Consider the following 54580-nt stretch of genomic DNA (forward strand, 5'->3'; position numbering starts at 1 on the left):
CCATATATTTTCCCCCCCTTGGCGTAAAACAAAAATTTCCGTTTAAAAAACCCCCGGGGTTTCCCCCCCGCGGCGCCTCATTTCTTCAAGTCGTCGAGATCAGTTGCAAGCCGCGACGCTGCCGGCGGCGACGCCCGTGCAGACTTCGTCCTTCTTGATCCAGCCGGCGTCGATGACGACGTTGAGGTTGTCCTTGGTGATCGCGACGGGGGTCAGGAACAGCGACTTGACGGTGTTGCCGCCAGGCGTGGTGAAGTCCTTGGCGCCGGCAATGTCGCCCGTCTTCTTGCCATCGGCAAGCTGCGAGGCGATCTCGGCGGCGTTCTTGCCGAGTTCGCGCGCGTCCTTCCACACCGACACCGTCTGCGTGCCGAGCGCGATGCGGTTCAGAGCGGCATGGTCGCCGTCCTGGCCCGAGACCGGAACCGTTCCGGCAAGGCCCTGCGCCGTCAGCGCGGCGACAACGCCGCCGGCGGTGCCGTCATTGGCCGCAACCACGGCATCGACCTTGTTGTCATTGGCGGTCAGGAACTGTTCCATGTTCTTTTGCGCGTTGGCCGGCAGCCAGCCATCGGTATAGGCCTCGCCGACATTCTTGATCTTGCCCGAGTCGATGGCTTCCTTGAGCACTTCCATCGAGCCCGAGAACAGGAAATCGGCATTCGGATCCGAGCCAGAGCCCTTGATGAAGACATAGTTGCCTTCGGGCTTCGCCTTGAACACTTCGCGGGCCTGCATGCGGCCGACTTCCTTGTTGTCGAAGGTCAGGTAGAAGACGTCCTTGTTCTCGATCAGGCGGTCATAGCCGACGACCGGAATGCCTTCGTCCAGCGCCTTCTGCACCGCCGGGCCGATGGCCGAGGCGTCCTGCGCCAGGATGATCAGCGAGTTGGCGCCCTGCGAGATCAGGCTTTCGACGTCGGTCAGCTGCTTGCCGGGATTGGACTGCGCGTCGGCGGAAATGTACTTGTCGCCGGCAGCCTCTATCGCCGTTTTCATCGCCGCCTCGTCGGTCTTCCAGCGCTCTTCCTGGAAGTTCGACCACGACACGCCGATGACCTTGTCCTTCGCCTGCGCGACCGACATCAGCGCCAGCGACATGGCGACACCCGCCAGCATGGCGGCTGCAAATCTGTTCATCATAATCCTCCCTGCGCCGCGTGCGGCGCGACAAAACTGGCCCGAGGGCCGGCACACAGAGGCGCTATTTTTTCGAGCCTCGAAAAAATACTGGTTCAATGATAACGCGCTGTCAACATCGATTCTGATGGATTCTGATGGCCGTGCCGAATTTTTTCGAGGTCCGCAATAAACAATGACAGGGCTGCCGGCGTCTGCCAATATTTGGCTGGTGCCGTCGAACGCCGTCACTATCATGAGGCGCGAGGAGGCCGGGAGGAAACAAATGTCGGTTGGAATCCGCCACGACGATCTGCGCCGTCGCAACCGTGCGATGGTGATTTCAGCCGTGCGCCGGGCCGGCCAGCCGTCGCGGACCGAGATTGCGGCGACCACCGGCCTCAGCCACTCGACCATATCGGCAATCTCGTCTGATCTGATTCAAGAAGGCATCCTGATTGAAGGCAAACCTGGCGAGACCGGCGCACTGAAACGCGGCCGGCCGCAGGTGGGCCTTGGTCTCAACCCGGAAGCGGCGGCGGTGATGACCGTCGTGCTGTCGCTCAATTTCCTGTCCGTCACCGTCATCGACTATGCCGGCCACGTCGTCGCCGAGGAACAGCGCCGGCTGGACACGCTGACCAAGCCGCGCGACGAGCTGATTGGCGAATGCGTAGCAATCGTCCGGCGGCGGCTTGAGGATCCCGACCTCGATGTCCAGAGCATCGCCCGCATTGCCATGGGCATCCAGGGCATCACCGATTCGCAGGCGCGCGCCATGCTGTGGTCGCCGATCACGCCACTGACCGACATTGCCTTCGCCGACATGTTGGAAGCGGAATTCGGCATTCCTGCCACCATGGAGAACGATTGCAACATGATGGCGGTGGCGCTGCAATGGCGCCAGCCCGAGCGCTACCGCGACAATTTTATCGCCATCCTCTTATCGCACGGCATCGGCATGGGCCTGGTGCTGAAAGGCGAACTGTTCACCGGCACCCATTCCTCGGGCGGCGAGTTCGGCCACATGATCCACCGTCCGGGCGGCGCGCTCTGCCGCTGCGGGCGGCGCGGCTGCGTGGAAGCCTATGCCGGAAACTACGCCATCTGGCGCAGCGCCAAAATGATGGGCGAGGATGCCGAGCCGGTCGATATCGGCGACGCTGATATGCGCGCACTCGCCGCGCGCGCCCGCGAAACCGACGGCCCGGAGCGCGAAGCCTATCGCAGGGCCGGCGAGGCGCTCGGCTTCGGCCTCGGCAGCCTGTTTGCGCTGATCGATCCGGCACCCGTCGCCATGGTAGGCGTCAGCGCCGCCGCCTTCGACCTGATCGAACCGGCATTGCGCGAAGCGATCGCCCAGACCGCCGGCGGCCAGCACTCGAAATCGATCTCCTTCGACACCGAGCCCAACGAGCTGCCGCTGATCCGCGAAGGCTGTGCCATGCGCGCGCTCGGCTTCGTCGATCAGGAGATTTTCGCGCCGGGCATTCAGGCCAAATCCGGCAAGCATGTCGCCTGAATGGCCGGCAACGGCGCGACGCGCAGCATCCTAATCTTCCCTGATCGCGTAGCCGGCGCCGCGAATGGTACGGATGACATCCGGCATGCGGCCGTTGTTGACCGCTTTGCGTAAGCGCCCGACATGGACGTCGACGGTTCGCTCGTCTATATAGATCGTCTCGCCCCAGACATTGTCGAGCAGTTGGCTGCGCGAGAACACGCGGCCGGGATGGCGCATCATGAATTCGAGCAGCCGGAACTCGGTCGGTCCGAGCCTGATCTCGCTCTTCTTGCGGTAGACCCGGTGCGATTCTCGATCGAGCACGATGTCGCCGACCTTGAGCACGCTCGACAGCACTTCCGGCTTGGCCCGGCGCAGCAGCGCCTTCACGCGCGCCATGAACTCCGGCGTCGAGAATGGCTTGACCAGATAGTCGTCGGCACCGGTGGACAGGCCGCGCACGCGATCGCTTTCCTCACCGCGCGCGGTCAGCATGATGATCGGCAGCCGCTCGGTTTCGGGCCGCACTCTAAGCCGCCGGCAGAGCTCGATGCCGGAAACAGCGGGCACCATCCAGTCGAGCACCAGGAGATCGGGCACGTTTTCCTGCAGGCGGATCTCGGCTTCGTCGCCGCGTGTCACCACCTCGACCTGATAGCCTTCGGATTCGAGGTTGTAGCGGAGGAGCACGCCCAGCGGCTCCTCGTCCTCCACGACCATGATGCGTGGCGCGATCATAGGCAGTTCACCCTCATCAGGCCGGCGTGGCCATCGCCGTCTCGTCCTGCTTCGGACGATTGGCGGGCAATTGCTGGCCGGTCAGCACATAATACGCATTTTCGGCGATGTTGGTGACATGATCGCCGATGCGCTCAAGATTCTTGGCGCAGAACAAGAGATGCGTGCAGGCGGTGATGTTGCGAGGGTCTTCCATCATGTAGGTCAAGAGCTCACGAAACACGGACGTGTATTTGACGTCGATGCGCTCGTCGTCATTCCTGAGTTTTGCAAGCGCTGCCGCATCGGTGGCGGCATATTCCTCGACGACGCCTTGCACCTGGATCAGCACCAGTTGCGCCATGGCATCGATGGAGTGCGAGAGGTCGCGCGGCGTGACGCTCAAGCCCACGGTGCCGACGCGTTTGGCGATGTTCTTGGCGAGGTCGCCGATGCGCTCGAGGTCGCCCGCCATGCGGATCGAGCCGACCACGGCGCGCAGATCGTTGGCCATCGGCTGGCGCTTGGCGATCAGCGTGATGGCGCGGTCGTCCAGTTCGCGCTGGCGCGCATCCATGATGGCGTCGTCGGAAACGACACGCTGTGCCAGCGCATTGTCCGAATTGAGCAGCGCCCTGGTCGAGCCGCTGACCATCGAGCCTGCCAGATCGCCCATGTCGCGGATCAGCTTGCTGATCTGCCCGAGCTCTTCATCGAAGGAGGCGACGGTATGTTCACCCATGATCTTGGTCCTCGTGCCTGAAAATTCACCCGCCGGACGGCTCAGCCGAAGCGGCCGGTAATGTAGTCCTGGGTGCGCTTGTCGTCGGGGTTGGTGAACATCTTGTCGGTGGCGCCCTCCTCGACGAGATAGCCGAGATGGAACATCGCCGTGCGCTGCGAGACGCGCGCCGCCTGCTGCATCGAGTGGGTGACGATGACGATCGTGTAGTTCTGGCGCAGTTCGTCGATCAGCTCCTCGACACGGGCGGTGGCGATCGGATCGAGCGCCGAGCAGGGCTCGTCCATCAGGATCACCTCCGGCGACACGGCGATGGCGCGCGCGATGCACAGGCGCTGCTGCTGGCCGCCGGACAGGCCGGTGCCGGGCTCCTGCAGGCGGTCCTTGACCTCGTTCCAGATCGCAGCCTTCTTCAGGCTCTGCTCGACGATCTGGTCCATGTCGGACTTGCGCTTGGCCAGCCCATGGATGCGCGGGCCGTAGGCGACGTTCTCGTAGATCGACTTCGGGAACGGGTTGGGTTTCTGGAACACCATGCCGACGCGGGCGCGCAGTTCGACGACATCGATGTTCTTGTCGTAGATGTCGTCTTCATCGAGCGTGATCTTGCCGGTCACCCGCGCCGAATCGATGGTGTCGTTCATGCGGTTGAGGCAGCGCAGGAAGGTCGACTTGCCGCAGCCGGACGGGCCGATCAGCGCCGTCACCTGGTTCTGGCGGATGTCGAGATTGACGTCGAACAACGCCTGCTTCTCGCCGTAGAAGACGCCGACCTTGTCGCCGCGCATCTTGATGACTTCGTTCGACTTGGCGTTCATTTTGTCGCCCACTGCATTCTCAAGGGACTGTTCGGTCATGATGTTCATACCAAATTGCCTTTTTTCTACCAGCGCCGCTCGAACCGGCGCCGGAGCACGATCGCGGTGATGTTCATGGCCATGAGGAAGACGAGCAGGATGATGATGGCGCCGGACATGCGCTCGACAAAAGCGCGCTCAGCCTCGTTTGCCCACATATAGATCTGAACCGGCAGCGCGGTCGCCGGATCGAAAGGCGTCGTCGGATAATCGGCGACGAAAGCGACCATGCCGATCAAGAGCAGCGGTGCTGTCTCGCCGAGCGCACGCGCCAGGCCCATGATGGTGCCGGTAAGGATGCCTGGGGCGGCAAGCGGCAGGATGTGATGGAACACCATCTGCATCTTGGAGGCGCCGAGACCTAGGGCCGCCGAGCGGATCGACGGCGGCACCGCGGCGAGGGCGGCGCGCGTGGCGATGATTATGGTCGGCAATGTCATCAAGGTCAGCACCAGGCCGCCGACGAAGGAAGCCGAGCGCGGCATGCCGAGGAAGTTGATGAACACGGCAAGGCCAAGCAGACCGAAGACGATCGACGGCACCGCCGCGAGATTGTTGATGTTGACCTCGATCAGGTCGGTGAAGCGGTTCTTCTTGGCGAATTCCTCGAGATAGATCGAGGCGGCGACGCCGATCGGCAGCGCCAGCAACAGCACGATCACCATCATGTAGAACGAGCCGATGATCGCCACGCCCATGCCCGACGTTTCGGGCCGGCTGGAGGCGCCATAGGTGAACAGGCCGGTGTTGAAATGCTCGGCCATCACGCCGTCGGCTTTAAGCTTGTTCATCCAGTCGATCTGCTGGTTGGACACCTTGCGGCGCGCTTCATCGACGCCGAGGTCGATCTGACCCTTGAAGGCCGAGTCGAGGTTCGCGGCAGCCAGGATGTCGACGTCACGCGTCCTGCCGATCACCGACGGATCGGCGGAGACGATGTCGCGCAGCTGGACGCGGGCGCCTTCCGACAGGAAGCCCCTGAGCTTCAGCATCATCGGCTTGTTGGCCGGATCGATGCCGAGCTTGGCCACCAGCGCGTTTTCGGCGAGCTTGGGATAGTTCGCCTTGATCAGCACATTCGGGTCTGTGGCACGCTTGTTCGAGGGGTCGATGACCTTCTCATCGAAGGTGATCGGAAGCGTCACCGTCGTCTGCCAGAAGGCGGTGTAGCCTTTCGAGACGATGGTGATCAACATGATGGCCAGGAACGCCAGGCCCACCGAGATCGCAATCACGCCATAGATGCGGAACCGGCGTTCGGCGGCATAGCGCGCCTTCAGCCCGATGTCGCGGCGCGGACGCGCGACGGCACCCGCCATCGTGTCCAGGGGGATGTCGGTCATTCGTACTGCTCCCGGTACTTGCGCACGATGTAGAGGGCGACGATGTTCATCACCAGCGTCAGCGCGAACAGCGTCAGGCCGAGCGCGAAGGCGACCAGCGTCTGCGGCGAGTTGAACTCGAGATCGCCGGTCAGCTGGTTGACAATCTTGACGGTGATGGTCGTCATCGCCTCGAACGGATTGGCCGTCAGATTGGCGGCGACGCCCGCCGCCAGCACGACGATCATCGTCTCGCCGATGGCGCGCGACGCCGTCAACAGGATGGCGCCGACGATGCCGGGCAGTGCCGCCGGCAGGATCACCCGCTTGATCGTCTCGGAGCGCGTGGCGCCGAGGCCGAGCGAGCCGTCACGCATTGCGCGCGGCACCGCGGTGATGATGTCGTCGGACAAAGAGGACACGACCGGGATCAGCATGACGCCCATCACCAGACCGGCGGTGAAGATGCTCTGGCCCTGGATGAAGGGCGAGCCGCCGGTGAGTGCCGCCGACAGGTCGCGCAAGAACGGTCCGAGCGTGACAACGGCGAAGATGCCGTAGACGATGGTCGGAATGCCGGCCAGCAGTTCCAACGCCGGCTTGACCACCGAGCGCACACCGCGCGAGGCATATTCGGACATGTAGACCGCCGACATCAGCCCGACCGGCACTGCGACCAGAAGCGCGACGGCGGCGATGTAGAGCGTGCCGGCGAGTAGCGGGATCAGGCCGAACTGACCCTGGCTGCCGCCGGAACCGGCGGCGGCGAAACGCGGATCCCACACCGTGCCGAAGAAGAAGCTCATCGGCGATACGCTCTCGAAGAAGGTGATCGTCTGGAACAGCATCGACAGCACGATGCCGACCGTGGTCAGGATGGCGATGGTCGAGGCCGCAAGCAGCCCCCACAGCATCAGCTTCTCGACATTGTTGCGCGCCCTGGCGCGCGGCGCGATCTGCCTCAGCGCATAGAAGGCGCCGGCGACCGACAGCGCGAAGGTCAGCACGGCGCCGAACAGGCCGAGCCGGTCCTGGACCTGGTTCGCCTCGACCGCGATCGGGATCATATAGTCCTGTGTGTCGCTGGCCAGTGCCACGCCCTTGGCGGCGAGCAGCGGCTGCAATTCGGCGAAAGTAGCGGGAAGTGCGGTATCGCCATCGAGCCGGCGCAGGCCCTTGGCCAGGCTCTTCACCATGCTGGCGTCGAGCGCTTCGCTGGCCACCTTTGTGTCGGCGGTGCGCTCGGGCAAAGCGGCATGGATGTGCCGGTCGAGATAGAAGGAAGAGCCGATATCCCAGACGGCGAGCAGCAGGACGGCAGGCAGGACCGCGAGCAGAAAGGCCCACCAGCCATGATAATGCGCGCGCGAATGCGGCTTGACCTTGCCGGTATCCTGCGCCGCTGCGCGCTGGCGGCCGATCACAAAAGCGACCACGCCTATGGCGATGACTATGGCGAGTACGAGCAAGGACGACATCACCCACCCCAGGGAAAATTCAGATCGCCGCCACCGTTGCGGCAAGCGGCGAAATCAGGGCGCGGATTTGGTCCGCGCCCTGATCCGGTCGGTTGATTACATCGTCTTTCCGGCGGCGAAGGCGTCGCGCTGGCCCTGACGTTCGGCGTCGGGAGCGGAAACCAGGCCGTACTGGGCGAGCGGGCTTTCCGGGCCGATCATCTGGTCATCAAGGAAGAACTCGACATATTCCTTGAGGCCGGGAACGACGCCCAGATGCGCCTTCTTGACGTAGAAGAACAACGGCCGCGACACGGGGTACGTGCCATCGGCGATGGTCTGCGTCGAAGGCACGATGCCTTCGACGGTAGCGACCTTCAGCTTGTCGGCATTGTTCTCGTAGAAGGCGAGGCCGAACACGCCAACGCCGCTCTTGTTGGAGTCGATGCGGGCCAGCGTCTCGGTGTAGTCGCCGTCAATGTCGACAGCCTTGCCGTCTTTGCGGATGGCGATGCAGGTCTTGCCGATTTCCTTGTCGTCGGCGATGCCGGCAGCCTTCAAAGCGGCCTTGTCGCAGCCGGCGTCGAGCAGCTTGGTCTCGAACACTTCACGGGTGCCGTGCTTCTCACCCGGGATATAGGCGGCGATATCCCAGTCGGGCAGCTTCGGATTGACCTGGTTCCACTTGGTGTTCGGGTTGTCGACCAGCTTGCCGTCGACCACCAGCTTGGCGGCGAGCGCCTTGTAGATGTCGGCGGGAACCAGCGCCCAGTCCGGACCCTTGATGTCGGTGGCAAAGACGATGCCGTCATAGCCGATGCGGACTTCCTGGACGTCCTTGACGCCGGCGTCGGCGCAGGACTTCAACTCGTCCTTCTTGATCGGGCGCGAGGAGTTGGCGATGTCGATCGTGTCTTCGCCGACGCCCTTGCAGAACTCCTTGATGCCGGCGCCGCTGCCGCCGGACTCGACCACCGGGGTCTTGAAGTTGGTGAAGGTTTCGCCGAACTGCTCGGCGACGATCTTGGCGTAAGGCAGCACGGTCGACGAACCGGCGACCTGGATCTGGTCACGCGCAGCGGCGACACCGGACGATGCGGCGAACGCTACCGCCACGGCCGATGCCGTAACGAGGAATTTCTTCATGTGGCCTGCTCCTGTTCGGAAGATGGTCTCTTGGCGCCCTCTTCAAACCGGCGCCCGCTGAGGCCAATAGCCTTCGATTATTACAGTCGCATGACAGTTTCGTGTCAGCCAGGTAACGTCGCACAGACGTCTTGTGGGCCGCACCCTTTAAGCCGGTTTGTGGGGATGGAAGTTGCCGCTGGAATCAGACGCTTGCGCGATTCGTGCTGGCATCAAGTCCCGGCACATCGCAGGCCGCGATGCCGAGAAAGAAAAACCGGACGGGAGCGCGTTGCCCGTGGCCAGAGCGAATCTTGGCCGAGCCATCGCCAAAAACAGGTCCGTTGGGGTAGATTCGACGCTGTTTCTTGTCGGCGGTCGCTTGCTCCCGCCCGTAACTGAATGAGCGGTTTCGTCGCGACCATTGTCTTGACTGGGCGCCAGCTTTGATATGGTGCGATCGCACCATAGCCTTGTCTGTTGCGGCGCGGCCGAATCCCGGCCGGCGCCGCAGGTTGCTATCCAGCGTCTCGTTGGGCTTCGCCTGATATGCCGACCCAGCGCTCGACCTTTTCGAGCAGCGCCCTGGGGCTGATCGGCTTGGGCAGATAGTCGTCCATGCCGGCTTCCAGGCAGCGCTCGCGGTCGCCCTTCAAGGCATGCGCGGTGACGCCGACGATCGGGATATGCATACCCGTATGTTCTTCAAGCCGGCGAATTGCGGCGGTGGCCTCGAGCCCGTTCATCTCCGGCATCGAGACGTCCATCAGGATCATGCGCGGATTAAGCCGGCCGAAGGCATCAAGCGCCTTGCGGCCGTTGCCGACGATTTCGAAACTGTAGCCGGTTTCGCCGATTATCTGGGTGAACACCATCTGGTTCACTTCATTGTCCTCCGCAACGAGGATGTCGAGCCGGCGTTCATCCCCGGCGGCCCGGGCGCGGGCACGAACCGGCGGCGGTTGCAGCAGGGCGCGTTCCGAGGCAGCGAGCGGCGGCTTTGCCGGCGACGGTTCGTTCCTGCCGCCGCCGGAACCGCTGCTTGCCGCCGGCAGCACACGGCCGTCTGTGATATTGTGATGGTGCCGCTGGATGGTGGCGACCAGCGTTTCCAGAAGCACCGAGGAACGCGCCGGCTTGATTAGCTGGGCGTCGATGCCGAGATCGCGATAGCTGGTGTTGGCGAGCGACTGGTCGACCGAAGTCAGCATGATGATCGGCGTGTCGGCCAGCCCTGCGGTGCTGCGCACGACGCGCGCCATCTCGGCGCCGCTCATCCCCGGCATCTGATAATCGAGCACGACGCAATCGACCGGCACGCCGTAGGCTGCCGCGGCGACCAGCACCTTGAGCCCTTCGGGTCCGCTTTCGGCGGCGCAGGAATCGAAGGTCCATGACGCCATCTGCTCGCTCAGGATCGATCGGTTGACGGCATTGTCGTCGACGATCAGCACCCGTGAGCCGGTCACGTCGACCGGCATGATCCGCCGTCCGGTCTGTTCCTCGGCCCTGGGCAATGTCACGGTGAACCAGAAGGTCGAGCCCTTGCCTTCGGCGCTCTCGACACCGATCTCGCCGCCCATCAACTCGACCAGCCGCGAGGTGATGGCGAGCCCGAGCCCTGTGCCTTCGTGGCGTCTGGTCGACGAGGTGTCGGCCTGACTGAATTTTTCGAAGACGAGCTTCAGTTTCTGCTGCGGAATGCCGATGCCGGTGTCGGTGACCGAAACGGTAAGCTTTGTCCCCGTCGGCCCCCTTTGTCCGGTCACGTCGACCAGCACGTGGCCTTCGTCGGTAAACTTCACCGCGTTGCCGACCAGATTGGTGACGATCTGCCTCATGCGACCGACATCGCCGACGAACAGGCTTTCCAGGCCCGGCTCGACGCGCACGATGAGCTCGAGGTCCTTCTCCTTGGCGCGCGTCGATATCAGCGTCGCCACATCCTCGATTGCTTCGGGCAGGTTGAAGGGCGCAGGGTCGAGCACCAGCTGTCCGGCATCGATCTTGGAGAAGTCCAGTATGTCGTTGATGATGGTCAAGAGCGCGTTACCCGACTTGACGATGATATCGGTGAACGTCTTCTGCTTGGGATCGAGGTCGGATTTGGCCAGCAACTCGGCCATGCCGAGTACGCCGTTCATCGGCGTGCGGATCTCGTGGCTCATATTGGCCAGGAATTCCGACTTGGCGCGGTCGGCCAGCACGGCGCGCTGGCGCGCCTCGCGCAGTTCGGCCTCGCGCAGCTTCAGTTCGGTGATGTCGGTGGTCGACCCAATCAGATAGAGCGAACCGTCGGACGCGATCATCGCGCCCTTGCGGGCGAACTGGTGGCGCACGCTGCCGTCGGCAAGCGTCACCGTTTCCTCGATCTCCTGTGTATCGCCTGTGCGCAGCACGGCGAGATCGCTGTTGACGAAGGCTTCGCCGTCTTCGCCGAAAATCTCGATGTCCGTCTTGCCGATCGCGTCTTCCCTGCGGAGGCCGGTGAGGTCGCACCAGCCCTTGTTGACGTAGAACTGCCTGAGGTCGGAGCGCTTGGCGTAGATCGACACCGGCACGTTGTCGATGAGATTGCGGAACACCTCGTTCTCGCGCATGCTCTCTTCCAGCGCCTGCTCGCGCGCCTTGACGTCGGTGATGTCGGTGCTGGAGCCGACAAGGTGCACCGACCCATCGAGCGCCACCAGCCGGCTCTTGCGCGTCATCAATTGCCGCACCGTGCCGTCGCGATGGGTAACGGGCTCCTCGATCTCGCGGCCGCGGCCGGTGACGACGACCTCGGTGTCGTCATGGGTGTAGGTTTCGGCGTCGTCGATGCCGAAAAGCTGGAGATCGGTCCGGCCGATGACTTCCTCTTTGGGGATGCCGGTCAGCGCGCACCAGGCCTTGTTGACGAATTCCATGCTCAGATCCTGCGCCTTGATGAAGGCGGCGACCGGCAGTTCGTCCATGACGTGGCGGAACAGGTCGATCTGGCGCATGCTTTCCTGCAGCGCCTTTTCGCGGCTCTTGATCTCCGAGATGTCGACGCGCACGCCGATGAAGGTGCCGTCCTCGGTGCGCATATCGTAGACCTGATACCAGCGGCCGTCCGCATTGAGGCGCTCATAGGACGAGTTGGGCAGGCGATAGCGGGCGAGGATGGCATTGAGCCAGACATCGGGGTCGCCTTCATAGAGCCTATCGATTTCTCGATCGCCGCTCGATCGGAAATAGCCGACCGAATGTCCGAGTTCCAGGGCCTCGCGGAAGCTGCGGCCGGGCTGCCATGCCGGTTTCAGCTCCGGCAGCGTGTCCTGCAGCTTGCGGTTTGCAAAGACGAACTTGTCGTCGCGGTCATAGATGATGACGGCCGCCGGCAGCGACTCCAGCACCGTGGTGAGGTTCTTGCGGGCGTCCTCGGCTTCGGTCTCGCGGCGCTTCATGTCGGAGATGTCGAACAGGAAACCGGCGACATAGTTGCGGCCGCTGGGCATGCCGACGCGGTTCTTGCGCACGATGCGCGAGCGGCTGGCGCCCTCGGCGTCGAAAGTCTCCTCGACCTCGTAGGGCGTGCCGGTCGCCAGCACGGCGCGTTCGCTGTCTTCGAATTGCGCGGCGTCCTTTTGCTTGAGGAAGTCGCCGCCGGGCCTGCCCAGCATCGCTTGCGGGCTCTGTCCGAACAGTGCCGAAAACGCCTCATTGACGAAGACGAAACGCAGATTGTCGTCCTTGACGAAGATCGGGTCCTTGACGCCGTTGATCACCGCCTCGGCCAGCCGCGATTTCTCCAGCGCTTGGGCGAGTTCAGCCTCGCGATCCTTCATGTTGGTGACGTCGACATAGGAGATCAGCCTTTTGCCGCCGGCGAGCGGCGCCAGCGAGGCAATCAGCGTACGGCCGTCATTGCGTGGCAGTTGCCTGGAGCCCACCAGGCCGGCCGAGATTTCTGCTTCGCGCTCGGCGATGTGGCCCTGCCATTCGGCATCGTCAGCACCGTAAGGGTCCATATCGCGGCTGGCCTGCATCAGTTCGCGGAAGCCGCAGCCGATGCCGGCGCGTCGGGGATCGATTTCCCAGAAATCATAGAAGGCGCGGTTGATCACCTCCGCGCGCATCTCCGCATCGAGGACGAGCACGCCGATCGGCATCTGGTCGACCATCGTGCGAAGATTGGCGAAGGTCTCCGTAATTTTGGCGTTGGCACTCTCGATCTCGGCGTCGCGACGCTTGAGCTCGGAGACGTCGTAGTAGGTCAACAGCCGCTTGCCGCCGGACAACGCCGTCACGGAGAACATCATCGTCCTGCCATTGGCATGGAGAAATTCGCGTGGCGCAACCGAGCCGGCGCTGATCTCCTCGATGCGGGTGGCTAGGTAGTGCTGCCACTGCTGTTCATCGAGATCGCCGTAGATGCCGTTGCGGCGGTTGAGTTCCATCAACAGACTGAACGGCGCGCCGACAGTGACGGCGCCATCGGGAATCCTGGAGAGCTCGCGATAGGCCTTGTTGACGATGAGTGTGCCGAGCTTTTCGTCAAGCAGCACGACGCCCATATGCATGGCATCCATCGTCCGCTCGAGATCGGCGAGGTGCTGCGTGGCCTCGCCGGCCGGCGGATCGCTCTCCTCCTCCCGCAGTTCGTCCAGCGCACCGGCCAGTGCCGTGACGTTGCGGCCGATGCCGCGATAGCCGATGAATTCGCCTTCGCCGTCGAACCGCGGGGAACCGGTGATCGAAACCCAGCGGCAGCCGGGACGGCCGCCCTTCAACTCATAAACAAAGTCGCGAAACGGCCGATGCGCCTGCAGATCCTCCAGATGCGCGGCGGCGTGTCGATTGCCGTGCACCATCTGCTTGAGGAAATCGAAGCGGAAACGGCCAAGAATGCTGGCCGGATCGATGCCGGTGGCGGCCTGGTAGTTCTCCGAAAGCCAGGAAAAGCGCAGCTCGGCGTCGGTCTCCCAGACCCAGTCGGCGCCGGCCCCGACCAGTTCGCGCAGCGCTTCGGGCGAACCCCCGACGGACGTATCCTCGCCGTTCACCACCCCTTTTCGGGAACCGCGTCCGCCGCGTGTTCCAACAGTCCCGTCAGCCATCCCGTTCCCACCCCGAAAGCCAAGGCCGAACCCCCTCAGCGGTTCGCCGGCGGAATTTGCCCGAGAAGCATTAATGATCCGCTAACCATAACCAATCCAGACTGCGGCCAGAGCCACATTGCCCTGCGGTATTCCGCCGGTTGTCGGCGGAACCCCGGCCGGGCTATAAGTCGGCGGGGGTGTTGCTGATGACGGGTTGGATCGTGCCTTGTTTCCTGTGCCTGGCGCTGCTTGCGGGCAGCGGCTGCGCACGCAGCTATGACGGCACGGTGGTGATCCCGAAGCCGCTCGATATCAGGCGGGTCTGGGATCGCGATCCGTCGCAGACTGAGGCCAGCCGGATGCAGGCGGCAGCCGGTGTGTTTCCGACGCCGCCGCCGCAGGAGCCCTACCGGCCCGCGGCACGCAGGCACACAACACAAATAGCTGCGCCAAGGCGGCACGTCAGGTCCAGCCCGCCCAGCATGGCTTCCGAACCGGCCAATCCGCTCACCTGCAAGAATGTCAGCGAACCCGGCAAACGCTACAGGATGGTTTGCGAATAGCTGGTACTAGTGCAATTCCAGGAAAAGTGTGAAACGGTTTTCCGTCCGGAATTGCGTAAAACAAAGACATAGAGCGGTTCGCCGTTTCGGTGAAACGGTGAAACGCTCTAGGCGCAGGTTACTCCGCCGGGAAGAAAGCCGGCCCGACCACCCTGACCGGCCGCGAGCCGGCCAATGGCTCGACCGGTTGTCGCTGGGCGGCGCCCCTGGCCTCTGCAGCGTCTGCGCCAGGCTGGGGAAGTTGCGCCACGGTGCCAAGATCCGGCTTCGCTGACGGCAAAGGAATGATCGCGTTGGCCATATTGGCTGGCGTCACCTGCGCGCTCTCAGCTCGGCAACGCGCTGGTGATAGCGCTTGAGGTCGCAGGCCCTGAAGTTCGCATCATTGCGATATTTGAAGGCCGTCGGCAGGTCCTTGTAGGATGTGCGCGTATCGAGCGCGACCATCTCTTCGGTTTCAAGGCTTGGGTCCCAGGTCGACGCCGGCATCGTCGCAGATGTAGCGGCACTGGTCGACCATCTCCTTGACATCGCCGCCTTGCACGAACTGCGATTTCGGCGCCGGGAAGAAATAGCCGTCGGAGAGACGAACGCAAAACAGCATCGAATTGCTGCCGATCATGGCGCCAGCAGGACGCTGTCTTTGTTGCCCGGCGGCGGGCGTGCAGCCGAGCGCGACGAGCCTGGCCTGCAGTCCGGACGCATCCCGGCGCGAAATCGCGGCGCCGGCGATCTGGCGTTGCACCTGTGTGCGGCTTTTGGCGAGGTCGGCGCAAGCATTGAAGAAGCCCCCCACCGCACTTTGCGCCGTGCACCGGCGTTGCCTCTCCAGCCCCTGGATCGCCGCAAGCTGGCGACGTAGCTGCGCAAGCTCGGAGCTGATCCCGCCGCTGCGGCCGGACGGTGCCAGCTGGCTCCTGAGCGCGGCGCATGGATCGGCAAGGGAAGCCGAAATGCCGAGGACGCTTGCCGCTACCGACACCAGTGCAAAGGTCACGACAAGCCACAAATGCATCATCGGCGACACCTGGTCCTTGTACCCCTGTGGAGCCGATCGCCGCTCCAGCCGATTGAGCCTCAATGCGTGAGGCAAGTCTAATTGAAGAGACGCCAAGAACCGCCAGGTATTTTATGCCGAGTGTATTATGCCGGTTCCCGTAAATTCGCTATTACACTTTTGTTTCAAGATTGAGACGTAGCCAGGCTCCGGCGAGCCCAGGCCGCCGCAATCATCGATCCCGCCTTATCGGCCCTTGCGGATGAAACCTTTCTCCGGTGTCTCGCGTTGTGTCGGGCAAAGGAGACCGAAGATGTCTATTCACTTCACTGTCTCTGGCCTGACCAGGAACCTGTTCCACTCGCTGGGGCTGGACCATGAGCGGGCGCCGAGAGCGCTCGATCCCGAACAGAGCCTGTTGCTGGAATGCTATCTCGCCGGACAGATTCCGGAATCCGCCTGGGCCGACTACGTCTTCGAGGCGCCGGAACTGCAGCGGCATGTGGATATCAGGCGCCCGCACAACTGATCAGAGCAATTCCAGGAAAAGTGCGAGCGGTTTCCGTCCGGAATTGCGTCAAGACAACGGGGGGCGGGTCGCCGTTTCGGCGAAACGGTGAAACGCTCGCCCGCTCGCCTACTGCTTGGGCGAAGCGAATTGCACGGTGAAGACATTGCCCGCGACGCCTTGCGCCAGCGTCGGCGAAAAGCTCAACGGCAAGCACTTTTGCAGGGCAGTGGTTGCGGCGTCGACGAACGACTTCCTGGTATCCGCATCGCCATCGACCTTGATCGCCGTCGGCCGCGGCGGACCGATCAGCGTGCCGTCGCGCTTGAAGCTGAAGCTCAAGGTGACGCTGGCATTTCCAACACCCGCCGGCGGCGTCCAGCACGCCTGGATGGCATCGCCGACCTCCGCCATCGTGTCGAGCGGCGCGGCATTGCACGGGTAGCCTCCGACCAACACAACACCGGCAATCGCGAACACTCTCGCTACGCCCTTCATCGCAAAGCTCCTCGTGTGTCGTCCGCCGACCATGATGGTAGGGTCGAAGCAGACGATGGCAATATGCCTGATGTCGGACTTTACAGCATGAGACGTGCCTGATGGCGCATCGGCGAAAAGCAAAAGGCCGGCATTGCGCCGACCTTTCCCTTCACCCTTGCGCCAGTACATCCGTGGTCGCGCGGTGCCTTCAATAGACAGCGTTCTGGTTAATGAATCCTCAGCTTTACGCGCTGGCCTGCGACTTCACATAGGCGATGTAGCCGCGCACGTCGCCGGCCGGCTCGGCATAGGCCTTACCGAGTTTCTTCTCCATCGCCGCGACATACTCCTTGGCCCATTTTGGCAGCGCATAGTCGATGACGGCCAGGAACTCCAGCGTCGATGCCAGGCGTATGTCGGCGATCGACGGGTGCTTGCCGCCGATGAACGGCTTGCCGTCCCTGAAGAAGGAGTGAAACACCTCCAGCGGCTCGGCAATCGCCGCCATGGCGGCCTTCTGCGCCTCGGACTTCTTCTCCGGATGAGCGTCGCTATGGCCGACCTCGCCGGCATAGTGCGGGAAACCCAGCGCCGGATAGGTGGCGCGCGCCACATACGGGTAGAGCGTGCCGATCAGGTAGAACATGGCGCTGTCGACCATCGCCCGCTTGGCCGGTGCCTTGGGATAGAATTTCTCCAGCCCGTGCTTGTTGGCGAGATACTGCATGATGGCACAGCTCTCCCACAGCACGCCGCGCGGCAGCCCCTTGTCCTCGATCATCGGCGTCAGATGCGCCGGATTGCGCGCCATATATTCGGGCGAGCGCGTGTGGCCCCAGGCGTCAGTCTCGGCGGCGTCGAACCCGGCCGCACGGGCAAACACCCGGACGGTCATGTTGTTGACGCTCGGCTTCAGCATCGAGAGCTTCAGCGCCGGTTTTTTCGCCGCCTTGACCTTCGGCGCGGATTTCTTGGCAGCCGGCTTTGTCGCGGCTTTCGCGGCCGGCTTCGCGGCTGCCTTCGGCGCGGCCTTTACGGCCGCCTTTGCGGCCGGCTTCGCTGCCGCTTTTGCTGCTGGCTTGGCCGCTGGTTTGCCAGCGCTCTTAACTGTCTTTGCCATTATGGTCCTCCCCTTTTGCTGGCCGTCAGTATGGATTCTTCGGCGTCCGGTCGTCCGACAAGGTCGCGCGCGACCGTTCGACCAGCGTCTGGATCGCGTCGGCAAGGTGCACTTCGGCGATGTTGTAGTCGCCGCGCGCAACGCGCAGCTTGTGCGCCTGCATCAGCACATCGGCGTGGGTGAAGCCGGCCGGCGGCTCAAAGCGATAGGACGCCAGCTCGATCAAGAGGCCGAGCGGATCCTCGAAATAGATCGAATCCATGAAGCCGCGATCCTTGACGCCGCTGTGCTTGATGGCGCGCTCGTCGAGCCGGGCGACCGCCTGCAGGAAGGTCACGCGCGACACCGAGAACGCAATATGATGGACGCAGCCCGGTTCGGTGGGCGTGCGCCGCTTGACCGGCGTGCGGCTCTCGTCGGTGAAGACGGTGATCAGCCTGCCGTCGCCGGGATCGAAATAAAGATGGCTTTCGCTTGGCTTGTCGAGGTTGGGCTGCTCGAAAATGAACGGCATGCCGAGCACGCCTTCCCAGAAATCGATCGAGGTCCGGCGGCCGGCGCCGACGAGCGTGATGTGATGGACGCCCTGCGACTGCAATTTCTGCATCGGTGTCCTCCTCCCCGACCCTCGCCTATGTTCTCCGGCGTCTTGCGCGCCGCAAAGAGCCCTTTGGCTAGGCTTCGTACAATGATGCTAGTGCAATTGGCAGCGCCGCGCCAGAAGCTCGCGGAGACTGCCGGCGCTGGATGGTGAAAGAGGCTTAAGGTTGCATGACCTGAGGCTACGCAACGGCTCTGAGTTCGGCCTCCGCCAGCGTGCCCAGGCCCGCGCATTCGGCGCATGCCATGGTCTGCCCGGGACAGCCGGCCCGATGCGTACCTTGCGGGCAGCAATGCCCTTTCGACTCACGCCATTTCAAGCAATCGAAAACCTGCCCGCTGCCGTGACAGCACGGGCATATCATTTTTGCCGAATTCATGCCTGCTATGCCAAACCAAATCCGCGTTGCCGCAGATGCTATCCCCGCACCGCAAGTAACAGAGATCGCTACGCTTTCAAGCGTCGCGGCCTGACTTAAATTGGGTGTATTCGGGTGCGCGGACTTGCCGAATTTCGCTGATGCCGCCGACCCTCGCGGTCACACGCGATCCGCGCGGCTGCTGCCCGAAATTTTCGATGATGCGGAAGGAAAGTCGTTGTTTGGTACGCCCAAGGGGAATCGAACCCCTGTTCCCGCCGTGAGAGGGCGGTGTCCTGACCGCTAGACGATGGGCGCGTTCAAGAACCGGCGATATAGGCTGACGGTTTGGAAAAAGCAACTGGGCTTCGAACCGCCGGACCGCTTCTGTGCAATCTCGGTTTGCGGACTTAGCGTTTCGGCTCGATCAGGTCCCACAGATTGCCGTAGAGATCGGCGAAAACCGCCACGGTGCCGTACGGCTCATGGCGTGGCGTTTCATGGAAATCGACGCCGTTTTCCAGCATCGTCGCATGGTCCCTGGCAAAATCGTCGGTTTCGAGAAACAAAACCACGCGGCCGCCGGTCTGGTCGCCGACGCGGCTTTTCTGCACATCGTCCAACGCTTCCGCCAGAAGCAGCCGGGGGCCTTGCCCGGCCGACGGCGTTACCGTCACCCAGCGCTTGCCGTCACCGAGATCGATGTTGTCGCAGAGCGCAAAGCCAAGCTTGCCGACATACCAGGCAATCGCCTCGTCATAATCGGCGACGACGAGCGTAACGGTTGCTATGCGGCGATGGTCGGCAAACCCGGTCATTGTTTCGGCCCGCTCATTTGTTGCGGATGGCGAAGCGGCCGATGATACGGCGCTCGGCGATGTCGTAGACGAAGATGGTGCGGCTGCCGTCGCTGATCTCGGCGTCGATCGAAATGCGATTGCCCGACAGAGCCTGGCTGATCACCTTGGCTCCGACCGGGAGCACTATGTCGGCCGCGAGCGGCTCGCCGGGCGGAACTGGAATGTCGTTGGCGAGCGGCGGGTTCGCGGGCGGCGCTTTGCACGATTTGTAGACAATGGCCGCGATCACCACCATAAGGGCCAGCAAAAGCAGGCCGAGATTGATGGCCATGAAACGGATGAGCCTGCCGCGCACCTTTTCGATCTCGGGATCGAGCGGCTTTTCTTCTTCGTCGGCAACGGGCCGGGCCATGGCAGAACTTTCCGGAACTTTTTTCGATGAGCGCTCATAGCGAAGAGACCCCTGAATTGATAGAGGCTGGACAATTCATAGAGGCGGCGCCGACCGTGCTCGAAGCCGGCGCGGAAGCGGCCGGCCAGCGCCTCGACCAGTGGCTGGCGAGCGCCCTCGGGCCTGACATGTCGCGCAGCCGGGTGCAGATGCTGATCCGGCAAGGTGCCGTTTCGATCGACGGCAAGCCGGTCGACGAGACCAAGCGCAAGATGTGTGCCGGCGAGCGCGTATCGGTCGTCATGCCCGAGCCGGAACCGGCCGAACCGCAAGGCGAGCCCATCGTGCTCGACGTGCTTTATGAGGACGACGAGCTGATCGTCATCAACAAGCCGGCCGGCCTCGTCGTCCATCCCGGCGCCGGCAACTGGACCGGCACGCTGGTCAACGCCCTGATCCACCACTGCGGCAACAGTCTTTCCGGCATTGGCGGCGTCAGGCGGCCGGGCATCGTCCATAGGCTGGACAAGGAAACGAGCGGCGTCATGGTGGTGGCCAAGACCGACCGCGCCCACAAGGCGCTGTCGGAGGCCTTTGCCGACCACGGCCGCACCGGCGACCTCGAACGTGCCTATCTGGCGCTGGTCTGGGGAATCCCGTCGCGGCCGGCCGGAACGGTCGATGCGCCGCTTGGCCGTGCCGCCGACCGCGTGCGCCGCGCCGTCGTGCCGGAAGGCCGTGACGATGCCCGCCACGCCGTGACCCATTTCACCGTCAAGGAGCGTTTCGGCGAGGGCCAGCAGGCGTTCGCCACCGCCAGCCTGGTCGAATGCCGGCTGGAAACCGGCCGCACCCACCAGATCCGCGTCCACATGGCCCATATCGGCCATCCCGTCATCGGCGACCCCGATTACGGCCAGGCCTTCCGCACCAAGGCCAACCGGCTGCCCGAGCGGCTGAAGGGTCAGGTCAAGGCATTTTCCAGGCAAGCTTTGCATGCCTGGCTCCTTGCATTTCGGCACCCGGCTACCCATTTATCGATGAGGTTCGAGGCGCCGATACCGGGGGACATGGAGGAACTCGTCGGCGGCTTTCGCAAACTCTGAACCCGAGCAATTCCAGGAAAAGTGTGAAACGGTTTTCCGTCCGGAATTGCGTCTAAACAAGCCAGCTAAAACCTGAGCGGCATTGTTCACTTCAGCGTGACACACTGTTTCGTGTTGAACAAATGCCTGTCTTTTCTGGTTTTGTTCCTATATAAATCAGTTGCCGCGGGCGAGCCTTTTGGTGCTCGCGTCACATGCCCGCCGCGTTTCGGGGGCATCACTCCAATAGAGAGGGGGCGCAATCATGGCCCAGTCACTACCCAGTATTGTTTCCGGCGAAGGCGGCCTCAGCCGCTACCTGGAAGAAATCCGCCGCTTTCCCATGCTTCAGCCGCAGGAAGAGTACATGCTCGCCAAGCGCTACGCCGAGCATGAAGACACCAGCGCTGCGCACAAGCTCGTCACCAGCCACCTTCGGCTCGTTGCCAAGATCGCCATGGGCTATCGCGGCTACGGCCTGCCGATCGGCGAAGTGATCTCGGAAGGCAATGTCGGCCTGATGCAGGCCGTCAAGAAATTCGAACCCGAGCGTGGCTTCCGCCTCGCGACCTACGCCATGTGGTGGATCAAGGCCTCGATCCAGGAGTACATCCTGCGCTCGTGGAGCCTGGTCAAGATGGGCACGACCGCCAATCAGAAGCGCCTGTTCTTCAACCTGCGCAAGGTGAAGGGCAAGATCCAGGCGCTGGACGATGGCGACCTCAAGCCCGACCAGATCACCGAGATCGCCACCCGGCTGAACGTGTCGGAAGCCGAAGTCGTGTCGATGAACCGCCGCCTGTCGGGCGACGCGTCGCTGAACGCGCCGATCCGCGCCAGCGAAGGTGAATCCGGCGAATGGCAGGACTGGCTGGTCGATGACCACGAAAGCCAGGAAGACATGCTGATCGAACAGGACGAGCTGGAAAACCGCCGCGGCATGCTGTCGGGTGCTTTGGCCGTGCTCAACGATCGTGAGCGGCGCATCTTCGAGGCACGCCGCCTCGCCGAGGAGCCGCTGACGCTGGAAGAGCTGTCGTCCGAGTTCGACATCAGCCGCGAGCGCGTGCGCCAGATCGAGGTGCGCGCCTTCGAGAAGGTGCAGGACGCGGTCAAGGCCGCCGCCAAGCGCCAGATGCAGGCGCTGCGCACGATCGAGGCGCAGCCCGCGGCGTAAAGCCGGGTTCGGCTAAGGAACAGAAGGCGGCGTCGGGAAACCGGCGCCGCCTTTTTTGTTTTGTCGTCCGTCGGCGGTTAGCGAAAGTCGGGCAACAGCTGATCTCCCCCCTTGAGGGGGAGATTGGCAGCTTCGGCGACGGCGCCACCAGCATGAACCGATCTACAGCCCATCCAGCGGAAACTTGAGATACCTTCGGCCGTTGGCCTCCGGTTCCGGCAGCCGTCCACCATTCATGTTGACCTGCAGCGCATGCAGGATCAGCCGCGGCATCGGCAGTGTCTTGTCGCGCGCTTCGCGCAAGTCGACGAACTCGGCTTCGCTGCGCGCCGCAACGAGGTGGATATTCTTTGCCCTCTGCTCGGCGACCGTGCTCTCCCAGCACGGCTCGCGGCCGCCGGCCTGATAGTCGTGGCCGACGAACACGCGCGTATCGTCCGGCAGCGCCAGAATGCCCTCAATCGAATGCCACAGCCGCGCGGCACTGCCGCCGGGAAAGTCCGTCCTTGCCGAGCCGCTGTCGGGCATGAACAGCGTGTCGTGGACGAAGGCTGCGTCGCCGACGACATAGGTGATCGAGGCGAGCGTGTGGCCGGGCGAGAACAGCACCTTGACCGGCAGGTTGCCGATCATGAACGTTTCGCCTTCCCCAAACAGCCGGTCCCACTGCGAGCCGTCTGCGGGGAAATCCGGCCAGTTGTAGATCGCCTTCCACAGCGCCTGGACTTCGATGATCCTGTCGCCGATCGCCGTCGGCGCGCCGGTCTTTTCCCGGAGATAGTGCGCCGCCGAGAAATGATCGGCATGCGGATGGGTGTCCAGGATCCACTCGAGCTCCAGCCCGTTTTCGCGGATAAAATCCAGCAAGGCGTCGGCATTCTTCGTCGCCGTCGCGCCGGATTTTTCGTCGAAATCGAGGATCGGGTCGATGACGGCGCAGCGTCTCGTCACCGGGTCGGTGACGACATACTGGATGGCGCCGGTCGGCTTGTCGTAGAAGCCGGCGACCTCAGGTTTGGCCGAAGCGATGTCCAATATCCGGCTCCCCTGCCCCTTGCCCGACAGGAACCGTTTTCTCCGTCGGGGCTGAACAAGAGCATGGTCATCTGGCAAAGCGCGCCGGTCAAGCACGCCTTGCCACAAATAGGACTGAAGCCCGAAATAGCTCCGACGGAGAAAACCTAGGCTGACGGCTGCTTGGTCTTCCTGAGATAGGGCAGGATCGTCTCGAAAGCGCCAAAACGCTTGACCGCATCTTCGTTCGAAACCGCGGCGGTGATGATCACATCCTCGCCCTGCTTCCAGTTGGCCGGCGTCGCCACCTGGTGCTTGGCGGTCAGCTGCATGGAATCGACCGCGCGCAGGATCTCGTCGAAGTTGCGGCCCGTCGTCATTGGGTAAGTCAGCACCAGCTTGATCTTCTTGTCCGGCCCGACGACATAGACCGAGCGCACCGTGGCGTTGTCGGCCGGCGTGCGGCCTTCCGACGTCTCGCCGGCGCCCGCCGGCAGCATGCCATAAAGCTTGGCCACCTTGAGGTCCTTGTCGCCGATCAGCGGGTAGTTCACCGTCTGGCCGGTCGCCGTCTTGATGTCGGCCTGCCACTTGTCGTGGCTCGCAACGGGATCGACGGAAATGCCGATGACCTTGACGTTGCGCTTCTTGAACTCGCCTTCGAGCCCCGCCATCGTGCCCAGCTCGGTGGTGCAGACCGGGGTGAAATTCTTCGGATGGCTGAACAGGATCGCCCAGCCGTCGCCGATCCAGTCATGAAACTTGATCGGCCCTTGCGTGGTCTCGGCGGTGAAGTCAGGCGCGATGTCGTTGATACGAAGGCTCATGGCATTATTCCCCAGCAACAGATTTCGTCAGGAGCGGCCGTGGACGGCGTCAACGCTCCGGCATTCCCGCATCTTAGCGCAAAAATCGCGGCTGCAGGACAATAGGAAACTATTATTGGCGACCGAACGAGCACTTTCGTTCTACGGACCGACGTTGGGCCGACAATCTTTCGTTTGTGCGGGGAAGACTCAGGCCTTGTTGACCGCCAGCGACGTGGCCAGGTCTTCCATGCGCTGGGCGAGCGCGCCGAGCGCGCTGGTCAGCACGGTGTCGTTCTTGTCGGCCTTGGTCAGCGCTTCGTCGCGCGTCTTGCGCAGTGTCTGCACTTCGGTCTCCATGCCCTTGACCCGCTTCTGCAGCTCCGAAAGCTCGTCCATCACCATGATGCCGGCCATCACCGTCAGCCGCTGGTCGCCGATCTCGCCGAACGAATCCTTCAGATGCGAGACATAACGGTCGAACCGCTCGGCGAGGTCGATCAGGTGCTCTTCCTGACCCTCGTCGCAAGCCATGCGATACTGCTTGCCGTCGATGGAAACCGTGACCTGTGCCATGGCCTGCAGCTCCTACCTGTCCAGCACCGCGCGGATGGTTTCCATGGCGGTCACCAAGCGGCGCGACACTTCCTTGTTGGCATCTTCCAGCCGTTCGGCGCGGGCTTCGGAATTGTCGAGTTCCTGCGCCAGCCGTGAACGGTCGGCGTTCATGCGCTGCACCTCAGCCTCGGCTTCGGAATAGTCGCGCTCGTGCTCGAGCTTGGCCGCGACGGCGTTTTCCAGCCCCTCGATGGCCTTGCCCAGCCTGTGGATGACTTCCTTGAGTGTGGTTTCGCCGGTCATGGCCTTCGTCCTGTGCCCTGCCCATCACCGAATCGCTTCGCGTTCAGAACGCGTTAACAAGGAAACATTAGGCACCGGGTGAAGGCAACGTCAACAAAGCTCTCGCGACTGTCCCCCGCTAACGCTAATGTAGGTCGCCCCATAAGGTCTCAAAGCCATCACAAGACCGGCAAATGTGCAGCCGATTTGTTGACTAAAAGCCCGTGGCTGCTATGTGTCGCGCACTCTTTCCTGGGCTCTGCCAAGCCCACAAATCCCCACCCCGGAGGTACCATGACGTCGCGTGAACAACATGACCGGATGGCCAATGCGATCCGTTTTCTCTCCATGGACGCCGTCGAGAAGTCCCAGTCCGGCCATCCCGGCCTGCCCATGGGCTGCGCCGACATCGCCACAGTGCTGTTCACCCGCTTTCTGAAATATGATCCGAAGAACCCCCATTGGCCGGACCGAGACCGCTTCATCCTGTCGGCCGGCCACGGTTCTATGCTGCTCTACTCGCTGCTGCATCTGACCGGTTACGAGGACATGACCCTCGACCAGATCAAGCATTTCCGCCAGCTGGGTTCCAAGACTGCCGGCCATCCCGAATACGGCCATGCCACCGGCATCGAGACGACGACCGGCCCGCTCGGCCAGGGTCTCGCCAATTCGGTCGGCTTCGCGCTCGGCGAGCGCATCATGAACGCCGCCTTCGGCAACGACCTCGTCGACCACTACACCTATGTGCTGGCCGGCGACGGCTGCCTGATGGAAGGTGTTTCCCAGGAAGCCATCGCGCTGGCCGGCCACCTCAAGCTCAACAAGCTGATCGTCTTCTGGGACAACAACAACATCTCGATCGACGGTCCGGTTTCGCTTGCAGACAACACCGACCAGGTCGCCCGCTTCCAGGCCTCGGGCTGGAATGCCAGCCACATTGACGGCACCGACCCCGAGGCGATCGCCTACGCCATCGAAGCCGCCCGCCATTCCGACAAGCCGACGATGATCGCCTGCAAGACGACCATCGGCTTCGGCGCCCCGACCAAGGCCGGCACCAACAAGGCGCACGGTTCGCCGCTCGGCGCCGACGAGATCGCAGGCGCGCGGAAATTCTTCAACTGGGACTCGCCGCCCTTCGAAATTCCGGCCGACATTCTCGACGCCTGGCGCACCGCCGGCAAGGCCGGCGCCAAGCCGCGCACCGACTGGGAAGGCCGGCTCGCCAAGGCCAAGCCCGAGCTGAAGGCCGAGTTCGAGCGCCGCCTCGCCGGCAAGCTGCCGTCGAATTTCGATGCCGTCATTGCCGACTACAGGAAGAAGCTGTCGGCCGACAAGCCGAAGGTCGCCACCCGCAAATCGTCGGAAATGGCGCTGGAAGTCATCAACGGCGCGGTGCCGGAAACCATCGGCGGCTCTGCCGACCTGACGGGCTCCAACAACACCAAGACCAGCCAGACCAAGAACATCACGCCGGACGATTACGGCCAGCGCTATGTCCACTACGGCATCCGCGAGCATGGCATGGCGGCCGCCCTCAACGGCCTGACGCTGCATGGCGGCCTCATCGCCTACGGTGGCACCTTCATGTGCTTCTCTGACTATGCCCGTCCGTCGATGCGGCTGGCGTCGCTGATGGGCATCCGCTCGATCTTCGTCATGACCCATGATTCGATCGGTTTGGGCGAAGACGGCCCGACCCACCAGCCGGTCGAGCACCTGGCGGCGCTCCGCGCCATCCCCAACCACAATGTCTTCCGTCCGGCCGACGCGGTGGAAACCGCCGAATGCTGGCAGATTGCCATTGAATCGGAAAAGACCCCGTCCACCCTGGCGCTGACCCGCCAGAACCTGCCGACGGTGCGCACCGAGCACTCGGCCAGGAACCTCTCGAGCCAGGGCGCCTATGAACTGGCCGCGGCGAGCGGCGAAGCGGCGGTGACGATCTTCGCGACCGGCTCCGAGGTCGAGATCGCGCTCGGCGCCCGTGATTTGCTTGAAAAGCATGGGCACCCGACCCGCGTCGTCTCGGTGCCTTGCTTCGAACTGTTCGACCAGCAGAGCGACGCCTACCGCAAGGAGACGATCGGCAACGCGCCGATCAAGATGGCGATCGAGGCCGGCATCCGCCAGGGCTGGGATCACCTGATCGGCTCCGACGGCATCTTCATCGGCATGACCGGCTTCGGCGCTTCCGGCACCATCGAGCAGCTCTACCCGCATTTCGGCATCACCGCCGAAGCCGCGGCCAAGGCGGCGGAAGCCCGCCTGCACGGCAAGTAAGATCAGGGTCAGTCCCGCGCACCTCCAAGGCGGATTCGCGGGGCTGGACCAACCTAATCGATTTAAATTCAGCCTTCTGCGGCTGGATTCTTGTGCCATCCGCCGCTATGAAGCTGCGGACCCATCTGCCGCCTCCAGCTCCCAGGGAGAGTAAAATGACCGTCAGAGTTGCCATCAACGGATTTGGCCGCATCGGCCGCAACATCCTGCGCGCCATCCATGAATCCGGCCGCAAGGACATCGACGTCGTCGCCGTCAACGACCTCGGCCCGGTCGAGACCAACGCGCATCTGCTGCGCTATGACAGCGTGCACGGCCGCTTCCCGCACGAAGTGTCGGTCTCGGGCGACCAGATCACCGTCGGCAAGGAGACCTTCAAGGTCACCGCGATCAAGGACCCGGCGCAGCTGCCGTGGAAGGAGCTCGGCATCGACATCGCGCTCGAATGCACCGGCATCTTCACCGCCCGCGACAAGGCTGCCGCGCATTTGACCGCCGGCGCCAAGCGCGTCGTCGTCTCCGCGCCTGCCGAAGGTGCTGACCTCACCGTCGTCTACGGCATCAACCACGACAAGCTGACCAAGGACCACATCGTCATTTCGAATGCGTCCTGCACCACCAACTGCCTGGCGCCGCTCGCCGCAGTGCTGCACGAGACCGTCGGCATCGAAAAGGGCATGATGACGACGATCCACTCCTACACCGGCGACCAGCCGACGCTGGACACCATGCACAAGGATCTCTACCGCGGCCGCGCGGCTGCCCTGTCGCAGATCCCGACCTCGACCGGTGCGGCCAAGGCGATCGGCCTGGTGCTGCCCGACCTCAAGGGCAAGCTCGACGGCATCTCGATCCGCGTGCCGACCCCCAACGTCTCGGTCGTCGACTTCAAGTTCATCGCCAAGCGCGCCACCACCGTGCAGGAGATAAACGAAGCGGTGATCGCCGCCTCCAACGGCAAGCTGAAGGGCATTCTCGGCGTCACCCATCATCCGAATGTGTCGATCGACTTCAACCACGATCCGCGCTCGTCGATCCTGGCGCTCGACCAGACCAAGGTCATGGACGGCAACTTCGTTTCGGTGCTGTCCTGGTACGACAATGAGTGGGGCTTCTCCAACCGCATGGCCGACACCTCGGTCGCCTTTGGCAAGACCATCGCCTGACCTGAAGGCATCGTCTCGCAGCTTCGAACGCCCGGCTGTGCCCGGGCGTTTTTCGTCAGCGCGCCGGGCAAGGCGCGCCGAGCCGCCAAACGCCGGAAAATCAGCGGCATAAGGCAAAAAGCCATCCTTGCGCCTTGCACCGGCCATGCCTTCGCCCCACTCTCCCGTGAATCGGTAGAAAGAGGAATTCGAGGGGCAAATCACGGATGGAGCATGCGATCTATCTCGTCACGCTGGTCGGCACAGCGCTAGTCGTCGCCGCAGCGTTCTCGAGCCTGATCGCCTTCCGCTTCGGCGCCCCTTTGCTGCTGCTCTTCCTCTGCATCGGCCTCGCCAGCGGCGTCGATGGTCTCGGCATCGAATTCGACAATGCGCGCGTGGCATATTTTGCCGGCTCGCTGGCGCTGGCGGTCATCCTGTTCGATTCCGGTTTCGGCACGCCGCTCAACGCGCTGCGCCAGGCGACCGGACCGGCGGTGTCGCTGGCGACCTTCGGCGTAATCCTGACCACTGGCCTGTTCGGCGCCGCCTCCTATTACCTGCTCGACCTCAGCTGGCTGGAATCCTTCCTGCTCGGCGCCGCGGTCGCCTCGACCGATGCGGCGGCCGTCTTCTTCCTGCTACGCGCCGGCGAGATCAATCTGCGCGAACGCGTGCGCGCGACACTGGAAGTCGAATCCGGCACCAACGACCCGATCGCCATCTTCCTGACCATCACGCTGGTCGAGATCATCGCCGCCCACGCCAATCCCGAGACCCATGTGCTGGTCACCGACCTGATCCTCGGCTTCCTGCTCAATATGGGGCTCGGCGCCGTCGTCGGCGTGCTTGGCGGGCTCGGCATCGTGCGCCTCGTCGACCGGCTCAACCTTGACCATGGCTTGCTGCCGATCTTCGTGCTGACCCTGTCGCTGATGGTGTTCGCCGCCGCCGGCGCCATTGGCGGCTCGGGCTTCCTGGCGGTCTATCTCGCCGGGCTGATTGCCGGCAACTCCGACATCCGCGCCGTCACCATCCTGAAGCGCTTCCAGGACGGCATGTCGTGGCTGGCACAGATCATCATGTTCCTGATCCTCGGCCTGTTCGCGACACCCTCGCAGTTTCCGGCGATCATGGTGCCGGCGGTGCTGCTCGGCCTGTTCCTGATGTTTGTCGCGCGCCCTGTCGCCGTCTGGCTCTGCCTGATCCCGTTCCGCCTGCCGCGTCCCGAGATCGCCTTCGTCTCCTGGGTCGGCCTGCGCGGCGCCGTGTCCATCCTGCTTGCCATCACCCCGCTGCTCGGCGGACTGGAGAACGGCCGCACCATCTTCAACGTCGCCTTCATCATCGTGCTGGTATCGCTGGTGGTGCAGGGCTGGTCGGTCGGTCCGCTGGCGCGCCGGCTCGGCCTGATCGTGCCGGCGAGGCTTGGGCCGCTCGACAAGGTCGAACTCGAACTGCCGGGCTCCGCCCACCACGAACTGCTCGCCTACCGCGTCGCGCCCGGCAGCCCGGTGGCGCGCGGCGAGCGTATCCCGCGCTGGGCACGGCCCTCGTTGGTGCTGCGCGACGGCCGCTCGATGCGTTTCCAGGACATGGGCCGGCTCGCGGCCGGCGACCAGGTTTACATCTTCGTGCCCGACCGCTATCCGCGCCTGCTTGACAAGCTGTTTGCCAGCCGCGCCGTAGTCGACCCCGAGGATGCCGACTTCTTCGGCGCCTTCGCCGTCGATCCCGCCCGCTCGGCCGCAGAGCTCGAGGCCGCATACACTCCGGGATTGAGCGAAGCCGAGCAGAAGCTCACCGTCGGCGCGCTGGTGACGGCGCGGCTCGGCGGCCATGCCGAATATGCCGACCGGGTGCTGATCGGCCCGATCGAATTGATCGTCCGCGACGTCGACGACAAGGGCAAGATCACCGGTCTCGGCCTCTCCTTCGAGCCGACCGCGCCGGTGGCGCGGGTTCCGGTGTTCCTGAGCGCCGGCGAGATCGGCGATCGTGTCTCCGCCTTCATCCGCAACTGGCGCAAGCCGACCGAGACGCAGACTGCAGAGGCGACAGCCAATGAGAAGGCCCTTGAGCCGACGGCGGAAAAGATAACGACAGAAGGCTGACAAGCGATCGGTTCACGCTGACGTCCCGCATCATCACGACAGCCTTCGCCTTGATCTCAAAATTTAGCTCGCACCCCGGCTCAAGCCTTGCATCGTCATCGATGCGAGGTATGGTCCCGGCGATTTTCCACGGAAAGGAACCCGCATGGCCGCCTTCAAGACACTCGACGATATCGGCAATATCAGCGGCAAGCGCGTGCTGGTGCGCGTCGACCTCAACGTTCCCGTCGCCGATGGCAAGGTCACCGACGCCACCCGAATCGAACGCATCGCACCGACCATCGCCGAACTGTCCGGCAAGGGCGCCAAGGTCATCCTGCTCGCGCATTTCGGCCGCCCGAAGGATGGTCCCTCGCCCGAATTCTCGCTGAGGCCGATCGCCAAGGCTACCGCGGAGGTGCTTGGCCGCCCGGTCGGCTTTGCCAGCGATTGCGTCGGCGACACGGCGGGCAGTGCGGTCGCCGCCATGAACAAGGGCGATGTGCTGCTGCTGGAAAACACCCGCTTCCACAAGACCGAGGAGAAGAACGATCCTGATTTCACAGAGCGGCTCGCCGCCAATGGCGACATCTTCGTCAATGACGCCTTTTCCGCCGCCCACCGGGCGCACTCCTCGACCGAAGGCCTGGCGCGGCTGTTGCCGTCCTATGCCGGCCGCACCATGCAGGCCGAGCTCGAGGCGCTGGAGAAGGGGCTCGGCAATCCGGTCCGCCCTGTCGTCGCCATTGTCGGCGGCGCCAAGGTGTCGACCAAGATCGACCTGTTGATGAACCTGGTGAAGAAGGTCGACGCGCTGGTGATCGGCGGCGGCATGGCCAACACTTTTCTCGCCGCGCGTGGCACCGCTGTCGGCAAGTCGCTGTGCGAGCATGACCTTGCCGCGACCGCCAAGCAGATCATGATCGAGGCCGCCGAGGCCGGCTGCGCCATCATCCTGCCTGTCGACGGTGTCGTCGCCAAGGAATTCAAGGCGGGTGCGGCCAGCGAGACCGTTGCCATTTCGGATGTCCCGGCTGACGGCATGATCCTCGATCTCGGCGAAAAGACCGTGAAGACGATCGGTGAATGGATCGACCGCGCCGCGACGCTGGTCTGGAACGGCCCGCTCGGCGCCTTCGAGATCGAGCCTTTCGACCACGCCACGGTGGCGGCGGCCAGGCACGCGGCGGCCCGCACCAGGGCCGGCAAGCTGGTCTCGGTCGCCGGTGGCGGCGATACGGTGGCCGCCCTCAACCATGCCGGCGTCGCCGACGACTTCACCTATGTCTCGACCGCCGGCGGCGCTTTCCTCGAATGGATGGAAGGCAAGCCGCTGCCCGGCGTCGACGTGCTGAAGAAACAAGCCTGACCGGATCGGGGGCGCAAAAACGGACGCCAGGAACTTTCAATCGATTCGAGCTTTCCGATCCCATTCCTTTGGCGGTAGACTTCCGTTACGCGCGGAACGTACCCCCTTAGGAGAAGAAAAATGAGCGAACGTCTCGAAGACATTGCCGCCGCGATGGTGGCCGGCGGCAAGGGCCTGCTGGCCGCCGATGAGAGCTCCGGCACCATCAAGAAGCGCTTCGACGTTATCGGCGTCGAATCGACCGCCGATAGCCGCCGCGACTACCGCGAGATGATGTTCCGCGCCAAGGACGCAATGACGAAGTACATCTCCGGCGTCATTCTCTACGACGAGACCATCCGTCAGAAGGCTGCCGACGGCACGCCTCTGGTCGACATCATCAAGGCGGCGGGCGCCATTCCCGGCATCAAGGTCGATGCCGGCGCCAAGCCACTCGCCGGCTTTCCCGGCGATACCGTTACCGAAGGCCTCGACGGCTTGCGCGAGCGGCTCGCAGATTATTACAAGCTCGGCGCCCGCTTCGCCAAATGGCGCGCGGTGATCGACATCGACACCGGCAAGGGCGTGCCCTCGGTCAATTCGATTGCCTCCAACGCCCATGCGCTGGCCCGCTATGCCGCACTGTGCCAGGAGGCCGGCATCGTGCCGATCGTCGAGCCGGAAGTGCTGATGGACGGCGCGCACGACATCGACACCTGCTACGACATCTCGAAGGCAACGCTGATCAAGCTCTATGACGAGCTGCATGCGGCGCGCGTTGTGCTGGAAGGCACCATCCTGAAGCCGAACATGGTGCTGGCCGGCAGGAAGTCGGGCAAGGTGAGCAGCCCCGAAGAGGTCGCGGAAAAGACCATAAAACTGTTCCGCGAAACCGTACCGGCAGCGGTGCCGGGCATCGCCTTCCTTTCGGGCGGGCAGTCGGACGAGGAGGCGACCGCCAACCTCAACGCCATCAACGCCATCGGGCCGCATCCGTGGAAGCTGACCTTCTCCTATGGCCGCGCCTTGCAGGCCGCCCCACAAAAGGCCTGGAGCGGCAAGGCATCGAACGTCGCCTCCGGCCAGGCCGCCTTCACCCATCGTGCCCACATGAACCATCTGGCGGCGCTGGGACGATGGACGGCGAGCCTCGAACAGGCCGCCTGAGCGCAGTCCTCCCGTTGTCATACAACCCGGGCCGATGCGCCCGGGTTTTGTTTATGACAAGGCGGGCTTGGGACGGAGTTCGCCCATCCTTATCTCCTTTTCGGCAAAAGCTGACGGCGATGTCGGTTTCTGCCCACCCCAAACGTCCTTGGGTGAACAGACAGGGAGAACTTCATGACTCGCAGCAAGGTGGTTTCGCGTGAAGACTGGTTTGAGGCGCACAAGGCGCATCTGGCGCGCGAGAAGGAATTGACACGGTTGCGTGAGCGCATCGCCGCCGAGCGGCGTGAACTGCCCTGGATGAAAATCCGCAAGGACTATGTCTTCGAGACCGAGCAGGGTCCGAAGAACCTGGCCGGACTGTTCGGCGCCAACAGCCAACTGATCGTCTACCACTTCATGATGACGCCAGGATCGAACCACCGCTGCGAAGGCTGCTCCTTCCTTGCCGACCATATAGACGGCGCCGATCAGCATCTCAGGCGCCACGACGTGTCGCTGGTGGTGGTTGCGCGCGCGCCGCTGGCGGAACTGCTGCCTTACAAGCAGCGTATGGGCTGGAAATTCGACTGGGTGTCGTCCTACGCCTCGGATTTCAACTTCGACATGCAGGTCTCCTTCACCGACAAGCAGATCGCGGCCGGCGACACCACCTACAATTTCGAGACGCGTCCGCGCACGTCAAAGGACCTTCCCGGCACCAGTGTTTTCTACAAGGACGAGAACGGCGACATCTTTCTCACCTTTATGTCGCGCGCCCGCGGCGGCGAGGCGCAGATCGGCACCTATGACTATCTCGATATGACGCCGAAGGGCCGCGGCGAAAATGGCCCTTATCAAAGCCTGATGGACTGGGTGCGGCTGCATGACGAATATCAGGAAAAGCAGGCGGCTAAGGAAAACTGCTGCGACTAGAAGCGCGTTCACCTGCGCCCAAACATGCGCTAAGGCTGCCGTTAACCTCTAACGGTACTGCCATGCGCTTCCCGGCCCTTCTTACCTGGCTCGCCTACCCCGTCTATGTCTGGCAGGGCATCGGCGTGCGCCGCCGCACCACCCGCATGCTGCCGGCACAAGGGCCGGTCATGCACGAAATATCGGGCAAGGCGCCGGCCATCTCGCTGCTGGTGCTGGGCGATTCCTCGGCCGCTTCCGTCGGCATCGGCAATTCCGAGAACGGGCTTGCCGCGCAGCTTGCCGTCATGATCGCGCAGCGAACCGGCCTTGCCGTGCGCTGGCGCGCCGCCGGCTTCAACTCGGCAACGTCGGGCCAGATCCGCGACCATGTGCTGCCCAATCTGTCGGCCGATCGGTGGACGCATATAGTGCTGGCCATCGGCACCAACGACACCAAGAATTTCCACTCGGTGCCGCGCTTCAAGAAAGAGTTCGGCGGCCTGCTTTACGCGCTGCGCGCCAAATGGCCGGAGGCCCGCGTCGTCTGGTCGCCGGTGCTGGAATTCACCCGTGCGCCGGCCATGCCGCCGCTGCTCGGCAAGATACTCGAAATCCGCGCTACCGCAATGAACCGCATGGGCGAGCGCCTCTGTTTCGAGCGCGGCGCCGTGCCGGCGCCACGGCTGCCGATCACCAACCCTGAGGCCGGCTTTGCCTCCGATGGCTTTCATGCCTCGGAAGCCGGTTACCGCGCCTGGGCCGAACATCTGGTCGGATGGGTGCTCGCCGATTGACCTGAGGGGGCACAAGCTCGGACTGGTGGGCTTCAGAGAACTGACGCGAGTATTTCCAAATACTGTTGATTGCAGCCTGCTTCCAATGGATCTGAGCCAGAATATCATCCAGCAGCAATGGACGAGCTACGGCCTGGATTCCGAAACCGGCAACGACACCTGCACGCTGACCGGCAACCGCGCCGAATCGAGCAAGCATGTCATTCCGGCCGGCCCGGCCAACGCCACGCCTTTTATTGCGGCGAACCTGCCGGAATTCATGACGACGCGCGGTGGCGATTACTTCTTCGTGCCCAGCCTCAACGCCATCCGGATGATTGCCATGGGAACGGTGGACCCGACCTGACCCTCAAGGCTATGCCCAGTGCCCCAGCGCACCCGCCAGCGCGATGGCCGCCATGGCGATCAGGGCCAGCTTCCAGAAATCGCCGCGCCGCTTCAGGCCCGGCCAGCCGAGCGGCTTGATCAGCTGAATGGCCATCATGCCGATGATGACGAGCGCGAGGAGTTTCGACATGCCCGCCTTTGAGCAGCATCGCGACAGGCTGTCAAAGCGGTTCTTGCATGGTCTCGGTCGACTTGGCCATTCCTGACAAAAGGCTCGTTTCCGAACCGACCGCCAAGCACCTCGCAGCTTTCTTCAACGAGCTGACATGCTCCTGACAGACTGCTGTCAGGAGGGGTATGCGATAGTGTCTCCATCAGAGAAGAGGAGATGGTCATGAACAGCTTTGGTATTTTGAACAGCGTACAGCACTATGTCGGCAAGATCCGCACGATGCGCAATGAAGTCCGTACCCAGCGCTTCCTGAACTCCTTGCCGGCGGACATCCGCAAGGACATTGGCTGGCCGGATATGTATGAGGGTCACAGCCGCATTCGCGAGATCTGAGGCGTTTTACATGACAATGCTTGGATGCGGACCCCGCAACGCCCGGATCATTGACATGGACCCCCGGGCGGCGACGCCTTGGGCTGGCGCAAAGACTTTTGGCGCCTGCTACGGACAATGCTGAAGGCTCCTGACAGAATGCTGTCAGGAGCACCATGCCATAAACGTGTCAGGAGACATGAATGGTGAAAAGCTGGAACGACAGGCTGAACACGCCGGGCGTCAACGGCGTGAAGCCGACGCCACGCACAATGGGCGACGTCGTCGAGGGCCAGCCGATGCTGGTGCCGACGGCCCGTCAGGTCGATGATTTCATCCGCACGATCCCCAACGGCCTCGAGATGGATGTACGCGCCTTGCGCACCGCGCTCGCCATCGAGCATGGGGCGCAAGTGACATGTCCGGTCACCATCGGCTATCATCTGCGAACCGTCGCCGAAGCCGCCAATGAGGATCTCGAACGCGGCATGACGCTGAACGATATCACGCCGTACTGGCGTGTGCTCGACGTGAACACGCCGACAACGAAGAAGTTGTCCTTCGGCGCGGAATTCGTCGCCGTGCAGCGCAAGCGCGAAGGACTTAAACCATAATGCGTGTCGCCCAAAAGTGCGCAGCGGTTTTTGGGAGAACGACAAGCATAAAACAGGACATGGATGTCACCCGGAACCGGTTTTGGCCCCATGACATTCACGACAAGCAGCCGAGGGACCATACGATGCGACGTGCCGACAGGCTCTTTCAGATCGTGCAGCACCTGCGTGGCGGCCGGCTGGTCACCGCCCAGAAGCTCGGCACATGGCTCGAGGTTTCCGAGCGGACCATCTACCGCGATATCGCCGATTTGCAGTCGACCGGAGTGCCGATCGACGGCGAGGCCGGCGTCGGCTACATGATGAGGGAGGGTTTCGACCTTCCGCCGCTGATGTTCACGCGTGACGAAATCGTCGCGCTGGTCGCCGGCGCCCGCATGGTGCGGGCCTTTGGCGGCGCGGCCATGGCGCGTGCGGCCGACGAGGCGCTGGTCAAGATCGGCGCCGTCCTGCCCGACGCCGAGAAGGACCGCATCGCCCGCACCGAGATCCACACGCCGATGTGGGTGGTGAGCGACGCCGCGCGTGAGGCGATCGACGTGATCGAGCGCGCTGTCGAGAAGCGACAGGTGCTGACCATCGACTACCGCGACGAGGCCGGCCGCGGCACCGGGCGTGACATCCGTCCGCTCGGTCTGTGGTTCTGGGGCAAGGTATGGACGCTGGTTGCCTGGTGCGAGATGCGCGACGATTTCCGCGCCTTCCGCATCGACCGCATCGCCTCGGTGGTCATCGCCGGCCGCATCTTCAAGCCTGAGCGAGGCAAGCAGCTTGCCGACTTCTACCGCGCCGTCGAACGCTCGGAGGACTATGGCATGACGCCGGACCGGGCGGCGCGCAGCTGAGACTTCGATAATCAATGAAAAAGCCCGCTCGAAGCGGGCTTTTTTGATGAACTGTCGCAAACCTTACTCGTCGTCCGCATCTTCCTTCTTGGACTTGAGCGCCGAGAGCTTGGCGAACACGGCGTTTGCGTCGAGCTCGGCATCCTCGTCCTTCGGCTTCTCCGGCGCCGGCACCAGGCGCTCGGTCACGGCAGCCGGCAGCAGCGTGTCGCCGACAGGCTGCGCCTGCTCGCGGCCGCGCGAGGCGCGGTTGACTTCCATGTCGAGGTCGATCTGCGAAGCGAGACCCAGCGTCACCGGGTCCATCGGCTGCAGATTGGCCGAATTCCAGTGCTTGCGCTCGCGGATCTGTTCGATCGTCGACTTGGTCGTGCCGACCAGGCGCGAAATCTGCGCGTCCTTCAATTCCGGATGGTTGCGGACCAGCCACAGGATGGCGTTGGGCCGGTCCTGGCGCTTCGACAGCGGTGTGTAGCGGGGACCCTTGCGCTTGGATTCCGGCACCCGCACCTTGGGGTCGGACAGTTTCAGGCGCTGGTTCGGATCCTTCTCGGCGCGCGCGATCTCGTCGCGGGTCAGCTGTCCGGTCATGATCGGATCCATGCCCTTGATGCCCTGCGCCGATTCGCCGTCGGCGATCGCCTTGACCTCGAGCGGATGCAACCCGCAGAACTGCGCGATCTGCTCGAAGGAAAGCGCGGTGTTGTCGACCAGCCAGACGGCGGTCGCCTTGGGCATCAGCAGCGTATTGGCCATTTCAAAAATCCTTCTCGTTCGCCCGCGTTCCCGCGCGGGCGGTGGTTTAGAGCCACCAAAATGGGAAATTCGCGGCCTGTATAACCGCTCCGCTGCCGTTTCGCAATGTTTTTGGCGCAGGGCGCAGCCGTCGGACACCGGACAGCGGGGGAGGCCAGGAGGACCTCGGCTCCGGCGATCATTGATGCCGAGTTGTACAGGGGGTCCAAGACGACAAAACCCGCCGGACAGGGTCCAGCGGGCTCGGAACCGGCGACGGGATACCGTCTGCGGCGGCTCTTGCTTCTGCCGCGTGGTCAGGCCTCACTGGCCGACCATGCTTCGAATTAGATGGCCTTGCGGGCAATCCTCTCGATGTCGCCGCGGCTGATGCCGAGGTCGCTGAGCTGACGGGCGTTGAGCTTGTTCAGCTCGCGCACGGTTTCGTTGTACATACGCCAGTTACGGAAAGCGCGGATCGGGTTCATGGTTGTCCTCCAGTTGTTGGATCAAATCGTTTCGATGACGCTTAGATAGGCAGTGCTGCCCACGAATTGAACAGACGTCTTTGCATAGCCGCAATGCAAATGCTGCATTGCAGCATTAAGCTTCTGTTCATCTTGCCGACAGGCTGAGCGCGGAGCATGGGGCGAGATTCAGGCCAGGCCGAGCCGAGAATGGCGGCTCCCGAGAACCGGCCTACGCCGGCCGTAGCCTTAACTGCCGCAACCCTCATGAGGGCTTCGGCCGGCGAAGGCCGGAAGCGCAGGGAGCCGCCATTCGCAGGCCGGCCTCACCTGAATCTCGCCCCATCTAGCCGACGTCGAGAACGATCTTGCCTATATGCTCGCCCTCTTCCAGGCGCTCATGCGCCCGCCAGGCGTCGGTCAGCGGGAAGATCATGTCCATCACCGGCGCTACCTTCCGGGTGCCGAGCAGCGGCCACACCTGTGCTTCCAGTGCGGCGGCGAGCGCCGCCTTGAACTCGACCGTGCGAGGCCGCAGCGTCGAGCCGGTGTGGGTCAGCCGCTTGACCATGATTTTCGAGAAATCGGCGCTCGCCACCGCGCCGGCCTGGACGGCGATCTGGACGATCCTGCCCTCGACCGCGGCGGCCTCGTAGTTGCGCGCGATATAGTCGCCGCCGACCATGTCGAGAATGACGTCGGCCCCCTTGCCGCCGGTCGCATCCTTGACCGCCGCGACGAAATCCTCCTCGCGGTAGTTGATCGCCCGGTCGGCGCCGAGCTTCAGGCAGGCGTCGCATTTTTCCTTGCTGCCGGCGGTGGTGACGACATAGGCGCCGAAGGCCGACGCCAGCTGGATCGCCGTGGTGCCGATGCCCGATGAGCCGCCATGGACCAGCAGCGTCTCACCCTTTTTCAGGCCGCCGCGCTCGAACACATTGTGCCAGACGGTGAAATAGTTTTCCGGAACCGCGGCCGCCTCCGTGTGGGTGAAGCCGGCGGGCAGCGGCAGCACGCTGCCGGCATGAACCTTGACATATTCGGCATAACCGCCCCCCGGCGTCAGCGCGCAGACCCGGTCGCCGATGCGCCAGCGCGATATCTCGTCGCCAAGGGCGGCCACTTCGCCCGATGCCTCGAGACCGGGCAGGTCGGAAGCGCCGGGCGGCGCCGGATAGGCGCCCTTGCGCTGCTGCACGTCGGGGCGGTTGACGCCGGCCGCACGCACCCGGATCAGGATTTCGCCGGGACCAGGCACCGGCACGTCGCGCGTTTCCGGTTTCAGCACCCGCGGCCCGCCCGGTTGCGAGATTGCAATGGCCGTCATCGTGGCTGGAATTTTATGTCCGCTCGCCATGAAATTTCCCGTCTCGGTCCGCCGGCTGCCAGCTTCTTGCCGGCTGTTTGCATCTACGCCCCTGCCCTATGTATGCTGATTGCCGGATCAGGCAAATGGCCAAATCAGCCCCAATACTGAATAGGGAGGAGCGACGATGGCGATCTTCGACGACGAACCCAAGAAGAAAGCCCGCCCGCATGAGATCGGACAGGATCTGTCGCTGCTTTCGGTCGGTGACCTGACCGAACGGATCAGCATCCTGCGCGAGGAGATTGCCCGGCTCGAAGCCGAGCTCCAGACCAAGGGCAGCACCAAATCGGCGGCCGAAGCCCTGTTTCGCCGCGGCTAGTTTTCGCGTTAGTTTCGGCGTTGAGCATCCGCCGCCGAAAAGCCCGAATGCGCCTGTCTTCAGACCCCGCCACCGAATCTCCAGACGGATCAAACAATGTTTGCAAGCTACAGGCCGATCCTCTCGCTGCTTCGCGGCACCGCTTTCCTGCTCGCGGCTTCGGGATTGCACGGCCTGTTGTTGCCGTTGCGCGGCCAGCTCGAAGGGTTTTCGACCGCATCGCTCGGCCTGATGGGCACGGCCTGGGCCGGTGGCTTCGTCACCGGCTGCTTCTTCGCACCGCGCCTGGTGCGCCGCGCCGGCCACGTCCGGGCGTTCGGCGCCTTTGCCGCTTCGGGCGCCATCGTGGCGTTGCTTACCGGCCTGATCATCGACGAATATGTCTGGATCCTGCTGCGCGCCTTCACCGGCTTCACCATGGCCGGAGCCTTCATGGTCATCGAAAGCTGGCTGAACGAGAAGGCCACCAACGAGAACCGCGGCACCGTCTTCGGCCTCTACATGATGGTCACCTATGCCTCGATCATGGGCGGCCAGATGATCGTTGCCGGCGGCGACGTCAGATCGGCGTCGCTGTTCATGATTACCGGCATATTGTTCTGCCTGTCGCTGATCCCGACCGCGGTGTCGTCGGCTTCGTCTCCCAAGCCTTTGCAGGACGTCAAGCTCGACGTCAAAGGTCTCTACGCCAACTCGCCGGTGTCGGCGATCGCCTGCCTGTTGGTCGGCATCGCCAATGGCGCCTGGGGCACGCTTGGCGCCGTCTACGGCGCCCGTATCGGCATCTCCACCGCCCAGATCGCACTGATGATGAGCCTTGTCGTTATTGCCGGCGCGGCCATGCAGCTTCCGGCCGGACGCCTCTCCGACAAGACCGACCGCCGTTTCGTGCTGGCGGGCGCGGCTTTCGGCGCCGCACTGTTCGCCATCCTGATCTTCCTGTTCGAACCGCGTTCCGCCGTCCTCGTCATTGTCTTCGCCGCCGCCTACGGCGCCTTTGCCTACACGCTCTATTCGATCGCCGTGGCGCATGCCAACGACCACGCCCGATCGGAGGATTTCGTCAAGGTCTCGGGCGGCCTGCTGCTTCTGTATGGCTTCGGAACCATGATCGGGCCCTTGCTGGCTGCCGCCCTGATGGGCTGGCTCCGCCCCGAAGGCCTGTTCCTGGCCACCGCGCTGGCGCATCTCAGCCTCGCCGCCTACACGCTGCTGCGCATCAGCCGCCGCGCGCCGGTGCCTATCGAAGACCGCGACGCCTTCAAGACCCAGCCGGCCGATCGCTCGGTCACCCCTGAAGCACTGCGGCTCAGAAAAGCGGAAGCCGACGGTTGAGATTTGAAAAGCTTTGCCCCACAAGTATAGGCATGATCTTTTCTGACGCCTTCATGGCGATTGCCGACCCCAACCGGCGCTATCTTCTGGAAGAGCTCCGGCGTGGCCCGAAAACCGTCAACGAACTGGCTTCGGGCCTGCCAGTCTCCCGCCCGGCCGTGTCCCAGCATTTGAAAGTGTTGCTGGACGCCGGTCTGGTTCAGGCCAAGGCCGAGGGCACGAGGCGGGTCTATACAGTCAGCAGTGGCGGCTTCCTCAAGCTCAATATTTGGCTTGATCAGTTCTGGGAAGCATAGGCCGCGAATCCAGCTCGCCTCCCTGGCTTTCAAGTGTCCGTTGCCAGCGCCTTGCCCAGCGCATCGAGCAGGAATCCGGTACCATGCTCGCGCGATGACGGTGTGTCGTGCCCATCGAGAAACGCGCCCTGCTCGGTCAGCACCAGACGCGTGCCCGTGCCTTCCGGGCGAAGCTCAATTGTCGCCAGCGAAACCGAGATTCTGACATCACCGAACAGCATGTCGTAGCTGTAGACGATGCGCTGGTTGGGCACGATGTCCTGATAGGTGGCGGTATAGGTGTGGATCGGCCCGTCCTTCGGCCCGCCGGCATTGACCTCCTGGCCGCCGACGCGAAAATCCATTTCGTGCCTGTGGGTCATCGGGTTGCCGGGGTCGGCGAACCAGCGCCGCTTGGCGGCCGGATCGCTGAGCGCGAAATAGACTTTCGCCGGTGCAACTGGATAGAGGCGCTCGAGGACGAAGGTGGAGTGGACGACGGATCGTTCGGCCATAGTCAGGTCCTCTTGGTCAGCTTGATGGTTTCTGCGCGACGAAGACACCGTCGCGATAGGACGCGCCGAAATAGACTTCGACGGCGCGCAACCTGTCGTCATGGAACAGATGCAGTTCGGTGTTGCGGAAGGTCTTTCCGTCCGCCGTCTCGCAGCGATAGAGGACAAAGGCGGCGTCCTCGTCCTCGCATATCCGCTCGATGACGATCGAGCTGAAGGCCGGGCTGTCCGGCCAGCAGCGCTCGAAATAGGTCGCACGGTCGATGGCGTCGTCATAGGGGCTGGTGAAGGTGAAATCGTCGGCGAGCACCGCCGCGACGGCAGCCTTGTTATTCGCCTGGTAGGCGGAAAAATAACCGCGGATCAACTCCGCTCTGCTTTTGCCGGGCATGGTCATTTCTCCTCTGCTTCAGGTCATTCGGTCTCGGCGAGAAAATCGCCGAGCCGGTCGAGCCGACGCTCCCATGTCAGCCGCCGTTCGTTGATCCAGTGTTCTGCGCTGCGCAGCGCCTGCGGCGCGATCTTGCAGGTGCGCACGCGGCCGAGCTTTTCCGAGCGCACCAGCCCGCTTGCTTCGAGCACGTTGAGATGCTGGACGACGGCCGACAGCGACATCGCCAGCGGTTCGGCCAACTGGCTGACCGAGGCCGGCCCACGCGACAGCCGTTCGACCATGCTGCGCCTGGCCGGGTCTGCGAGCGCCTGGAACATCAGGTCGAGCTGGGCGGGATCGTGCAGCATCGCGATCAGCCGTTATTGTAGGGAAAGAACTTGAAGTAGGGCTGCGCCTCCTCGACCACCCGGGCGAAGGACGGCCGCTTGAGCAGGCGGTCGTGGTAGCGTTTCACGGCCGGATAGCTGTCGCCGAACGGCTCGACCTTGTTGGCGTAGAACAGCGCCGGCGAGGCCGCGCAGTCGGCCATGGTGAAGGTGGGGCCGGCCGCCCAGAGTTTCGAACGCATCTCCTCCCCGATGATCGCATAGGCGTTGCGCAATTGCGCGCGCGCCTCGTCGACCCCGAACGGATCGGTCTTGTCCTGCGGGCGCAACCTGTCGCCGACGATCTTCTGCATCGGCGCCTGCACGTAGAAATCGTAGAAACGGTCGGCCTGGCGGACCTGGAGGGCAAGGTCGGCCTCGGCCGGGATGAGCTCGACCGGCCCGGGATAATGCGCGGCCAGATATTCGATGACGATGGTCGATTCCAGCACCGTGCGGTTGCGTGCATCGTCACGCAGCGCCGGCATCTTGCCGGTCGGCGACACCTTCAGGAACGCTGCCCGCGACTGCTCATCGCCGAGGTCGACGATAACCGGCGTGAAGGGCGTATCGTTCTCGTAAAACGCTATCAGCGGTTTCCAGCAGAACGATGCTAGCGGATGGAAATGGAACGTCAGGGACATTTTTTTCTCGTCTGTTTGCGGTTCGTCGATGCTGGAGCGGTGCCAGCCAGCGCCAACACTGAAGCATTTACTTAACTATTTCCGTGAGGCGAATGTGTCAAGGTTCCAGACTGCCTTCAGGGTTTGGTATGCGTGACGATGGCGGCGACGATCGTGCCCCAGTCGTCGGGATGCAGTTCGTGGCCACCGCCTTCGATGCGGACAAGCCGCCCGCCGGCAACAGCGCCGGCAAGGGCTGCGCCATGCTCGACCGGAAAGATCGGATCCGATGTCCCGTGAATGACGAGCAGCGGAACCTTGATCTCGCGCAGGCGTCCTTTCAGATCCTCGCCGCCCTTCAGCATGAAATGGTTGGTCGCGCTCAGGAAGCCGCCGGATCGGTCGTAGTCCCGTTCGACGAACGCCCGCATCACCTTCTCGTCGAACGGATGCGCGGTGCTGGCGATCGCACGCGCGTCCTTGACGACGAAGCCGATCACCTGGTCGCGGTTCGACCAGTCGACCTTGGCGCCACCGGCCGAGTGCTCCATATAGGCTTCGGTCGCCCCCGGCAGCTGCGATGTGTCCATCCCCACCGGTGAACTGCTGATCACCGTCAGCGAGGTGACACGCGAGGGATGTCTCAACGCCAGTCGTTGCGCGATCATGCCGCCCATCGACATCCCGACCACATGCGCCTTTCCTATGCCATAGCTGTCGAGGGCGCGCACCGCATCGTCCGCCATGTCGTCGACCGTATACGGCGGCTCGCCCGGCGCATATTTGGTCGAGAGGCCGGTATCGCGGTTGTCGTAGCGGATCACGAAACGGCCTTCGCCGGCGAGTTTTTTGCAGAGCGCCTCCGGCCACCACAGCATCGAGGCCATGGCGCCCATGATCAGCAGAACGGCTGGATCGCCGGGATCGCCGAACGTCTGGGAGACGATTTCGGGTGCTTCGGCGTTTGTCATGGAACTCTCCTCGCTCCGGCCATCAAACTGATTGCGTTTTGCAATCGGTTGCACGATAATAAAACTGATACGATAATGCAACTGGTTTTTGAGGAGAGTCGGATGAAAACCGAACACCGCTCGGGATGCCCTATCAATCTGTCGCTGGAAGTGTTCGGCGATCGCTGGAGCCTGATCATCCTGCGCGACATGATTTTTGGCGGCAAACGCCACTTTCGCGAACTGCTCAACGGCTCGATCGAGGGCATCGCTTCCAATATCCTGGCCGACCGGCTGAAGCGGCTGATGGAACTCGGCATGCTGACCAAGGCCGACGACCCCTCGCACAAGCAGAAGGCGATCTACAGCCTGACCGAGATGGCCATCACGCTGGTGCCGATCATGGCGCATCTCGGCGCTTGGGGCCGCGTCTGGCTGCCGGTGAGCGAGGAGCTTTCGATCCGGGCCGAGCTGCTGGAGAAAGGCGGACCGCCAATGTGGGAGCAGTTCATGGACGAGTTGCGCCACGACCATCTGGGCACGCCTGTCGCCACACCCGCGCGGCCTTCCGTCCGCGCTACATTGCAGGCCGGATATGAGGCGGTGGTAGCCCGCAAGGCGTCGAGCGGCATCGAGGCCCCGGCCGCTTGACCAACTTATTTCCCCATTATCAGGCCGGCTCTGCTATCAAGGGGCTGAAAAACATAATTTACGGGATTGGATAACGCTCTTGGTCGAGAACTCTAAGGATACTGCCCGCGCCCGGGCGGATATGCGTTTCAAGAAGCAGGAAGAGGCCGCCACGGTGCGGCAAAAGGCGATGGCGGAGTATGTCGCCGAGGCCGACGCCCGCCAGGCCAAGACCAACAAGCTCCGGGCATTGCGCCTTGCCAAGGAAGCGGAAGACCTCGCCAACGCCCCTGCCGTTCCGGTCAAGAAAGCGCCCCGAGCCAAGAAAAAATAGCGCGGCCTTCTTCATCGACGCCCGATCTGGATGCCGGCGGATCGCATCCGCCATGTGCCACGATCAGCAATGCCCGCCATTTCCGCTTTCCCACGCGAAGCAATTTCAACCGCAACCGGGATTTCGCATCCCGCATGTCAGGTCGATGATTGACGCGTTTTGATCAGGAGACAGCCATGACCGCACTGACCCTCGAAAAAGCCAAGCACATCATCGACGCCGCCTTCGCCAAGGGCGCCGAGCTGAAGCTCAAGCCGCTCGGCGTTTCCGTGCTGGACGCCGGCGCGCATCTCGTCGCCTTCCAGCGTCAGGACGGAGCCTCGTTCCTGCGCCCGCAAATGTCGGCCGGCAAGGCCTATGGCGCGCTCGCCATCGGCATGGGCTCGCGCCGTGTCGAGGCTTTCGCCAAGGAGCGGCCGCATCTCGTCGCCGGCATTTCCGACGTCTCGGGTGGACGCGTGTTGCCGGTCGTCGGCGGCGTGCTGATCCGCGACAAGGCAGGCGCCGTCATCGGCGCCGTCGGAATTTCGGGAGATACGTCGGACAATGACGAAGCCGCCGCCATCGCCGGCATCGAAGCGGCGGGCTTCACTGCCGATCCGGGCTGAGGGGGAGCTTCGTCATCCCAGGGCGAAGCAGGAGCGAAGCTACGCGGCGCAGACCCCGGGATGACGACCAGAAAGAGCAGCCACGCCAATCGCGAACGGATGCGACCATCCAACGAAGGCGGCTAGTTCAAATTTATGTCTCTACTCGCCGACCGCATCGACACCGAAAACCCGGCCAGCACATCGAACAGGGCGATCACCATCAGCGTGAAGAAGACGGAGTGCGCCGCGCCCTTCACCAGCAGGAACTCGACCAGGAACGCCACGAAGACCAGCGTCGACAACAGATGGTCCATGATCGAAGCGTTCGTGGTGCGCACCGACTTCACCATTTCCAGGAACAGGAAGATCAGCCCGATCACCACCATCAGGTCGCCGAGCGTCATCGAGAACACCCCGCCCGACATCATGCTGAACGAGAAGATCTCGGTCGCCCACGGATCGTCGCCGCTGCCGAATATTCCGAGGAGTCCGAGATTGTAGGCCACGAAGGGCACGATCAGCAGCGGGATGGCACCGAACATCAGGCGTCTCCTCTAGCAATTCCAGGAAAGCGGTTTCCCAAGGAATTGCCTAAACAATGGGGGCACCTTCTGTAGAATGCCCCGCAGGCACGCCGTCAAGATTTTTCGCTAGCGCCCGCAAACACGGAAAAAGACCGCGCGAAACAACCCTGTCAGCCACAGTTGCCCCGGCTGACCACCGACACGCCGGGATTCAGCGCTTGAACTGGCCTGTCCGCACGGCGGCGCCGATAGCGTTGAGGATGAAAAGGCCGGCGGTCATCGAGGTGATCTCGTTGACGTCGCGCGCCGGCGCGATCTCGACGATGTCGATGCCGACGACACGTCCCTTGGCGAACAGCCCCTTGATCAGTTCGATCGTCTGCCGGTAGCTGATGCCGCCAGGCGCCGGCCCTTCGACCGCCGGCATGACAGCGGGATCGAGACCGTCGGCATCGATGGTCAGGTAATAGCGGCCACCGTCCGGGATGCGCTTGAGCAGCGCCGCCGTACCGATATCCTGCCATTCATTGGCGGTGACGATGTTGGAGCCGTAGGCGCGGGCCGCCTCGACCTCCTCGAGCCGGGCGCTGCCCTGGCCGCGGATGCCGAGCTGGAAAATCCCGGCTATATGCGCCATCTCCGAAGCGCGGCGGATGGGGCTGGAATAGCCTTCCCTGACCCCGTTGACATTGTCGCGCCAGTCGAGATGGGCATCGATCTGAACCAGGGTGATCGGCCCTTCGCCGTCAAGCGCCCGCAGGATCGGGATTGGAATGCCGTGATCGCCGCCAATGGTGATCGGCAAGGCGCCGGCGACGCGGATCTTGCGGATCGCCGTTTCGGCCAACCTGTAGTGGCTGCCGGCGGCATCGCCGGGGACATCGCCGACATCGACCACCTTGACGTCCTGCCCGTCGAACAGGGTTCCGCCGATGTCGAAATCATAGCGGTCGAGCCCGAGGCTGATGCGCTGCGAGGCGCGCCGCACCGCGGTCGGCGCGTTGGTCTGGTCGTTGACCAGCTCGTCGATCGTGTAGGGACTGCCGTAAGGCATGCCGATGATGGCGACATCCGCCTTCAGCGCATCGAGGTCCTCGACCAGCGGGAAGTTCATGAAGGTCTGGAAGACATCGCGGGGTGCTGTGGTGAGCTTGGTCATGCGGTCCCTCTGAAGCCGGTCGATCATCGCGCGGAAGCGCCGCGACAAGGCATGCGGACTCAATACAGCACCGCCGCCGCAGCTTGTATCGCCACGGACGCCCGGTCTTTGGCATAGTTGGCGGCGCGGCGCGCACCAAACGCAAAAAAACCGGCCAATGGCCGGTTCTTTTGGCATCAAACCCTTCGAAAGCTGGTCTCAGCTTTCCTTGGGCGTCAGCACCTGGCGACCGCGATACATGCCGGTCTTCAGGTCGATATGGTGCGGGCGGCGCATTTCGCCGGAATTCTTGTCCTCGACATAGGTCGGGGCCTTGAGAGCGTCGGCCGAGCGGCGCATGCCGCGCTTGGACGGAGAGGTTTTTCGTTTCGGAACGGCCATGGATATGCTCCACTACATGGTCAAAATGCCCCGATAGCCCTCGTGAAAGGGCCGCGTCAGGGCCATAATCTGAGAAAGTCGGGTGCCTATACACGCCCTGCGCCGTTTTGGCCAGCACCGTGGCGATTTTTTTTTGAGGCGGCAGCGGTTCGACCTAATCAAGACAACCGACATACGCGCCCGAACGGCCGGCGCGGCGTTCGATCAGCGACGCCAGCCGCCGCAGACCCGGACCGGGCTTGGCCGGATTGCGGGCGATCGGATTGGGCAACGAGACGGCGAGCAATGCCGCCTGCCGCCGCGACAGCTGTTTGGCCGAAACGCCGAAATGATGCTGGGCCGCCGCCTCGATGCCGTAAATGCCCGGCCCCCATTCGGCGATGTTGAGATAGATTTCCATGATCCGCCGTTTCGACATCACCGCATCGAAATAGACGGCCAGCGGCAGTTCGACCACCTTGCGCACCGAGCCCAGCGGCCGCGACCACAGGAAAAGGTTCTTCACCGTCTGCATGGTGATGGTCGAGGCGCCGCGCGTCGCCTCGCCGGCCAGCGCATCGTCGACGACGCCGCGCAATTCGCCAAGATCGATGCCGCGATGGAAGCAGAACTGACCGTCCTCCGACATGATCACCGAATTGGCCAGCACCGGCGACACATCGTCGATCGACACCCAACGCCGGTCGTAACCGGAGAAGGTCGTGAGGTCTTTGACCATCAAGGTCGATATCGGATGCACGAAGGACGGCAGATAGAGGAAGGTCAGCACAATGGGTATCGCCGCCAGCACGACGGCGACGACCAGGCCGCGCCGTGCCAGGCGCTTCAGACCGGCGCGGTTCACGCGCCTTGGTCGCGCCATCTCAAACCCTTCGGTTTCATGATCGACGATCGGTTCCGTCAAGCCGCCCCCACCCGCGCCACTCTCCCGCCTCCGGCATAATGGCGCGAGGCTTCTTGCGCAACGTCTGAGTGTCGGCTACCGCTCCCGGCCATGACGAAAGACGAGCAATTGGCCTTTGAGGCCGCACTTCTGGGGCGGGCGGCGGCGATCGAGGCCGGGCTCAGGCTGCTGCTCGACGGCCGCACGCTTGCCGGCGAGATCGCCCGACCGGAGCGTCTGATGGCGGCCATGCGCCATGGCGTGCTGAACGGCGGCAAGCGGCTGCGCCCCTTCCTGGTCATGGAAAGTGCCGCCCTTTTTGGCGCCGATGGCGAGGCGGCGATGCGCGTGGCGGCGGCGCTCGAATGCGTGCATTGCTATTCGCTGATCCATGACGATCTGCCTGCCATGGACGACGACGATCTGCGCCGCGGCCAGCCGACCGTGCACAAGGCCTTCGATGAAGCCACCGCCATACTTGCCGGCGATGCGCTTCTGACGCTTGCCTTCGATGTCCTCGCCGATGAGGCGACGGCGCTGCCGGCGGAGCGCAGGGCGGCACTGGTGCTGGCGCTGGCGCGCGCGGCCGGCACTGGGGGCATGGTCGGCGGGCAGACGCTCGATCTCGAAGCCGAGCGCAGCAGGCCGGACGAAGCCGGCATTATCCGGCTGCAGGCGATGAAAACCGGCGCGCTGATCCGCTTCGCCTGCGAAGCCGGCGCGATCATTGCCGGCGCCGCACCGCAGGACCGCGACCGGCTGGCCGAATTCGGCTCGGCGGTCGGGCTTGCCTTCCAGCTTGCCGACGACCTGCTCGACCTGACCGCCGATGCCAGCCAGATGGGCAAGGCGACCGGCAAGGACGCAGCCGCCGGCAAGGCGACGCTGGTGGCGCTGCATGGCGCGAACTGGGCGCGCAGCCAGCTCCATGGGCTGGTCAAGCAGGCCCATGAATTGCTTGAGCCTTACGGTGAACAGGCAGCCTTGCTGAAGGCAGCGGCAAGCTTCGTGGCAATCCGCAACAACTGAGGTTTGGGCGATCGGATGCCGAACCGTTTTCGGAATTTGTCGGCCTTGCGCTGCCTTGCTTTGGTGTCTCTCAAATGCCCCAAAGCAACTGGGCGCGCTATCTGACCTTGACGACGACCTTGCCCTTGGCGCGTCCTGTTTCGACGTAAGCCAGCGCCTCATTGGTCGCTTCAAAAGGAAAGACCCTGTCGACGACCGGGCGAATCGCCCCATCTTCGATGAGGGACGTGATTTTGCTCAGTTGCTCACCTTGCGCCGACATGAACAGGAACGAAAATCCCACGCCCCGGCGCTTGGCTTTGGTCCTGATACCACGGCTCAGCAGCCGCAGCAGCAGCCTTAGCACCACGTTCAGTCCCTGTTTCCTGGCAAATTCGGGATCCGGAGGACCGGAAATCGAGATGAGCTTCCCACCCGGTTTCAGCACAGTCAGGGATTTCTCAAGCGTCTTGGCGTCCTGGCTGTTCAGGACGACGTCGTAGCCCGACAGGATTTTCTCGAAGTCGTCCTTCCTGTAGTCGACGACGACATCGGCACCGAGATCCCTGACCAGATCGTTGCTTGCCGCGCCCGCTGTTGTCGCAACGATCGCGCCGAGATGCTTTGCCAACTGGATGGCGAATGTCCCCACGCCGCCGGAGCCAGCCTGGATGAAGATCTTCTGGCCTGTCTTCAGACCCGCCCTCTCGATGAGAGCCTGCCAGGCGGTCAGACCGACCAGCGGGATCGAGGCCGCCTCTTCCATGCTGAGGTTCGCCGGCTTCAGCGCCACGTCGGCTTCATCGATTGCGATGAATTCGGCGAATGTCCCGATCCGGCCGTCGCGCGGCCGCGCATAGACGGCGTCGCCGGGTTTGAATTTGCGGACTTTCGAGCCCACCCTGACAACCCTTCCAGCCACGTCGTGACCGAGAATGAAGGGCCGGCGATAGGGAAGGATGAGTTTGAATTCACCGGTTCTGATTTTGGAATCCAGCAGGTTCACTCCTGCGGCATGGACCTCGACCAGGACGTCATTGTCCAGCAGTTCCGGCTCCGGCATCTCGGCCAGCCGCAAAATGCCTTTCTTGTTATATTTGTCGACAACGAATGCCTTCATGGCAGTGACTTTCTGAAGTGCCTGTTGGTGTGCCGTTTGTGCGTGAAATTCTCCGTCCCGCCGTTGTTCAGACCGGCAAGCGGAACTGCTTGCGCAAGGTCTTGTCGAACATCCCCGCGGGGGCGAAGCGGCGCAGCAGGCTGACCTGGCGCGCTGCCTTCCCTGCGGTATAGCGCCGTCGCGGACGGGCGTCGGTCGCTGCCTTGACGACCACATCCGCCACCACTTCCGGCCGATCGGCTTTGGGCATCACATCGGCAAGCAGCGCCTTGAGACCGGCGCGCGCCTGATCGTAGTCCTTCAACAGGGAATCCGGCTCGATGCCGTTCTGGTCGAAGACGGTGCGCACGAATGCCGGCTCGATGACCGAGACGCGAATGTTGAAGGCGCGAACCTCATGATCGAGCGACTCCGAATAGCCCTCCAGCGCGTGCTTGACCGCCGAGTAGTGCGCTGAGTATGGCGCGGGCACCAATCCTAGAATCGAGCCGATGTTGACGATGCGCCCTTGGCCGCGGCGCCGCATCGACGGCAACACCGCATTGGTCATGCGCATGACGCCGAACAGATTGACGTCGAACAGAACCTGCACCTGTGCGACCGAAGATTCCTCGGCGCCGCCAAGCAGGCCGACACCGGCATTGTTGACCAAGAGGTCGATGCGGCCGGTCTGGGCCAGCACGGTTGCAACGAGGGCGCTGACGGACTCCCCGTCGGTCACGTCGCAGGTCAGCATGGACACCTTAGCCGGGCCGTTGCCGGCCTTGCTGCGGCTTGTCCCGAAGACGGTATACCCCGCCCGCGCCAAGGCCTCGGCACTGGCGCGGCCGATGCCCGAAGAGGCTCCGGTCACGACTGCGGTCTTTCCAGAGTTCGCATTCATTTTTTATGCTCCAAAGCCACTGGGGCTAGCTTTCGTTCGCTGGTTGAATTATGATCATAATATCAAATTACAACCGTAATGCAATAGCAGAAAGGAATAGCAGCCATGCGCTACGAAAAGGGCCGAAAGGACGCCTCCCGCGATCGCATCGTGGAGGTCGCAGCCCAGCGTTTTCGCGGTGACGGCATCGCCGCGTCCGGACTGGCAGCCATTATGGGCGACGCCGGACTGACGAACGGAGCCTTCTATCCGCATTTCCAGTCCAAGGCGGAGCTCGTGCGTGAAAGCCTTGTAGCGGCACTGGAGAGCCAGGTGCAGCAACTGCAGGAGGTATTGGCCGCCGGTGGTCCGGAGATGGGCATAGCGGCGTATCTGTCAGCTGCGCACCGGGACAACCCGGGAACGGGCTGCGCCAACGCCGCGCTGCTCCCGGAACTCGCGCGTCAGCCGCCCGAAACGCGCCAAGTCTATACCGAACGCTTGCTGGTTCTGGTGCGTCAGCTGTCTGCAGCGCTTCCGCAGGCCAGGGATCCGGAAGGCGTTGCCATGGGCGTCTTTGCGACCCTCATCGGCGCGCTTCAACTGGCCCGCGCGGTGGCAGGGACCGAATTGTCGGATCGCTTCCTTGCGGCAGGAGCAGATGCCGCGCGCAGGCTGATCCAGCCACGTGACGGCGAGAAGGCATCCTAATTTAGAGATAGAGCAGAAGCAGCAAAGAGCCCGACATCCTCATCATGGCGGGCCGCATTACAAGAAGGATCCGCTTTGCCTAAAAGTTGTCAGCCACTGCCAGCACGAGGCCATCTCAACCTGCATCAGGGAATGACCGCATTAGGGGCCGGAAGCGACTGGCAGCTTCAAGGCTCGGAATCGGACGGCCACCGCGACGCAGTCGTAAGGGATAAGTTGCGACGGAGGAATCGATTGGATGCCCGAAAATTGTGCTGATGAGGGAGGGATAACTCACTTTGCCAAGTTAGAGCGGCGTGTTTTCGCCCTTCCGTCACGCCTTGAGACGGAGTGCCTCCACAAGAAGAGCGAACGCTGCAGTGTGCTGGCGTCGGCTGGGATAATAGAGGTGATAGCCCGGGAAGGGTTGGCACCAGTCTTCCAGCACCCGGATCAGGCGTCCGTCTGCGACGAACGGAGCGACCTGGCTTTCAAATGTGAATGCTAGTCCGAGCCCGTCGAGGGCCGCAGCCTCCAGCATTTCCCCGTCATTGATAATGAGTGGGCCATTCATCCTGACTTCAAGTTCCTCACCGCGTTTTTCGAACTCCCAGGCAAAGAGCCCGCCGCCGGTCTTCTGACGGTAGCTGATGCCTTTGTGTTCCCCAAGTTCGCGCGGTGTCTTTGGAACCGTTCGGGTTGCAAAATACGACGGTGATCCAACTACCGCCATACGCAGGTCCGGGCCGATCCTTACTGCCACCATGTCCTTCTGGACCTGCTCGCCGATCCGGATACCGGCGTCGAATTTGTTTGCAACGATGTCAACCAGACCTTCGTCCAGGCTCAATTCTACTTCGATATCCGGATACTCCAGAAGGAGTCTGGCGATGACGGGCCACAGTACTGATTTGGCAGCATACCGGAATGTCGTCAGGCGAATGAGGCCAGTGGGCTTGTCGCGCAGGGCGGCGACGGCGGCGATCTCGCTTTCGATGTGATCGAAGGCCGGTCGCAGGCTTCGCAGCAAGCGCTCTCCAGCTACCGTCACGGACAGGCTGCGGGTGGTGCGTGAGATCAGCCGGACTCCGATGCGCTGTTCCAGCGTTCTGACAGCGTAGCTGAGCGCCGACTGCGATAGACCAAGCTTTGCTGCGGCGCGCGTGAAGCTGCCCGCCTCTGCTACGGCGATGAAGACTGCCAGCTCGCTGAAATCTCCGCGCCTCATTTATCAATCCCATTTCTAACTTCATGCAGATTATAGAGGCTAATCGTATCGAGTCCTATTCCCTATGTCACCTGGCAGACAACGAAACGCTGAGACGGACGTGCCAAGCCAACGCGGCATAAACTGAAAGATACCGACCAGGAAGGATACGACTATGAGTAGAGTATGGATGATCACCGGCGCAGGGCGAGGCATGGGCCTCGACTTTGCCAAAGCGGCCCTGGCCATCGGCGATAAGGTCGTTGCGACCGGTCGTAACCCAGATCGGGTCGCCAAGGGGATCGGGCAGTCGGACAATCTTTTGGTCGTCACGTTGGACGTGACCAAGCCGGCCGACGCCGACGCCGCGGTGAAGGCAACCCTGGACCGCTTTGGTCGCCTCGACGTGCTCGTCAACAATGCCGCGGGCTTCTATGCCGGCTATTTCGAGGACCTGACTCCGGCCCATATCGAACTTCAGCTCGCGTCCACCCTGACCGGCGCCATGAACGTCACGCGCGCAGTCCTGCCGGTCATGCGCGCGCAGGGTTCTGGCAAGGTCATTGCCATCTCATCGACGGCAGGCCTGGTCGGCTTTGAGTTCTGTTCTGCATACGCCGCGGCAAAGTTCGGCGTTGATGGCTGGATCGAGTCACTGCAAGCCGAGGTGGCGCCGTTCGGCATTGAAACGATGATCGTGAACCCCGGGTTTTTCCGCACGGAGCTGCTGACGGACGAATCCACACAATATGCTCCGTCATTCGTCAGCGATTACAGCGAACGTCGCGCCCAGCAGATAACGGGTTGGAAAGCCGCGAACGGCCAGCAAGTCGGCGACCCCGCGAAACTCGCGCAGGCGTTGATCACTCTGGTCGACAAGCCGGAGTTGCCCCGTCGGTTCATCGCCGGCGCCGATGCTCTTGCAATGGTCAGGCAGAAACTCGCTCTGCTGCAGCAGCAGGTCGATGCCCATGAGGAGCTATCCGGGTCGCTGGCCTTCGACAGCTGAACGTCGCATTCAGCACTGCCGTCGTCGCAGGTCTATTTATGAGCGCCGTCGATAGGCTCATGCGAATTTTGAGGGCTAATTCGGATGTCGCGTCCGTGCTCTCCTGAGGGGTTGACCCTTAGGCAACCGG

At 63.1% G+C, this 54580-nt stretch carries 58 protein-coding genes, 1 tRNA gene and 1 pseudogene; 25 read left to right on the forward strand and 35 right to left on the reverse strand.

All coding sequences use genetic code 11. The features are described 5' to 3' along the window. Positions 1–99: 99 nt before the first annotated feature. Complete coding sequence (gene xylF, locus NKJ75_RS14845; RefSeq protein WP_023683968.1) at positions 100–1140, reverse strand: D-xylose ABC transporter substrate-binding protein; 1041 nt, start codon at positions 1138–1140, stop codon at positions 100–102. A 265-nt stretch (positions 1141–1405) separates the two neighbouring features. Between xylF and NKJ75_RS14850 the strand changes: the two genes are divergently transcribed. After that, the gene (locus NKJ75_RS14850; RefSeq protein ID WP_023834999.1) at positions 1406–2641 is read left to right on the forward strand and encodes an ROK family protein; all 1236 of its coding nucleotides are present in this window, start codon (positions 1406–1408) and stop codon (positions 2639–2641) included. A 30-nt stretch (positions 2642–2671) separates the two neighbouring features. On the opposite strand, the gene phoB is transcribed toward NKJ75_RS14850, so the two are convergent. From phoB to NKJ75_RS14885, 7 genes are all read right to left on the reverse strand, one after another. Continuing rightward, positions 2672–3361 carry a phosphate regulon transcriptional regulator PhoB gene (gene phoB / locus NKJ75_RS14855; RefSeq protein ID WP_023822590.1) on the reverse strand — a complete coding sequence of 230 codons (690 nt, stop codon included), beginning with the start codon at positions 3359–3361 and terminating at the stop codon, positions 2672–2674. 16 nt (positions 3362–3377) lie between these two features. Continuing rightward, a complete protein-coding gene (phoU, locus tag NKJ75_RS14860; protein ID WP_023670109.1) occupies positions 3378–4082 on the reverse strand; it encodes a phosphate signaling complex protein PhoU in 705 nt (234 codons plus the stop codon). Positions 4083–4123: 41 nt separating this feature from the next. Beyond that, the gene (gene pstB, locus NKJ75_RS14865) at positions 4124–4948 is read right to left on the reverse strand and encodes a phosphate ABC transporter ATP-binding protein PstB (protein ID WP_352499874.1); all 825 of its coding nucleotides are present in this window, start codon (positions 4946–4948) and stop codon (positions 4124–4126) included. A 17-nt stretch (positions 4949–4965) separates the two neighbouring features. Then, complete coding sequence (gene pstA / locus NKJ75_RS14870) at positions 4966–6282, reverse strand: phosphate ABC transporter permease PstA (protein WP_352499875.1); 1317 nt, start codon at positions 6280–6282, stop codon at positions 4966–4968. Continuing rightward, positions 6279–7739 (reverse strand): phosphate ABC transporter permease subunit PstC, encoded by a 1461-nt coding sequence (pstC, locus tag NKJ75_RS14875; protein ID WP_023834996.1) that lies wholly within the window; start codon positions 7737–7739, stop codon positions 6279–6281. The genes pstA and pstC overlap by 4 nt, the downstream gene beginning before the upstream one ends. A gap of 96 nt (positions 7740–7835) precedes the next feature. Next, positions 7836–8864 (reverse strand): substrate-binding domain-containing protein, encoded by a 1029-nt coding sequence (locus NKJ75_RS14880; protein WP_023822592.1) that lies wholly within the window; start codon positions 8862–8864, stop codon positions 7836–7838. A 497-nt stretch (positions 8865–9361) separates the two neighbouring features. Beyond that, positions 9362–13870 (reverse strand): PAS domain-containing hybrid sensor histidine kinase/response regulator, encoded by a 4509-nt coding sequence (locus NKJ75_RS14885; protein ID WP_352499876.1) that lies wholly within the window; start codon positions 13868–13870, stop codon positions 9362–9364. Positions 13871–14112: 242 nt separating this feature from the next. Here NKJ75_RS14885 and NKJ75_RS14890 point away from each other — a divergent pair, with 242 nt between their 5' ends. Further along, a complete protein-coding gene (locus NKJ75_RS14890) occupies positions 14113–14469 on the forward strand; it encodes a hypothetical protein (protein ID WP_023693676.1) in 357 nt (118 codons plus the stop codon). A 312-nt stretch (positions 14470–14781) separates the two neighbouring features. Here NKJ75_RS14890 and NKJ75_RS14900 read toward each other — a convergent pair. Further along, positions 14782–15487: pseudogene (locus NKJ75_RS14900) on the reverse strand (DUF2865 domain-containing protein). A gap of 292 nt (positions 15488–15779) precedes the next feature. Between NKJ75_RS14900 and NKJ75_RS14905 the strand changes: the two are divergent. After that, complete coding sequence (locus tag NKJ75_RS14905; protein ID WP_023670117.1) at positions 15780–15995, forward strand: hypothetical protein; 216 nt, start codon at positions 15780–15782, stop codon at positions 15993–15995. 108 nt (positions 15996–16103) lie between these two features. Here NKJ75_RS14905 and tolA read toward each other — a convergent pair whose 3' ends face one another. The 6 genes from tolA to NKJ75_RS14935 form a co-directional block, all read right to left on the reverse strand. Continuing rightward, positions 16104–16472 carry a cell envelope integrity protein TolA gene (tolA, locus tag NKJ75_RS14910; protein WP_023690097.1) on the reverse strand — a complete coding sequence of 123 codons (369 nt, stop codon included), beginning with the start codon at positions 16470–16472 and terminating at the stop codon, positions 16104–16106. 226 nt (positions 16473–16698) lie between these two features. Then, a complete protein-coding gene (locus NKJ75_RS14915; RefSeq protein ID WP_023670119.1) occupies positions 16699–17574 on the reverse strand; it encodes a glutathione S-transferase family protein in 876 nt (291 codons plus the stop codon). Positions 17575–17599: 25 nt separating this feature from the next. Further along, positions 17600–18181, reverse strand: a complete 582-nt coding sequence (locus NKJ75_RS14920; RefSeq protein WP_023670120.1) for a VOC family protein — start codon at positions 18179–18181, stop codon at positions 17600–17602. 595 nt (positions 18182–18776) lie between these two features. Continuing rightward, positions 18777–18851 (reverse strand) — tRNA-Glu (locus NKJ75_RS14925). A 92-nt stretch (positions 18852–18943) separates the two neighbouring features. After that, the gene (locus tag NKJ75_RS14930) at positions 18944–19351 is read right to left on the reverse strand and encodes a VOC family protein (RefSeq protein ID WP_023693672.1); all 408 of its coding nucleotides are present in this window, start codon (positions 19349–19351) and stop codon (positions 18944–18946) included. A gap of 13 nt (positions 19352–19364) precedes the next feature. After that, entirely contained in the window at positions 19365–19745 is a 381-nt protein-coding gene (locus NKJ75_RS14935) for a fimbrial protein (protein WP_352499878.1), read from the reverse strand. Positions 19746–19771: 26 nt separating this feature from the next. Between NKJ75_RS14935 and NKJ75_RS14940 the strand changes: the two genes are divergently transcribed. Together NKJ75_RS14940 and rpoH are read left to right on the forward strand one after the other, a co-directional pair. Continuing rightward, positions 19772–20830, forward strand: coding sequence for an RluA family pseudouridine synthase (locus NKJ75_RS14940; protein ID WP_352499879.1), 1059 nt, complete (start codon positions 19772–19774; stop codon positions 20828–20830). Positions 20831–21074: 244 nt separating this feature from the next. After that, positions 21075–21986: an RNA polymerase sigma factor RpoH gene (gene rpoH / locus NKJ75_RS14945; RefSeq protein ID WP_023670124.1), complete on the forward strand. Its 912-nt coding sequence runs from the start codon at positions 21075–21077 to the stop codon at positions 21984–21986. Between the two features lie 162 nt (positions 21987–22148). Here rpoH and NKJ75_RS14950 read toward each other — a convergent pair whose 3' ends face one another. The 4 genes from NKJ75_RS14950 to NKJ75_RS14965 form a co-directional block, all read right to left on the reverse strand. Further along, positions 22149–23021, reverse strand: a complete 873-nt coding sequence (locus tag NKJ75_RS14950; RefSeq protein WP_023690091.1) for an MBL fold metallo-hydrolase — start codon at positions 23019–23021, stop codon at positions 22149–22151. 146 nt (positions 23022–23167) lie between these two features. Continuing rightward, positions 23168–23827, reverse strand: a complete 660-nt coding sequence (locus NKJ75_RS14955) for a peroxiredoxin (protein ID WP_023683982.1) — start codon at positions 23825–23827, stop codon at positions 23168–23170. 189 nt (positions 23828–24016) lie between these two features. Further along, entirely contained in the window at positions 24017–24382 is a 366-nt protein-coding gene (locus tag NKJ75_RS14960) for a cell division protein ZapA (protein ID WP_023670127.1), read from the reverse strand. A 12-nt stretch (positions 24383–24394) separates the two neighbouring features. Continuing rightward, entirely contained in the window at positions 24395–24667 is a 273-nt protein-coding gene (locus NKJ75_RS14965) for a DUF4164 domain-containing protein (protein ID WP_023670128.1), read from the reverse strand. A 273-nt stretch (positions 24668–24940) separates the two neighbouring features. On the opposite strand from NKJ75_RS14965, the gene tkt reads away from it, so the two are divergent. From tkt to NKJ75_RS15005, 8 genes are all read left to right on the forward strand, one after another. Then, complete coding sequence (gene tkt / locus NKJ75_RS14970) at positions 24941–26932, forward strand: transketolase (RefSeq protein WP_023834989.1); 1992 nt, start codon at positions 24941–24943, stop codon at positions 26930–26932. Between the two features lie 155 nt (positions 26933–27087). Further along, positions 27088–28098, forward strand: coding sequence for a type I glyceraldehyde-3-phosphate dehydrogenase (gene gap / locus NKJ75_RS14975; protein WP_023683984.1), 1011 nt, complete (start codon positions 27088–27090; stop codon positions 28096–28098). Positions 28099–28304: 206 nt separating this feature from the next. Beyond that, positions 28305–30191: a potassium/proton antiporter gene (locus NKJ75_RS14980; RefSeq protein WP_023745779.1), complete on the forward strand. Its 1887-nt coding sequence runs from the start codon at positions 28305–28307 to the stop codon at positions 30189–30191. A 145-nt stretch (positions 30192–30336) separates the two neighbouring features. Next, on the forward strand, positions 30337–31539 hold the full coding sequence (locus NKJ75_RS14985) for a phosphoglycerate kinase (protein WP_023745778.1): 1203 nt from the start codon (positions 30337–30339) through the stop codon (positions 31537–31539). Positions 31540–31659: 120 nt separating this feature from the next. Continuing rightward, positions 31660–32685 (forward strand): class I fructose-bisphosphate aldolase, encoded by a 1026-nt coding sequence (locus NKJ75_RS14990; RefSeq protein ID WP_023745777.1) that lies wholly within the window; start codon positions 31660–31662, stop codon positions 32683–32685. A gap of 174 nt (positions 32686–32859) precedes the next feature. Further along, positions 32860–33600: a DUF899 domain-containing protein gene (locus tag NKJ75_RS14995; RefSeq protein ID WP_023683988.1), complete on the forward strand. Its 741-nt coding sequence runs from the start codon at positions 32860–32862 to the stop codon at positions 33598–33600. A 62-nt stretch (positions 33601–33662) separates the two neighbouring features. Continuing rightward, complete coding sequence (locus NKJ75_RS15000) at positions 33663–34376, forward strand: SGNH/GDSL hydrolase family protein (RefSeq protein WP_023745776.1); 714 nt, start codon at positions 33663–33665, stop codon at positions 34374–34376. 25 nt (positions 34377–34401) lie between these two features. Continuing rightward, complete coding sequence (locus tag NKJ75_RS15005; RefSeq protein WP_155924185.1) at positions 34402–34722, forward strand: hypothetical protein; 321 nt, start codon at positions 34402–34404, stop codon at positions 34720–34722. A gap of 9 nt (positions 34723–34731) precedes the next feature. Here NKJ75_RS15005 and NKJ75_RS15010 read toward each other — a convergent pair whose 3' ends face one another. Continuing rightward, complete coding sequence (locus NKJ75_RS15010) at positions 34732–34893, reverse strand: hypothetical protein (protein WP_023683991.1); 162 nt, start codon at positions 34891–34893, stop codon at positions 34732–34734. 204 nt (positions 34894–35097) lie between these two features. Here NKJ75_RS15010 and NKJ75_RS15015 point away from each other — a divergent pair, with 204 nt between their 5' ends. The 3 genes from NKJ75_RS15015 to NKJ75_RS15025 all read left to right on the forward strand — a co-directional run bounded on the left by NKJ75_RS15015 (position 35098) and on the right by NKJ75_RS15025 (position 36706). Next, positions 35098–35268: a hypothetical protein gene (locus NKJ75_RS15015; protein WP_023670139.1), complete on the forward strand. Its 171-nt coding sequence runs from the start codon at positions 35098–35100 to the stop codon at positions 35266–35268. Positions 35269–35450: 182 nt separating this feature from the next. Then, positions 35451–35861, forward strand: a complete 411-nt coding sequence (locus NKJ75_RS15020; RefSeq protein ID WP_031199867.1) for a hypothetical protein — start codon at positions 35451–35453, stop codon at positions 35859–35861. Between the two features lie 125 nt (positions 35862–35986). Then, on the forward strand, positions 35987–36706 hold the full coding sequence (locus tag NKJ75_RS15025; RefSeq protein ID WP_023683994.1) for a helix-turn-helix transcriptional regulator: 720 nt from the start codon (positions 35987–35989) through the stop codon (positions 36704–36706). Positions 36707–36769: 63 nt separating this feature from the next. Here NKJ75_RS15025 and NKJ75_RS15030 read toward each other — a convergent pair whose 3' ends face one another. The 3 genes from NKJ75_RS15030 to NKJ75_RS15040 form a co-directional block, all read right to left on the reverse strand. Then, positions 36770–37462, reverse strand: a complete 693-nt coding sequence (locus NKJ75_RS15030; protein ID WP_023670142.1) for a DUF1013 domain-containing protein — start codon at positions 37460–37462, stop codon at positions 36770–36772. A 326-nt stretch (positions 37463–37788) separates the two neighbouring features. Beyond that, positions 37789–37929: a DUF1127 domain-containing protein gene (locus NKJ75_RS15035; RefSeq protein WP_023670143.1), complete on the reverse strand. Its 141-nt coding sequence runs from the start codon at positions 37927–37929 to the stop codon at positions 37789–37791. A gap of 325 nt (positions 37930–38254) precedes the next feature. Beyond that, positions 38255–39265, reverse strand: coding sequence for an NAD(P)H-quinone oxidoreductase (locus NKJ75_RS15040; protein ID WP_032893124.1), 1011 nt, complete (start codon positions 39263–39265; stop codon positions 38255–38257). Between the two features lie 136 nt (positions 39266–39401). Between NKJ75_RS15040 and NKJ75_RS15045 the strand changes: the two genes are divergently transcribed. The 3 genes from NKJ75_RS15045 (at position 39402) to NKJ75_RS15055 (ending at position 41227) form a co-directional block, all read left to right on the forward strand. Beyond that, positions 39402–39596, forward strand: a complete 195-nt coding sequence (locus NKJ75_RS15045; protein WP_023670145.1) for a DUF1192 domain-containing protein — start codon at positions 39402–39404, stop codon at positions 39594–39596. A gap of 96 nt (positions 39597–39692) precedes the next feature. Then, positions 39693–40931, forward strand: a complete 1239-nt coding sequence (locus NKJ75_RS15050; RefSeq protein WP_023683997.1) for an MFS transporter — start codon at positions 39693–39695, stop codon at positions 40929–40931. A 32-nt stretch (positions 40932–40963) separates the two neighbouring features. Next, complete coding sequence (locus tag NKJ75_RS15055) at positions 40964–41227, forward strand: ArsR/SmtB family transcription factor (protein ID WP_023670147.1); 264 nt, start codon at positions 40964–40966, stop codon at positions 41225–41227. A 29-nt stretch (positions 41228–41256) separates the two neighbouring features. Here the strand turns inward: NKJ75_RS15055 and NKJ75_RS15060 are convergent, their stop codons facing one another. The 5 genes from NKJ75_RS15060 to NKJ75_RS15080 form a co-directional block, all read right to left on the reverse strand. Next, positions 41257–41721, reverse strand: coding sequence for an SRPBCC family protein (locus NKJ75_RS15060; protein WP_352499880.1), 465 nt, complete (start codon positions 41719–41721; stop codon positions 41257–41259). Between the two features lie 16 nt (positions 41722–41737). Further along, positions 41738–42112, reverse strand: coding sequence for a nuclear transport factor 2 family protein (locus tag NKJ75_RS15065; protein ID WP_032887163.1), 375 nt, complete (start codon positions 42110–42112; stop codon positions 41738–41740). Between the two features lie 23 nt (positions 42113–42135). Beyond that, positions 42136–42462 (reverse strand): ArsR/SmtB family transcription factor, encoded by a 327-nt coding sequence (locus NKJ75_RS15070; RefSeq protein WP_352499881.1) that lies wholly within the window; start codon positions 42460–42462, stop codon positions 42136–42138. A 5-nt stretch (positions 42463–42467) separates the two neighbouring features. Continuing rightward, the gene (locus NKJ75_RS15075; protein WP_023693661.1) at positions 42468–43124 is read right to left on the reverse strand and encodes a glutathione S-transferase family protein; all 657 of its coding nucleotides are present in this window, start codon (positions 43122–43124) and stop codon (positions 42468–42470) included. A 116-nt stretch (positions 43125–43240) separates the two neighbouring features. Beyond that, entirely contained in the window at positions 43241–44074 is an 834-nt protein-coding gene (locus tag NKJ75_RS15080) for an alpha/beta fold hydrolase (RefSeq protein WP_352499882.1), read from the reverse strand. Positions 44075–44176: 102 nt separating this feature from the next. On the opposite strand from NKJ75_RS15080, the gene NKJ75_RS15085 reads away from it, so the two are divergent. From NKJ75_RS15085 to NKJ75_RS15095, 3 genes are all read left to right on the forward strand, one after another. Then, positions 44177–44704, forward strand: coding sequence for a winged helix-turn-helix transcriptional regulator (locus NKJ75_RS15085; protein WP_023754138.1), 528 nt, complete (start codon positions 44177–44179; stop codon positions 44702–44704). A gap of 79 nt (positions 44705–44783) precedes the next feature. Beyond that, complete coding sequence (locus NKJ75_RS15090) at positions 44784–45017, forward strand: hypothetical protein (protein WP_023684002.1); 234 nt, start codon at positions 44784–44786, stop codon at positions 45015–45017. Positions 45018–45193: 176 nt separating this feature from the next. Next, positions 45194–45625: a GlcG/HbpS family heme-binding protein gene (locus tag NKJ75_RS15095; RefSeq protein WP_023690074.1), complete on the forward strand. Its 432-nt coding sequence runs from the start codon at positions 45194–45196 to the stop codon at positions 45623–45625. Positions 45626–45747: 122 nt separating this feature from the next. On the opposite strand, the gene NKJ75_RS15100 is transcribed toward NKJ75_RS15095, so the two are convergent. The 4 genes from NKJ75_RS15100 to NKJ75_RS15115 form a co-directional block, all read right to left on the reverse strand. Continuing rightward, the gene (locus NKJ75_RS15100; protein WP_023670154.1) at positions 45748–46149 is read right to left on the reverse strand and encodes a hypothetical protein; all 402 of its coding nucleotides are present in this window, start codon (positions 46147–46149) and stop codon (positions 45748–45750) included. Positions 46150–46342: 193 nt separating this feature from the next. Continuing rightward, positions 46343–47290, reverse strand: coding sequence for an agmatinase (locus tag NKJ75_RS15105; RefSeq protein ID WP_352499883.1), 948 nt, complete (start codon positions 47288–47290; stop codon positions 46343–46345). 198 nt (positions 47291–47488) lie between these two features. Beyond that, positions 47489–47671, reverse strand: a complete 183-nt coding sequence (rpmF, locus tag NKJ75_RS15110; protein WP_008834724.1) for a 50S ribosomal protein L32 — start codon at positions 47669–47671, stop codon at positions 47489–47491. Between the two features lie 154 nt (positions 47672–47825). Further along, positions 47826–48533: a biosynthetic peptidoglycan transglycosylase gene (locus NKJ75_RS15115; RefSeq protein ID WP_352499960.1), complete on the reverse strand. Its 708-nt coding sequence runs from the start codon at positions 48531–48533 to the stop codon at positions 47826–47828. A gap of 132 nt (positions 48534–48665) precedes the next feature. Here NKJ75_RS15115 and NKJ75_RS15120 point away from each other — a divergent pair, with 132 nt between their 5' ends. Then, positions 48666–49583 (forward strand): polyprenyl synthetase family protein, encoded by a 918-nt coding sequence (locus NKJ75_RS15120; protein WP_023736994.1) that lies wholly within the window; start codon positions 48666–48668, stop codon positions 49581–49583. Between the two features lie 97 nt (positions 49584–49680). Here NKJ75_RS15120 and NKJ75_RS15125 read toward each other — a convergent pair whose 3' ends face one another. Together NKJ75_RS15125 and NKJ75_RS15130 are read right to left on the reverse strand one after the other, a co-directional pair. Then, entirely contained in the window at positions 49681–50682 is a 1002-nt protein-coding gene (locus tag NKJ75_RS15125; RefSeq protein ID WP_023736995.1) for an NADP-dependent oxidoreductase, read from the reverse strand. A 67-nt stretch (positions 50683–50749) separates the two neighbouring features. Continuing rightward, positions 50750–51565 carry an oxidoreductase gene (locus tag NKJ75_RS15130; RefSeq protein ID WP_023727313.1) on the reverse strand — a complete coding sequence of 272 codons (816 nt, stop codon included), beginning with the start codon at positions 51563–51565 and terminating at the stop codon, positions 50750–50752. A 105-nt stretch (positions 51566–51670) separates the two neighbouring features. Here NKJ75_RS15130 and NKJ75_RS15135 point away from each other — a divergent pair, with 105 nt between their 5' ends. Further along, positions 51671–52255 carry a TetR/AcrR family transcriptional regulator gene (locus tag NKJ75_RS15135; protein ID WP_023736996.1) on the forward strand — a complete coding sequence of 195 codons (585 nt, stop codon included), beginning with the start codon at positions 51671–51673 and terminating at the stop codon, positions 52253–52255. Between the two features lie 313 nt (positions 52256–52568). On the opposite strand, the gene NKJ75_RS15140 is transcribed toward NKJ75_RS15135, so the two are convergent. Then, the gene (locus NKJ75_RS15140; protein WP_352499884.1) at positions 52569–53462 is read right to left on the reverse strand and encodes a LysR family transcriptional regulator; all 894 of its coding nucleotides are present in this window, start codon (positions 53460–53462) and stop codon (positions 52569–52571) included. 154 nt (positions 53463–53616) lie between these two features. Between NKJ75_RS15140 and NKJ75_RS15145 the strand changes: the two genes are divergently transcribed. Continuing rightward, positions 53617–54450, forward strand: a complete 834-nt coding sequence (locus NKJ75_RS15145) for an SDR family oxidoreductase (RefSeq protein WP_352499885.1) — start codon at positions 53617–53619, stop codon at positions 54448–54450. The last annotated feature ends 130 nt before the right edge of the window (positions 54451–54580 follow it).

This window comes from Mesorhizobium sp. M0058 (genome assembly GCF_040323095.1).
Taxonomy (GTDB): Bacteria; Pseudomonadota; Alphaproteobacteria; order Rhizobiales; family Rhizobiaceae; genus Mesorhizobium.

Bases quoted from the DNA above. Each gene is read 5' to 3' on its own strand.
- NKJ75_RS15075 (WP_023693661.1), bottom strand. From the start codon at position 43,124: ATGTCCCTGACGTTCCATTTCCATCCGCTAGCATCGTTCTGCTGGAAA.
- NKJ75_RS14985 (WP_023745778.1), top strand. From the start codon at position 30,337: ATGGCCGCCTTCAAGACACTCGACGATATCGGCAATATCAGCGGCAAG.
- NKJ75_RS15010 (WP_023683991.1), bottom strand. From the start codon at position 34,893: ATGTCGAAACTCCTCGCGCTCGTCATCATCGGCATGATGGCCATTCAG.
- pstA (WP_352499875.1), bottom strand. From the start codon at position 6,282: ATGACCGACATCCCCCTGGACACGATGGCGGGTGCCGTCGCGCGTCCG.
- phoB (WP_023822590.1), bottom strand. From the start codon at position 3,361: ATGATCGCGCCACGCATCATGGTCGTGGAGGACGAGGAGCCGCTGGGC.
- NKJ75_RS15095 (WP_023690074.1), top strand. From the start codon at position 45,194: ATGACCGCACTGACCCTCGAAAAAGCCAAGCACATCATCGACGCCGCC.
- NKJ75_RS14930 (WP_023693672.1), bottom strand. From the start codon at position 19,351: ATGACCGGGTTTGCCGACCATCGCCGCATAGCAACCGTTACGCTCGTC.
- NKJ75_RS15085 (WP_023754138.1), top strand. From the start codon at position 44,177: ATGAAAACCGAACACCGCTCGGGATGCCCTATCAATCTGTCGCTGGAA.
- NKJ75_RS15020 (WP_031199867.1), top strand. From the start codon at position 35,451: ATGGTGAAAAGCTGGAACGACAGGCTGAACACGCCGGGCGTCAACGGC.
- NKJ75_RS15040 (WP_032893124.1), bottom strand. From the start codon at position 39,265: ATGGCGAGCGGACATAAAATTCCAGCCACGATGACGGCCATTGCAATC.
- NKJ75_RS14880 (WP_023822592.1), bottom strand. From the start codon at position 8,864: ATGAAGAAATTCCTCGTTACGGCATCGGCCGTGGCGGTAGCGTTCGCC.
- tkt (WP_023834989.1), top strand. From the start codon at position 24,941: ATGACGTCGCGTGAACAACATGACCGGATGGCCAATGCGATCCGTTTT.
- NKJ75_RS14965 (WP_023670128.1), bottom strand. From the start codon at position 24,667: ATGACCGGCGAAACCACACTCAAGGAAGTCATCCACAGGCTGGGCAAG.
- pstC (WP_023834996.1), bottom strand. From the start codon at position 7,739: ATGTCGTCCTTGCTCGTACTCGCCATAGTCATCGCCATAGGCGTGGTC.
- NKJ75_RS15065 (WP_032887163.1), bottom strand. From the start codon at position 42,112: ATGCCCGGCAAAAGCAGAGCGGAGTTGATCCGCGGTTATTTTTCCGCC.
- NKJ75_RS15025 (WP_023683994.1), top strand. From the start codon at position 35,987: ATGCGACGTGCCGACAGGCTCTTTCAGATCGTGCAGCACCTGCGTGGC.
- NKJ75_RS15030 (WP_023670142.1), bottom strand. From the start codon at position 37,462: ATGGCCAATACGCTGCTGATGCCCAAGGCGACCGCCGTCTGGCTGGTC.
- NKJ75_RS14850 (WP_023834999.1), top strand. From the start codon at position 1,406: ATGTCGGTTGGAATCCGCCACGACGATCTGCGCCGTCGCAACCGTGCG.
- NKJ75_RS15145 (WP_352499885.1), top strand. From the start codon at position 53,617: ATGAGTAGAGTATGGATGATCACCGGCGCAGGGCGAGGCATGGGCCTC.
- NKJ75_RS14995 (WP_023683988.1), top strand. From the start codon at position 32,860: ATGACTCGCAGCAAGGTGGTTTCGCGTGAAGACTGGTTTGAGGCGCAC.
- NKJ75_RS14905 (WP_023670117.1), top strand. From the start codon at position 15,780: ATGTCTATTCACTTCACTGTCTCTGGCCTGACCAGGAACCTGTTCCAC.
- rpoH (WP_023670124.1), top strand. From the start codon at position 21,075: ATGGCCCAGTCACTACCCAGTATTGTTTCCGGCGAAGGCGGCCTCAGC.
- NKJ75_RS15060 (WP_352499880.1), bottom strand. From the start codon at position 41,721: ATGGCCGAACGATCCGTCGTCCACTCCACCTTCGTCCTCGAGCGCCTC.
- NKJ75_RS15115 (WP_352499960.1), bottom strand. From the start codon at position 48,533: ATGGCGCGACCAAGGCGCGTGAACCGCGCCGGTCTGAAGCGCCTGGCA.
- NKJ75_RS15045 (WP_023670145.1), top strand. From the start codon at position 39,402: ATGGCGATCTTCGACGACGAACCCAAGAAGAAAGCCCGCCCGCATGAG.
- NKJ75_RS15015 (WP_023670139.1), top strand. From the start codon at position 35,098: ATGAACAGCTTTGGTATTTTGAACAGCGTACAGCACTATGTCGGCAAG.
- NKJ75_RS15080 (WP_352499882.1), bottom strand. From the start codon at position 44,074: ATGACAAACGCCGAAGCACCCGAAATCGTCTCCCAGACGTTCGGCGAT.
- rpmF (WP_008834724.1), bottom strand. From the start codon at position 47,671: ATGGCCGTTCCGAAACGAAAAACCTCTCCGTCCAAGCGCGGCATGCGC.
- NKJ75_RS15035 (WP_023670143.1), bottom strand. From the start codon at position 37,929: ATGAACCCGATCCGCGCTTTCCGTAACTGGCGTATGTACAACGAAACC.
- NKJ75_RS14920 (WP_023670120.1), bottom strand. From the start codon at position 18,181: ATGCAGAAATTGCAGTCGCAGGGCGTCCATCACATCACGCTCGTCGGC.
- NKJ75_RS15000 (WP_023745776.1), top strand. From the start codon at position 33,663: ATGCGCTTCCCGGCCCTTCTTACCTGGCTCGCCTACCCCGTCTATGTC.
- NKJ75_RS15130 (WP_023727313.1), bottom strand. From the start codon at position 51,565: ATGAATGCGAACTCTGGAAAGACCGCAGTCGTGACCGGAGCCTCTTCG.
- tolA (WP_023690097.1), bottom strand. From the start codon at position 16,472: ATGAAGGGCGTAGCGAGAGTGTTCGCGATTGCCGGTGTTGTGTTGGTC.
- NKJ75_RS15120 (WP_023736994.1), top strand. From the start codon at position 48,666: ATGACGAAAGACGAGCAATTGGCCTTTGAGGCCGCACTTCTGGGGCGG.
- NKJ75_RS15140 (WP_352499884.1), bottom strand. From the start codon at position 53,462: ATGAGGCGCGGAGATTTCAGCGAGCTGGCAGTCTTCATCGCCGTAGCA.
- NKJ75_RS14960 (WP_023670127.1), bottom strand. From the start codon at position 24,382: ATGGCACAGGTCACGGTTTCCATCGACGGCAAGCAGTATCGCATGGCT.
- NKJ75_RS14990 (WP_023745777.1), top strand. From the start codon at position 31,660: ATGAGCGAACGTCTCGAAGACATTGCCGCCGCGATGGTGGCCGGCGGC.
- NKJ75_RS14940 (WP_352499879.1), top strand. From the start codon at position 19,772: ATGAGCGCTCATAGCGAAGAGACCCCTGAATTGATAGAGGCTGGACAA.
- NKJ75_RS15125 (WP_023736995.1), bottom strand. From the start codon at position 50,682: ATGAAGGCATTCGTTGTCGACAAATATAACAAGAAAGGCATTTTGCGG.
- NKJ75_RS15105 (WP_352499883.1), bottom strand. From the start codon at position 47,290: ATGACCAAGCTCACCACAGCACCCCGCGATGTCTTCCAGACCTTCATG.
- NKJ75_RS15050 (WP_023683997.1), top strand. From the start codon at position 39,693: ATGTTTGCAAGCTACAGGCCGATCCTCTCGCTGCTTCGCGGCACCGCT.
- pstB (WP_352499874.1), bottom strand. From the start codon at position 4,948: ATGAACATCATGACCGAACAGTCCCTTGAGAATGCAGTGGGCGACAAA.
- NKJ75_RS15055 (WP_023670147.1), top strand. From the start codon at position 40,964: ATGATCTTTTCTGACGCCTTCATGGCGATTGCCGACCCCAACCGGCGC.
- phoU (WP_023670109.1), bottom strand. From the start codon at position 4,082: ATGGGTGAACATACCGTCGCCTCCTTCGATGAAGAGCTCGGGCAGATC.
- xylF (WP_023683968.1), bottom strand. From the start codon at position 1,140: ATGAACAGATTTGCAGCCGCCATGCTGGCGGGTGTCGCCATGTCGCTG.
- NKJ75_RS14980 (WP_023745779.1), top strand. From the start codon at position 28,305: ATGGAGCATGCGATCTATCTCGTCACGCTGGTCGGCACAGCGCTAGTC.
- NKJ75_RS14955 (WP_023683982.1), bottom strand. From the start codon at position 23,827: ATGAGCCTTCGTATCAACGACATCGCGCCTGACTTCACCGCCGAGACC.
- NKJ75_RS15135 (WP_023736996.1), top strand. From the start codon at position 51,671: ATGCGCTACGAAAAGGGCCGAAAGGACGCCTCCCGCGATCGCATCGTG.
- NKJ75_RS15100 (WP_023670154.1), bottom strand. From the start codon at position 46,149: ATGTTCGGTGCCATCCCGCTGCTGATCGTGCCCTTCGTGGCCTACAAT.
- NKJ75_RS14915 (WP_023670119.1), bottom strand. From the start codon at position 17,574: ATGGCAAAGACAGTTAAGAGCGCTGGCAAACCAGCGGCCAAGCCAGCA.
- NKJ75_RS15070 (WP_352499881.1), bottom strand. From the start codon at position 42,462: ATGCTGCACGATCCCGCCCAGCTCGACCTGATGTTCCAGGCGCTCGCA.
- NKJ75_RS14935 (WP_352499878.1), bottom strand. From the start codon at position 19,745: ATGGCCCGGCCCGTTGCCGACGAAGAAGAAAAGCCGCTCGATCCCGAG.
- gap (WP_023683984.1), top strand. From the start codon at position 27,088: ATGACCGTCAGAGTTGCCATCAACGGATTTGGCCGCATCGGCCGCAAC.
- NKJ75_RS14890 (WP_023693676.1), top strand. From the start codon at position 14,113: ATGACGGGTTGGATCGTGCCTTGTTTCCTGTGCCTGGCGCTGCTTGCG.